This window comes from Nostoc sp. (assembly GCF_036918245.1).
Lineage (GTDB): Bacteria > Cyanobacteriota > Cyanobacteriia > Cyanobacteriales > Nostocaceae > Nostoc.
The window spans coordinates 57672-107681 of the sequence record NZ_JBALEF010000018.1; the positions used below are offsets into that span (position 1 = coordinate 57672).

Sequence of the window (50010 nt, forward strand, 5' to 3'; positions counted from 1 at the left end):
CCACAAGCAGTGTGGGCGCAAATTCAGGTAGCCTGCGAACATTACGAACAAACCTTTGGACAAGCACCCAGAGGCATTTGGTTGCCAGAATGTGCCTACTATGAAGGTTTAGATCGGATGCTAGCTGATGCTGGGTTACGCTACTTCCTCACTGATGGGCATGGCATCCTTTACGCCCGTCCCCGTCCCCGCTTTGGCACTTATGCCCCAATTTATACAGAAACTGGTGTTGCTGTCTTTGGTCGAGATCATGAATCTTCCCAACAGGTATGGTCTTCTGAGGTGGGCTATCCTGGAGCGGCGGAATATCGAGAATTTTACAAAGATTTGGGCTGGGAAGCAGAATATGACTACATCAAACCCTATATTATGCCCAATGGTCAGCGGAAAAATACGGGCATTAAGTATCACAAAATTACGGGGCGTGGCTTAGGTCTATCAGATAAGGCGCTCTACGATCCTTATTGGGCTAGGGAAAAGGCAGCAGAACACGCTGCTAATTTTATGTATAATCGAGAGCAGCAATCTGAACATCTCTATGGTATAATGCAGCGACCGCCAATTATCGTTTCGCCTTATGACGCAGAGTTATTTGGACATTGGTGGTATGAAGGTCCTTGGTTCATCGATTACCTATTCCGCAAATCGTGGTATGACCAAGGAACATATCAAATGACCCATTTAGCAGACTATTTGCGAGATCAGCCAATTCAGCAAGTCTGTCGTCCTTCGCAGTCGAGTTGGGGTTTCAAGGGTTTCCACGAATATTGGTTGAATGAAACGAATGCGTGGATTTATCCACATTTGCACAAAGCTGCTGAACGGATGATTGAAATCTCGCACCTAGAACCAGAGGATGAGTTGGGGTGGAAAGCATTGAACCAAGCAGCGCGGGAATTGTTATTAGCACAATCTTCCGACTGGGCATTTATTATGCGGACGGGAACAATGGTACCCTATGCAGTCAGACGGACGCGATCGCACTTGATGCGGTTTAATAAACTCTATGAAGACGTTAAAGTTGGCAAAATTGACAGTGGTTGGCTAGAAAAAGTCGAATTAATGGATAATATCTTCCCCGAAATCAACTATCACGTTTATCGTCCACTATAAGTCTCACAAAAAGTAATCAATAACAGTAAGGTGGGCATTGCCCACCTTATATTAGTAGTGAATATTAGTACTGGAGTTGATCATTTACTCACTAGTACAGGTGTTCCGATTTTCACAAATTCATAGAGTTTACGCACATCCTTGTTATACATCCGAACGCAACCATGAGAAACTGCTTGCCCAACTGATTTTACATTCGGAGTACCATGAAATCCAATTTCGTCCTTTCCATCCGTCCAAAATCCAATCCAACGTTCTCCTAGAGGATTATTTGAGCTTGCAGGAACAATTTCTCTATTAGCAACGAAAGGGTTTTCCCAAGCTGGGTTTTGCACCATGTGAATAATTTTAAATTTGCCTGTAGGTGTTTCCCATCCAGGTTTACCAATAGCTACTGGGTAGCTGGCTTGTAAACTCTCACCCCGATAAACGTAAAGTTTTCGTTCATTAAGTTTAAGTAGCAAATGGATTTCTTGCTCAGAAGTATTGGGAATTATTGGCTTTATGGGATGCTGGAATTTGAGTAATAATCGGCGCTTTCGCTCAGAGTAGTTAGGAATATTTGACTGTAATGGTAGAGGATTTGATTCAACTTGAGGAGAAACTTGAGAATAGTTTGGTTGACTATTAGTGACCTGAGCAGTGGCGTATGATTGAAGCGAGATCAATACTGCTATTGTTGTCAAACTAAACTTGAAAGTACTACGAAAATACATACTACGTATCATTTTCTGTTGCATTAATTATTAATATTATGATTAATTTTAGTCACCAGTAAGGATTCAGAACTCAGGTATCAACTAGCTTGGAACTAGCTTTAAGTCTAAATTCTGAATTCTCAATCTTCAAATTACTAAATATTGTAAATCAAAAAGTTCTACCCTCGTCCTCGAATTACAGGAGATGAAGGTGCTGGTTGGGAGTCTGGAGTTGAGCCTGAGTCTGGTGTTTGAGTTGGGGCTTGTGGGTTTTGTCTTTGTCTTTGTCTTTGTCTTTGTCTTGTACCTGGATTTGAATTAGGACTTGAAGGTTGGTCTGGTTTGACGGGGGTTTCGTCCGGTTTAGCCGGAGTTTGGTCTGGAGTTACCGGAGTTTGGTCTGGAGTTACCGGAGTTTGGTCTGGAGTTACCGGAGTTTGGTCTGGAGTTACCGGAGTTTGGTTTGGAGTTACGGGAGTTTGGTCTGGAGTTGCCGGAGTTTGGTCTGGAGTTGCCGGAGTTTGGTCTGGAGTTGCCGGAGTTTGGTCTGGAGTTGCCGGAGTTTGGTTTGGAGTTGCCGGAGTTTGGTTTGGAGTTGCCGGAGTTTGGTTTGGAGTTGCCGGAGTTTGGTTTGGAGTTGCCGGAGTTTGGCTTGGTTGTTCCCGCTGTGCTAGAGTTACCTGTGGCAGAACAATTACACCAAAGCTGGCGAAGAAGAGTAACGAAGCAGTAGAAACAACGAATTTCAATTTTTTAGATGACTTTTGTTTCATTTTTTGTTAAGAAAGCTGATTTACATTCAATATTAATATTTATCATTATTAAGCCATGCTCTACATAATACATCATGTTTTTCTATATATTACATGATAAATTGCTTCCTTGCAATTCTCCATTCTGCCAAATTCCACTCTTAAAAGAGCCATTTGCGAATTGAAATATTCCTTGCCCTTCACAGTTCCCAGCTTTAAAATGGCCTCGATACTCACGACCATCTTTCCATCTAATTTTTCCTAGCCCCTCAAATTTATCGTTGACAAATTGACCTACATAATCTTTATAAAAACTGCTGCTTGGGGGATATAAAAATATGCCACAACCATTGCGCTGATTATTGTTGAATTCTCCATCGTATCGACTACCATTCTTAAATATCATTACTCCCTTACCAAATAGGTTGTTATTTTTATCTATAGCCCCATAATATTTAGTACCATCTGGAAACTTTCTATCGGGTTTTCTAGTTGAGGGAAGTGAAGTTAGTTCCGAACTGCAAGGTAGTGAAATAAATTTTTCAGTTTTTTCAGTTATTTGGGGAGATTGCTGTTTGGGAAAATAAGATAATGCAAGCATCGCCACTACTCCTACTCCGATTACAGTTCCAGCTAAAACTGTCCGATTAAATCCAAATATCCGTCTGTTTGTTGATTTTGGTTTTACAGGAGAAACTGAATAAGTTGAAGCTAGGACAGTAGTCGGAGATGTTGAGGATGCCAGTGCTTGTAACGCCTCTGCTGCTGACTGGTAGCGTTGGCTAAAGTTGTAACGCACCATTTTTGCTAAGATATCAGCTAGGCGATCGCTGACATTTGTCCAATGACGCCAGATAATTTCGCCATTTGCATCTTCTGGAAATTCTTGAGGTATTCTACCTGTCAAAGCTTGAATAGCCACAATCCCCACTGCAAAGATATCGCTAGATAATCTTGGCTTAGAACTAGCTTGTTCATTAGGCATATAACCATTGGAGCCAATGATAATAGTCGAAGTCACTTGACCTTGAGTGTTTTGTGCCAAACCTTTAATTTCTTTAACTGCTCCAAAGTCAATCAGCATAATCTTGCCATCATCGCGTCGGCGCATCAAGTTTTGCGGCTTGATATCTCGGTGGATAATATTCTGCTGATGTACCACTACTAAAACTTCAAGAATTTCCTGCAACAGTTGAACTACTTGAGCTTCATCCCACGGCTGGTCAGGAATTATCTCTGTAGACAAGTTCTGTCCATCCACAAATTCTTGTACTAAATAAAATTCACCATTTTCTTCAAAATGAGCGAATAATTTGGGTATTTGCTTGCTCAGGTTCCCTAAGCGGTATAAAACTTCTGCCTCTTTTTCAAATAATCGTGTTGCGATTGGTAAAACTGCTGCATCAGAGGTTTTCGGTTTTAAGTGTTTGACAACACACTTGGGCTTGTTAGGCAAATCTAAATCTTCAGCTAAATAGGTATCGCCGAACCCACCGCTTCCTAAAAGCCCTACGATTTTATAGTGGTTGCGGAGAACTGTATTTATCAGCATCCATCTTACCCTGTAGGATGTTGTTGGCTAGATTGTATCACTTTGGTTGCTCCTCCCCTTGAAAATGATTATTATTACTATTTGCTACTCAACAAGTGGATTTGTAGCAGTGGCAGACACCGCAAGGATTGAGCGAAGGGGTTAAGAGTTGCGCCATCACCTAGAGAAAGATTTCTTTACTTTGTCTGATTGATTGTTGCTGTTCTTCTATTAGTTATTGCAATACACAGTCTGCCTCTGACCAAAATCTGAGGTCTTCAGAGTCTATTTCCCCGATATGAAAGTATAATATCCACGTTCAGGCGCCCACGCAGCGGGTTGGTTGCAACTGCTGGTTAGACCGAGTTCTTGTCGTTCAGCACCCATAAAACGCTACCAGTGCCACCCACGGAGCTTCTACGGGATCAACCGATCTGCGCGTAGTTGCTCGAACAGGTCAAAAAACGACTCGTCCGTTTTCTGGTATATGGAGAAACCGAGTTTGCGGCTCTTCGACATGTCGGTCATGATCTCAATCGGACGCCCAAGATCAAGATCGGTGTGCCACGCAGACGACAGACGGCTCAGATCCGGCTCGACGAGGCCATGCTGCTTTGCGATCTCGCGCCAGAGAGCACCTTTATTCGCCATTTCAGCTTCGAGCGGGTGGGTTGTGCCGTCGAACCCGATGGACTCGATGCCGAACCAGTCAGCCAGCCGCTCCCACAACCATATCCAGCGGAAGATGTCGCCATTGACAACGTTAAACGCCTCGTTGTGCGCCGCTTCGGTCTTCGCCGCCCAGACTAGGTGCTTCGCCAGCACCCGTGCGTCGGTCATGTCGGAGATGCCCTTCCACTGCGCTTCAGAACCTGGCCAGCGGAACGGGCGTCCGGTCTCCTTGCAAATCGCGGCATACACGGCCAGCGTCATGCCGAGGTTCATTGCATTGCCGACCGCCTTTCCAATGACAGTGTGAGGGCGATGAATGCTCCAGGTGAAACCGTCACGGGCGGCTGCTGCATAGACCTCATCTTCCTGAGCATAATAGAAATTTTCGACATCGAGCCGCGGATGCTCCTCACGCAATGGAGTTTCTGGCAGTGATCCGCCCGTGACGTATGCATCGAATGGTCCGAGATAGTGCTTGAGTCCAGTGACAAGGGCGACGTGCTGCACCGTGTCCTTCGGTGACAGAACATCTAGCAGATTGCGAACCATTGTGCCGTTGACCCTGACGTTCTCGGCCTCAGTCGTATTACGCATCCACGTCGTGATGAAGATGTGCGTCGGGGCGATGTCTGACAGTGCAGTTTTCAGGCTAGCTAGATTGAGTAGATCGGCAGTAACAGGGCGTAACCCTTGCACCTCGTTTCTAAGATTTCGGGCTAACCCGTAGGTCGTCCATCCATTCGCGATCAGTTCCCGCGCCAGATAGCTGCCTATGATGCCGCTTGCGCCCACAACCAAGGCTGTTCCATGCATGTCGTGTCTCCACTCCAGTTCCAGTATGGAAATTTTATATGTAATATCCAGATTTGGATATTGTACAGAATTTTTCCATATAACTACTCTTTAGAGGGTGATTATAGATAAAAATTCCATATAATCCTTAATGTGATGCAGAATTTTTATGTATAACATCCTTAAAATATTAAATGGAAAGATTTTGGATAAGATTCCTTTGGAAAGTCGTTAAAAAAAGCCGCTGGCTGGAATATACGCAGAATGCTAATTGACATACATCAGCATGTTTAAAACACTAGTATATTACTGAGAAAAATATTTTTTTAAATACTTATTCTTGCAGAAATTATTTTTGAAAAAGGTTTATTTTGTTTGTAATTTTAAAGCATTTATGCTCAAATACTAAGTAGGTAAACACAATCAAATCAAACTACGTCAACTTATGTAAAGCACCAGAAAGGCTTTGAATATAAGCTTTTAATCAATTTACATTTCTTAATCTAGTTCTATTTTTTAACGCCCACCTACTTAGCAGTAAAGTCTCAAATTTCTCGGCTTTATTATAAATAATATTAAAAAAGACAGGCAATAAGCCTGTCTCGTAAGTAATGATTTAGCAAAGAATTTAGAAATTCATCTCAGCAGCTTGAACTTTTTCAACCTGCTTCTTCTTCAGCACCAGCATAACTTGAGCCAACATTACAAGAGCAATGAACGCAATCATCCATTTGACTCTAGAGGCGTCTTGCAGTACGATTTCTGTATCTATTTGACCGAATCCACCGACGTTCGGGTTGCTGGTCAAAGCATCACCAGTCTTAACTGTTTGCCCTTCGGAAACAAGCAAGTCTGGACCTACAGGAATCGTATCAACGACAACATTACCCGATTCAGGTTGGATGTTGACTAAATATTTAACGTTACCGTCTCCATCTTCCTCTTTAGCAATCTTGGTAATTGTGCCAGTAGCGGAAGCGTTGTAAACAGCGTTATTGCTCTTTTCGCCTGTGGGATAAACTTGTCCGCGTCCTCGATTACCACCTACGTGAACTGAATATTTACCGAAGTGGATGTTTTTGTCGGTTGCGGGGTTGGGAGAAAGAACTGGGAAGACGATTTCCTGATACTGTTCACCGGGTAAAGGACCGACGATGACGACGTTATCTTTGTCTTCGCTGTAGGGTTGGTAGAAAGTGTCGCCAACTTCTTCTTTAAGTTCTTCGGAAAGACGGTCTTCAGGAGCAATCTTAAAGCCTTCGGGTAGCATCAGTACAGCACCGACGTTCAAGCCAACCTTAGAACCATCGGCACCAACTTGCTGGGCGCCGAGATCGTAGGGGATTTTTACCACAGCTTTGAATACAGTGTCAGGTAGCACCGATTGGGGAACTTCCACTTCTGTAACCTTGGCGGCTAGGTGACAGTTGGCACAAACAATTCGCCCTGTTGGTTCGCGGGGGGTTTCGGGATAGGTTTGCTGTGCCCAAAAGGGATAGGCGGCAGCTGATTGGGGAAGGGCTAGATCGCTGGTGAAGTAAAATGTCACAGTAGCGATCGCTATAAGCAACGTTTTTACAATCGCTCTAGCACTGCGAGTTAACCTCGCTGTTATGAAAACATTTCTCATCTCTATAAGGGCGACAATTGAATTAGTCATTAGTCATTGGTCATTAGTCATTAGTCATTAAGCCCTGAACAAAGGACAAATGACTAATGACAAAATTATTAACCCCACCAAGGTGCATCACCTGTGCGGAAGTCGGTTTCAGTCCAAGGGGTTAAAACGATTTTGTCGTCGTTGACGTTGGTATGGGCTAAAGCCAGAGACAGAGGTGCTGGTCCCCGAACAACCTTACCAGTTTCGTCATACTGAGAACCATGACAAGGACATTTGAATTTGTTCTCAGCAACGTTCCAGGGGACGACACAACCTAAGTGGGTACAGATGGCGTTAATGCCATAATCTTTGATCGCCTCTTTGCTGTCTACCACAATATAGGTAGGATCTCCCTTTAGTCCTTGAACTAGGTTGCGATCGCCTGCATTCCGGTTTTCTAGAAATTTAGTGACGCTAACATCGTTACCTAGCTCGTCTTTTGCCGTTACACCGCCACCAGCGCCACCTGCTGCTGGTGGAATAAAGTACTTGACAACGGGATACAATGCACCCAGAGCTACTCCAGTGACAGTCCCAAAAGTGAGCAGATTCATGAACTGACGACGCCCCAGATCGGGCACGTCTGCTGATTCAGAAAATTGAGCCATAATCTACGCGCTCTTTGTGTATTTTGTTAAGCATTTTGACAAAAGTACTAATACTTGAGCAACTTTTGTCTAAGTCGAAATGCTAGCGCTCACAACGATGCCATACTTCTTTGTTCCAAGATATATTTAGCATCTTTTCTGTTAGCATTACATTTCTTTATATCCTTATCATACTGGAGTCACGGAACTTAACATCATAACTAAATGTAAAATCTGATTGAGAAAAGCTATGACAGGACAGGAATTACGTCAGATGTTGCTTGATAAGTGGGGATATTCTTATGATGTCCAGTTCCGGCGGGCACAGGGAAAGATATTTTTGCAAGTAATGTGGAAATACTTGGAGCAAGCTTCTTTTCCCTTGAGCGAGGTGGAGTACCAAGAGCATCTTGATACCATTGCCAATTATCTTCATGCCTTGGGTGGGTCAACACAGGTACAAACTTTTATTGCCCAAACACGCGATCGCCCCCGGCTCGGCAAAGCTGTTAGCATTCCTTTAGATTTGGGCGAACGTTCTTCGGAATGGATATTATGACCAAGTTTTTCTTCCTTAATTTAGAATCATCCTAACTCCTCATTTCAGGATAGTAAAACTATGAATTCTCCATTTCCCGGAATGAATCCTTATTTAGAAAATCCTGTGTTTTGGTCAGAAGTACATCATCGATTGATTACAGCTATAGCAGATACTATTGAGGAAAATATTCCCCCACAGTATCGAGTTGCAATAGAACAACGTACTTATTTAAGTGATGACTCAGATTCTGTATTAGTTGGTATTCCTGATGTTTCTATTTTTTCTCAACAAAAATCACCGCAGCAATACTCATCAACTACTACACAAGCAGAAACGTCAGAAGGCATCACGGTGATGATCCCCTTACCTGAATATGTTACGGAAAATTACTTAGAAATTCGAGAAATCTCTACAGGTTTTGTGGTGACATCTATCGAAGTTTTATCTCCTAAAAATAAACGCCAAGGCGAAGGTAGAAAAGCGTATGAACTAAAACGTAAACAAGTTTTAGCTAGTCTTTCTCACTTAGTCGAAATTGATTTACTCAGAAGTGGACAAGCCATGTCAATTTTAGGGGAAACTCCTGTAGTAAATTATCAAATTATTGTTAGCAAAAGTGAAACACGTCCTCAAGCTAAATTATACGGATTTAGCGTCAGAAAAATGATTCCCGTATTTCCATTACCATTACAGTCAGAAGATACAGAACTGATTGTAGATTTGCAATCTTTATTGCATGGTATATACAATCGTGCCAGATATTACTTAGCAATTGATTATAATAAAGAACCAGTACCACCCCTAAAACCAGAAGATGCTGTATGGTCTGATACCCTCTTACGCGAACAAGGGTTAAGGAATAATTAGTAATTGGTAATTGGTTAAAAATTTTTCTTATTCCCTGTCACCTATTCCAGAGGTTATTTACCTGTAAGCTTCACGAGTCCCACACCGCCGAAATAAAGCGCTAAAACTGCTCCAGCTAAGAGACTTTGAGTCAAGGGGTCAGTAGAAGGCGTCAGGACGGCTCCTAAAACCACTGATCCCATAATTACGTAACGCCAACCAGAAACCATCCGTTCTGACGAGACAATATTCAAATTACCGAGCAACAGTTGAATAATGGGAATTTGAAATGCTAAACCAGTGCTGAATAACAATAGCAGTACAAATTCAAAATATTTATCAATTGACCAAAGTTGTTCGACTACATCTGCTCCGTAGCTAATGAAAAATTTCAACGCTGCGGGGATAAGAAGTAAATAGGCAAATACTAAACCCGCCCCAAATAGCACACTCGAACCCAAAACCACAGGTCCTAGTAAACGGCGTTCGCGGCGAGTCAATCCTGGAAGCACAAACTGGATAATCTGGTAAAGAATGAAAGGACTAGTAAGTACGAAACCAGTGTATGCTGCAACTTTCAGGGAGACAAAGAAATATTCTCCAGGTGCAAGTTGGAGAAATTTTACTCCTTGTGCTGGAACCTCAAGTAACTGGACAATCGGCTTAACGGCAAAGAAACAGCCAATAATGCCCACTGCTACGGCAATCAACGAATAGAAAATCCGTTGCCGCAACTCTTCTAGGTGGTCGAAAAGGGACATTTCGACTTCACCAGGCAACTCATCAAGAGGATCGGTGTCTGAGTTGTCATATCCTTCTGGGTCGAGGTTAGGAACGTTTACAGTATCTACGTCTTGTGAAGGCGTCACGTCGCTTCGCTCCGAATTCAAAATTCACGCATTCAAAATTCAAAATTAACAATCCCATAAATAAATTTAGGGGCTTGTATCATGAGTGTTTGTCGGTCATCGACCATTTCGGTGACTCAGCATTCTTCATTATTTTATCTGGGGAATGCAATTACTAAGATATGTTTTTGGGTGCTGTGGGTTTTTTTTCCTGTTTTTTGGGTTTGCATCTGCATAAGTTAGTAGGAAGCCATCTTGTAGGCAATGCCTAACCTAAAAAAAAGGTGGAACCGATAATTTAGAAATCACGTCTTTGTAGCTAGTAGCGCTGCATAAATTCACACAACATCAACATTTAATACTCAGTTTTAAAAATCCGGTTCATCAAGGTGGCATCTATACAGATGGTAATCGGAAATTGTTAACTGAGGTTGGGTATGAACCGGATAATTTGCATTGCCCTGATGGCATTGCCTGTTTATTTATACAATGTTGAGCTAGGCAATACTTCTAGTAGTGACGTGACAATTGTAAAAAACCAGTATCCCACAATAGCTGCTCTAATTGCTTACAGTACAAATGCTCAGTCAGGTATCTTGCCGTGGCAAATATCGGCTAGAGATGACCAAACCGAAGATTGCCTTCGTGCTGGCACTTGTAAGGATTGATACTAATTCGTAATTTGTAATTCGTAATTACGGCAGCCCCATCATCAAAGAAAATTAATGGTTGTAGAAAATCAAGGTACAGTAGTGGTTACAGGAGCCTCAACAGGAATTGGTCAAGCGTGTGCTTTGCTTTTAGACCAATTGGGCTTCTCTGTTTTTGCTGGAGTGCGTCAAGATGTTGATGCTCAAACACTTAAACAGAAAGGGTCACAAAGGCTGATTCCGATTTTTTTAGATGTTACTGATGCTGAATCGATCGCAGCTGCGGTTGATACGGTAACAAATGCAGTTGGTGGTGGGGGAATTTTAGGTTTAGTGAATAATGCCGGAATTGCTGTTCCTGGGCCGTTAGAATTATTAGCGATCGCTGAATTTCAACACCAGATGCAGGTTAATGTCACTGGACAATTAGCTGTGACACAAGCATTTCTTGGTCTTCTACGCCAAAGTCGGGGTCGAATTGTCAATATGGGTTCCATTGCTGGTAGGAGTCCAACGCCGTTTTTGGGCGCTTACAACGCGTCTAAATTTGCTTTGGAAGCACTGACTGATGTGATGCGAATGGAGTTACGACCTTGGGGAATTTCGGTTTCAATTATTGAACCTGGTTCGATTGCTACCCCAATCTGGGAAAAGTCTCTTAGTCAATCTGAAATAGCACAGCACGACTTACCACAATTGGCACAAAATCTCTACGGTCAAGCAATGAATATTGTCCGCAAGAAAATGCAGATTCTCGCATCTAAGGGAATTTCTGCGGATATTGTCGCTCAAGTTGTTGTCCATGCGCTGACTGCAAAACAACCTAAGACGCGCTATCTGGTTGGACAAGATGCCAAAATTGGAGCTGTGCTGAAGCATATTTTGCCCGATCAGCTATATGACAAGATAATTTTATACTCAATGGGGCTGTAGATTACTGGTTGTCAATACTTCAGAGGTCCTCACTCCGAATGGAAAATCTGTCATTCACAAAATCATGATTTTCGTTCACAAAATCGTGATTTTCGTTCACAAAATCATGGTTTTCGTTCACAAAATCGTGATTTTCATTCACAAAATCGTGATTTTCATTCACAAAATCGTGCTGATTTAAGAACGAAAAGCAAAATCTAGTCAAAAAGTAACTTTGAACTCAAGTTTACTTAACCAACGTTTGGGTTAAAAGCCTTATACTACAAGGATTGTAGATTAGTCTTTTGTAAAATTGCCGAAAGCTCGTTAATAAATCAAACTGATAATAAGTTCAAGAGAGCTACAAAACTGTACTTAACAGTACCTTTTTTTGTGTTGGATATTTTTAATATTCATAAGAGTACCTTATTTTATATTAGATATTTTTGCTATTTGTACTTATAGTAGTATTTCTGCTTACTTTAACTAAAACATCACCATTAATATGTGCTATATCGAACATAGATATAAACAATTATCCTGAATGCTGCTAGTTTAGTTAGTAGTTTGATTAAAATAAGGCATAAATTACCTAAAATCAATATATTTATCTAGTAAATTTTTGCATCCCCATTCCTGAGTGAACTTGATTAGTTATGCTCCTAGATTTAGAAAGATTTTATCAGGCTTGCAATCCCAGCAGACCTCTAATTATAGGAAACCCTAGTGATCGCAGGTACTATATTGATTTTGCTGCGGTGCGGGGTGGCAAAATTATCGAAGCTTTGCAGCGCACGATCGCTAGAATATCGCCAGATATACCAACTTGTCAACTATTTACAGGACATCTCGGTTGTGGAAAATCAACGGAGTTGTTGCGCCTGAAAGCTGAGTTAGAAGTGGAGCAATTTCATGTAGTTTACTTTGAGTCTACCCATGTCTTAGAAATGGCCGATGTGGATGTGACTGATATTTTGTTAGCGATCGCTGGACAGGTGAGTGAAAGCCTAGAAGCGATGAAAATTAGGCTCAAACCTACTTACTTTAGCAAGTTATTTGGTGAACTTGTAGATTTTCTGCAAACGCCAATTGACCTTGGGGTAGAAGCAGAATTGTCTGTAGGGATTGCCAAAATTACAGCTAAAACTAAAGAAAGTCCCCAATTACGGCGGCGGTTAAGAGATTATTTAGAACCGCGAACCGCAAATATTTTACAGTCAATTAATCAAGAATTGCTAGAACGTGCCACCAAGGAACTGAAAGCCAGGGGTAAAAAAGGATTGGTGGTGATTGTTGATAACTTGGATCGAGTCGCAATTCGACCTTTACCATCGGGGCGATCGCTGCCAGAATATTTATTTATTCAGCGGGGCGAACAATTACGCAAACTGAATTGTCATGTAGTCTACACTATTCCCCTAGCCCTGACTTTCTCCAACGATAGTGCCGAACTTCAGCATCGTTTGGGGGGTGGAGTTGCACCAAAAGTTTTACCGATGATACCTGTACGTCTGCGCTCTGGCGAGATTTTTCCCCAAGGGTTAACAATGATGCGGCAAATGGTGCTAGCTAGAGCTTTTCCAGACATTTTACCTAGCGATCGGTTAGGCTTAATTACAGAGGTGTTTGATAGTTTAGAAACCTTAGATCGATTGTGCCTGATGAGTGGCGGTCATGTACGCGACTTACTAGGTTTACTGTTTGACTGTCTGCGAGAACAAGATCCACCCTTTGAACGGGAATGTGTCGAACTGGTAATTCAAAGACAGCGGGATTACCGAGCTAACGCTATCGACCCTCATGAGTGGGAATTAATCTTTCAGGTGGTGCAACAGCAACGAGTTAGAGGTGATATAGAATACCATACCCTCTTGCGAAGTCTATTTGTATTTGAATACCGCGATCATCAGGGAGCTTGGTTTGCCGTCAACCCAGTTTTAGCGGAGACAGAAAAATTTAAATCATGGTTGAAGGACACGCACAAGTAGATATAACAGCAGCTAATGAGCGTGCTTTACGGAGTTTGGGGAGAGCAATTGCCCTTTCTAGCGGTCAATTTTCCCTGGTTTTGGTGTGCTGCAATTATCGAGTTTTGCAAGAGCTTATGCTGCAACGACTCGAAGAACTCTCTTCAGGAGTACACTACATTCAAAAGGTAGTTCTGCCGCATAATGCCAGAAGTCTTTACACAAGTATTCATTTACAACTGCTAACCGAAGCTAATCCGCCATCGGCGTTGATGATTTTGGGTTTAGAGTCAGTAGATGGACTCGACGATTTACTGAGGTCTATCAATCATATTCGGGATGAATTTCGCAAACGCCACCCATTTCCAATGATTTTATGGGTGAACGAGGAAATATTGCAAAAAGTAGTCCGTTTAGCACCAGATTTTGCTAGTTGGGCGGCGACACCGATTCGGTTTGAAATGACAACTCAATCACTGCTGCAATTTCTGCAACAGGAAACTGACTCTTTATTTGCTACTGTCTTACCAAATGCAACACCTGACTTTTCACCTCATGTGGAAAAGTTAACGCGAAACCTAACCCCCCAACCCCCTTCCCTATTAGGGAAGGGGGAGAATTCAAAGCCTCTCTCCTTTCAGGAGAGAGGTTTGGAGAGAGGTTTTCCAGATCCTGTGAAAAGTCAGAATGCTGCACAACACCAACCTCCTCAAGTTGCAAAGCATTATTCCACTGTCGAGCAAGTCTGGGAGCATAGTTATGAACTCCACTTTGCGATTAGAGAGTTGCACAATCGTGGTATTAGCTTAGAGCCAGAATTACACGCTAGTTTAGAGTTTGTTTTTGGTCTAGATAATTATATTAGCGATCGCATCAATACAGGTTTAAGCCATTTTCAGCAAAGCTTGCAAGTTTGGCAAAAATTGGCAGAGACAGGGGAAGCAGGGGAAGCAGGGGGAGATGAGGGGGTATTTTCTTCGTCTACGCCTCCTAATCGCCCATCTCCCCTACTTCTGCGACAGGGAATCTTACTGTTTTATATTGGGCTGTGTTATTGCCGTTTTGCAGAGCAAAATCAAATAGAAAACCGCCGCCATTGGTACACCGCTAAATCTTATTTTCAGCAATGCTTGAATATTTTGCAGGTGGCTGGGCGTTTAGATATAGTTGCTGGATTTATTAATCAACTCGCTGAGGTTTTGCAATATCTGCAAGAGTGGGAAGAATTGCAAACAGTTGCTCAAAAGTCTCTGGAGTTACATCAAACTTATGGTAGTCAAATCCAATTAGCTTGTGACTACGGTTTTCTGGCACAAGTGGCTGTGCAGCAGTCACGGTGGGTACAGGCAAGTATCTTAGCACACGTATCACTGCTGAAATTAGGTGAGGCGCAAAAGCAGAACGACCCTTATAACTGCTTATTTCCATTATTATTGGGGCAAATTTACTATTTAGTTTTAGCGAAAGCACAGCGAAATTTAGGTGAGCTAGTAATCGCTCGTGAATATCTCGACAAGGCAACAAAAGAACTACCAGCAGCCTTAGAAAGCAGTGCCCATCAATACGATGCCCATCGTTATATTCGCTTATTGCGGCGACTGCGATCGCTCTACTTTGAAGAAGGGCGATATTTAGAAGCCTATTACATTCGACAAAAACGGCGTTCTGTTGAGCAGCAGTATGGTTTTCGGGCTTTTATTGGTGCAGGGCGTTTGCAACCCCAAAGACAGGCGACAAACCCAGCATTAATGTCACCTTCTGGAAGTAGTAGCGTTGCTTTAGAAATTGCGGCTTCTGGTCGAGAGCGTGATATTAATAACTTAATTGGCAGAATTAGCCGCGCCGATCAAAAGTTGACGGTGATTCACGGTCAATCAGGGGTGGGTAAGAGTTCTACCGTCACGGCAGGTTTAGTGCCAGCACTGCAAAATCGAGCCATTGGCGATCAAATCGCCGTACCTGTGGTACTACAAGTTTATACCGATTGGGCACGGGAATTAGGAAAATCTTTAAGTGAGGCGATGTCTAGTGACGCATCCCTGGCGATTTACGCTGATATTAAGCCAGAAGCAGCCATTGAATCCGAGGCTTTGCCTTACCCTGGCATACCGTTTACCATCGGTAGCATTTTACAACAACTCCAAGAAAATGCCGATCGCCATTTGATCACAGTTTTAATTTTTGACCAGTTTGAAGAATTTTTCTTTGGTTATAGCGATCGCAATCAAAAACAAGAGTTTGATAAATTTATTAGTGACTGCCTCAAAATACCTTTTGTCAAAGTCATCCTTTCCTTGCGAGAAGATTATTTACATCGGTTATTAGACTTTAAACATCTCTCAGCACTGGAAGCGATTAATAATAATATTCTCGACAAGCATATCCGCTATCAGTTAAATAATTTTTCGCCAGAATATGCCAAAGCAATTATCCGAAAATTGACGGAGCGATCGCAGTTTAATTTAGAACCTGCTTTAATCGATGCCTTAATCGAAGATTTATCAACAGAATTTGGAGAAGTCCGCCCCATTGAATTACAAGTTGTGGGAGCGCAAATTCAAGATGAACGAATTACTACACTAGAAGAATATCAGCCATATAGACCCAACAAACTCATCGAACGATATATTAAGGAACTGATTAAAGACTGCGGCACAGAAAATGAACGAGCCGCTTTACTCGTCTTATATTTATTAACAGATGAAAGCAACAACCGACCTTTTAAAACTCGGGCTGAGTTAGCGGCGCAGCTAGGAGAGTTAGAAGATGCTGACAAATTAGATTTAGTATTAGAAATTTTAGTGCGCTCCGGTTTAGTAGTTCTCTTTCCTGATGTCCCAGAACGCTATCAACTGATTCACGATTATTTAGTAGACTTGATTCGCTACCTGCAACAACAAGAATCGAGCTTACAGGTACAACTAAATCAGTTGCGCTATAAAGTAGAACAAAGTAAAGCTGAGATTGAGCGACTTAAAAGCGAACTTAGTCAAAATAACCAGCGTTCTAAATTGGTAGCTCCTCATCCCCAACAGGGATTAGACTTATTAACAGAATTGCGAGAATTACACAAGCGGGAAGAATTAAGTCAGTTAGAAATTGAGCAATTACGAGCTGAACTTAAAGAAAAAGAGTTAACAGCTAAACTTGCAGAAAGTCAAAAGAAACAAAGACTTAGTGAAGCTCAATTAAATCGTTCGCTGAAAATTGCCCTAACCGCTTCCGTTCTCGCCATATTGGGATTAAGTGTTTCCATAGTGACAGCGGTAGATAGCGAAATTAAAACCCTCAGTGCATCCAGTGAAGCCCTCTTTGCCTCGCAAAAAGGTATTGATGCTTTAAAAGAAGCTTTAAAGGCAGGGGGAAAATTACAACAAACAGTCTGGGTAGATTCCAATACAAGAGAGCAAGTACAGACAGCGCTTTATCAAGCAGTTTCCGGGGTAAGAGAATATAACCGCTTGGACGGGCATCTATCTGGCGTCAATAGTGCTACATTCAGCCTTGATCGCTCTTTAATTGCCTCAGCCAGTGCCGATACTACAATCAAACTCTGGCGTCCTGATGGTAGCTTGGTCAAAACCTTGTCGGGGCATGAAGATGTAGTTAATAGCGTCAGTTTCAGTCTAGATAGTCAAATCATTGCTTCCGCCAGTCAAGACAAGACGATAAAACTTTGGAGTCGAGAAGGTCAACTGCTTGCTACTTTATTAGCGCATCAGGGTGTGGTGAATAGTGTTAGTTTCAGCCCAGATGGCCAGATTATTGCTTCGGCAAGTACAGACAAAACAGTGAAACTGTGGAGTCGGGATGGTAAGCTGCTCAAAACTTTGCAGGGACATAATGGTGCAGTCTTGAGTGTTGCTTGGTCAACCGATGGTCAAACCTTAGCTTCCGGGAGTGCTGACAAGACAGTGAAATTGTGGAATCGGGATGGTAAGCTGCTCAAAACCTTACAGGGACATGATGATGCAGTCAAAAGTGTCGCTTGGTCGCCTGATGGAAAAACAATTGCATCTGCTAGTTTAGACCAGACAATCAAGCTGTGGAATTTGGAGGGAAAGCTACTGCGAACCTTATCAGGTCATAGTGCTGGAGTTACCAGCGTCAGTTTTAGCCGTGATGGTAACACGATCGCTTCCGCAAGTACTGATGAGACAATTAAACTCTGGAGTTCTGAAGGTGTGTTGCTGGGAACCCTGAAGGGACATAATAATTGGGTGAATAGCGTCAGTTTCAGCCCAGACGGTCGTACCCTGGCTTCCGCCAGTCGGGACAAAACTATTAAACTTTGGCATTGGGACGATGTGTTACTGCGAAAGCCGAAAGCCGATAATGATGACTGGGTAACTAGCATCAGTTTTAGCGCAGACGATCGCACCTTAGCAGCAGCAAGCCGAGACAAAACTGTAAAACTTTTCAGTCGTGATGGTAAACTACTTCGTACATTCACGGGGCATCAGGGTCAAGTTTGGGGTGTAGCTTGGTCGCCTGATGGTCAAGTAATTGCCTCCGCTAGTAAAGATAAAACAGTAAAACTTTGGAGTCGTGACGGTAAACTGCTCAATACCTTACAAGGTCATCATGATACAGTTTTGGGTGTGGCTTGGTCGCCTGATGGTCAAGTAATTGCCTCCGCTAGTAAAGATAAAACAGTAAAACTTTGGAGTCGCAACGGTAAACTGCTCAATACTTTACAGGATCATCAAGAAGCGGTGAATTGGGTAAGCTTTAGTCCTGATGGCAAGTTGTTAGCCTCAGTTAGCGATGACAAAACCGTTAAAATCTGGAGTATACATGGTAAATTGCTATACACATTAACTGGTCACAGCCGTCGGGTAAATGGGGTTGCTTGGTCGCCTGATGGTCAAAGCATTGCCTCAGTGAGTATTGATAGCACGGTGAAGATTTGGAATCGAGACGGTAATTTGCTAGATAATCTCACGGGCGATGGCGATAGTTTTATCAGTGTCAGTTTTAGCCCTGATGGTAAGACTCTAGCAGCTAGCAGTGATGACAAAGTGAGGATTTGGAACCGAGCAGGGACGTTGCTGATTGCTTTGAAAGGTGATAAAGATGAGTTAACCAGCGTCAGTTTCAGCCATGACAGCAAAACTCTAGCTGCGGGTAGTGGTAATGGCACAGTAATTTTCCGAGATTTAGCAGATATCGAACTGGAAAAATTACTGGCACGGGGTTGCGATTTGCTACATGATTATTTGCAGACTAATCAGAAGGTAATGAAAAGCGATCGCGCCTTGTGTTCTGGTAGGTGATAGCGTATTTGATTATCGAATTTACTTTTTACTTTTGCCTTGTTCTATTAATGTGTTTGCTCGTTCAATTTAATGGCTATTGAGGTGAAATGAGCCTAACGTTGGGAAAGTAGGTGCGATAGCGATTGACATCGCGGGTAATGAGAGGCAAATTAGCAGTGCTAGCATGGGCACCAATGTATAAATCAGGCAATGGAGAGGTTCTTGCACCACCACGACGACGGTAGTTAAGAAAACTTTGACCTGCTAGGAATGCCGCATCCCAAGGTAAAGGGAGACGTTGAAACATATCTTCTGGCAATGCAGTGATGAGTTCTTGTTCTCTGGCAAAGCCGATGGCAATCTCAGCGTAGATGATGGGATTGATCGCAAGTTGATCTTGACGGGCGTAGGTTGTCAGTTGAAGGGCTGACCAATCAAACCAGTTGGGATCGTTGGTAAGAATGTCGAGGATAACGTTGCTGTCTACCAAGACGGTCATGGATTGTCGTCGCTACGGGTGAAGGTCATAATTTGGTCAGTGGTGAGATTGCCAGCAGCGCAGCCCCGCATGGTGTTAATCCAGGTTGAGATTTTATCGGTAGGTTGTATTTTCTTGAGGTAGAGGCGATCGCCTTCGATTTCAAACGCTAATTCTACGTCAGGAGAAATGTTTAGCACCTCTCGGATTTCAGGAGGGATGGTAATTTGACCGTCAGGTGTAATCCGCATCGTGTGTTTGTTGTTCAAGCGTTCTTATGTCCTCATATTAATGTTGAAGTGTTTGTCTAATAGCTTTTCTGCATTTCTATTTTCCATATTTTGCACTATTTTAATCGTCTCACAAGATGATAAAAATGAATAAGCACGCCTTGTGTCCTGGTAGGTGATGGAGATTTTGTTCCTATTCAGATCGTTAATAGCAGCTATACCTTTACAAGGTTGCTATTGAAAACTTTCAGCTTTGTCTATAAATTTGCTATAGTGATAGTTAAGAGCATTATTGCTGGGTTGAGATGCTAAATCTAGCGGTACAGACAAAATTATACCATTTAAATACCAGTATTGTGTATCTTTAAGACTTGAAGAAACTTCCACCTTTCCCATTTTGGGATTAATAGAAATCATATAAAGATCAAACAAATTATGAATATCTGCTCTGAGTAGTAATCCATTGGTAACATGGTTTGTGTCAGTTCCTTGGTATGGAATTATATGAGCTGCTTCTAGAACAGCTTCCACGTCACAATCTGTTATGCAACATTTTCCGTTATAGGCTTGCAATAGTTTTTTACGAAATCCAGACTGACCTTGCCTTCTAACAATAGAAGCAAGATTTTTTTCTCTTGCATCTTTAATGTTATCTGCTTTAAAACAATCATCATCTTTAATTTTTTCCTGTATATCAACAAGTTTTAGGATATTAGTGTCAGGCAGAAAAATATCAAAATCAGGTATTTTCTCTAAATTCGTAGGAACTTTCCAAACTTTAACTCCATCTCCTCCTTCAAAACAAGTTGCATCACCTGAAGAAAGTAGCTTTCCATCAGGACTAAAAGAAAGTGTTATTGAGTTATGAGAATTTAAAACGTCAAGAAGTTGCTTATTTGTAAAATTCCATATTTCGATATTTGTATGACAACCAGCAGCTAAAATTTGTTTTCTGGGATGAATTGCAAAACAACGTATAAAATTGTCGGAGGTTTCAGATAATATATTTACCAATTCACCATTTTTAAAATTCCAAATTTTTATCCCACCTTTTCCACTACTTACTAAATATTTGTTATCAGGAGTAATTGCTATATCGAAAGCAATTATGTTTAATGTATTTAGTAACTCTCCTGTATGTGGATTCCAAATTTTTACAATGCCTTCGTTACAAACACTAGCAAGAATATGCCCATCTGGACTGAAAACGAGCTTATTAATCCTTAAAGAATGTCCTGCAAGTGTACGCAGTAACTCTCCAGTTAAGGTATTCCATAGATATATGGTTGTTGCTTTACCCTGTTCGGTCTTGTACTTACTTTCTCCTCCACTAGCAAGAATTTTACCATCCGGACTGAAAGCAACAGAATGAACAGGGTCTTTACGCACTGCTAAAGTGTAAATTAAATTTGCTGTTCTCAAATCCCAAATTTTGACCGTTTTATCTAAACTTGCACTGGCAATTATCTTTCCATCTGGACTAATACTGAGAGATGAAATCACTTCCGAGTGCCCTTCAAGGATATTAGTCAGTTTTTTTGTTATCAAATTCCATACGAGAATTTTATTGAAGCTAACACTAGCAAGAGTATTACCATCTGGAGCAATTGGGGCACCATAAACCCAACTAGTGTGACCTGCTAAAGAGGCTATGTTTTCCCAAGAGTAATTATATTGGTTCATATTAGAAGTGTGATTGTCAAAACAAGTATTATAGTCAATAGTATAATTGTACTATTATATGATACTAGGGTAAAATTTTTAGCAGTCTTTAGATATTTATATAAAACAAATCTGATGTTATTTATTAGACCAAAACTACACTTACCAATTGCGATCGCCTTCCATTACCCTACCTCAAGCCGTTGTTTCAGAACTACAGCAGGAAAATCAGCCAGGACTCATAGACAAAGCTATACATCTTGGTAGCATTGAGTGAAGTACCCGTCAGCAAGGGAGCGAGGGCGATGTACGCAACCGTCACACAACCACTGACTTTTGAAGAGTTTCTTGCCTGGGACGATGGTTCAGGCAGAGAGTTTGAGCTATCAGATGGCATTCCCGTGCCATTATCAGAACCAAATGCAAATCATGAGGATTTGATCGAGCGACTGTGTAGCTACTTAGAAAATCACTGCCAAGAAAATGACCTGCCTTACGTATCGCGCCAGTCCAAGCAGGTTCGGCTCAAAACAGCACAAGGAGAAAAAGAAAAAAGCCGGAAAGCAGATATTGTCATATTTGCAAGAGTTGAATGGCAGAGGATGAAAACTAGCTCTAGTTCTGCTGCTGCATATATTCCACCACCCGGAATCATTGAGGTCGTTAGCAACAACTGGAAGGACGACTATCTGACAAAACTTGCTGAATATGAAGATTTGGGCGTTTTCGAGTACATCATTGTAGACTATGCTGCTTTTGGTGGCATTCGGTTCATTGGCTCTCCTAAGCAGCCAACCATTACAATCTACCAACTTGAAGATAGAGAGTATTTACCCCCAAAGGTGTTTCAAGGAGAGGATCGAATTGATTTTAAATTGTTTCCGAACATTGCCTTAACGGCTGAACAGATTTTTGCAATGAGTCGCTGATTAGCAACGATTTTTAGCTCCCACTAACCAACTGCTTTCTGTCTCAACTAATGTCGGAGCCGTCAGTTTAACTTCTGGTGGCTCGACATTTTCTATTATTGGAATTTCTGGAGGATTTTCTAACATCGCTCAAATTTACACAATACTTTGAACAGATGCAGCGTGCGATCGCACCCCAAAAAATCCTTATGTAATTAAATATGCGACATTAAATCTATGTATTAATACATATAATAATCCGGAAAGACCGATTGGCTCAAGGTAACAAAGAGACTGTAAGAGCGATCGCTATTATGACAGCATAAGTATATTTTGTATAAGAAAATACTTATTGTGAACTTTGAAGTAGATTTTTTTATTTGAACTAAAAATCTAAGTAAACATACTAATACACTGTGACAGAAATTTGCTTACCTTTAACAAGGGACTTGAGTAGGGACAATTCATGAATTGCTCCTACTTGTCTGCTTGCTTAATTGAGATGGTAGCTGGATTTGCGCCGCACTCTATTAGGCTGTGATTTGTTTATTATTCTCAGCTTAATTTCGGTCTAATCATGATCAAAAACACTATTCTAGATCCTCTAGTAACTGATATACGGTGTGAAGAAATTTGTCAGATTTTGGGAGAGACTTACAACCAAGAACGCTGGAACGATTGGCGCTGGCAAATGCGGCATCGGTTGACTAAGCTGGAACACTTTCAGAAGTTATTAAGGCTTAGTACTACCGAAGAACAGGGACTTTTAATTGCACCAGAAAAGTTTGCTGTAGCGGTAACTCCATACTTTGCATCACTACTCGATCCAGAAGATCCGCTTTGCCCACTACGGTTACAGGTGATACCACGGCAAGAAGAATTAATAGTTAGTCCAGCAGACATGGTAGATCCATGCGGTGAAGATAACGACACTCCAGTACCAGGACTCGTACACCGCTACCCTGACCGAGTGTTGCTGCTTGCCCTAGACAGTTGCGCTGCTTATTGTCGTTACTGCACCCGCTCTCGTTTGGTGAGCCAAGGTGAGATGTACCCAGTAACGCGGCGGTTGGATGCGATCGCTGCTTATCTGGAGGAACACACCGAGATCCGTGATGTGCTAATTTCTGGTGGCGATCCTCTATTGATGGCTGATGAACCTTTAGACAATTTGCTTGGGCGGCTGCGTGCCATTAAGCATATTGAATTTATCCGAATTGGTTCCCGCGTGCCAAGTTTCTTACCACAGCGAATTACACCGCAATTGGTTGCCTTGCTTCGTAAACATCGTGTGTGGCTATCTTTGCACTTTTGTCATCTGCGAGAACTTACCCCAGAAGTCGCACAAGCTTGCGATCGCCTAGTTGATGGCGGCATTCCTTTAGGCAGTCAAACCGTGCTGTTAAAAGGTGTGAATGATTCTGAAAAAGCCCTGAAGAATCTGTTTCACGGTCTTCTCAAGCTGCGTGTGCGACCCTATTATCTTTATCAATGCGACCCAGTTGTTGGTACTGCACATCTGCGAACGAGTGTGCAAACTGGGCTTGATCTAATTTCTAAATTACGTGGTCATACTACTGGCTACGCTGTACCAACCTATGTAATTGATGCCCCTGGCGGTGGTGGCAAAGTCCCAATTCAAGCCGAGACTCTAGTTGCTTATGAGAAGGGTACAGCTACAGTGCAAAATTGGGCAGGTAAGACGTACACCTATGTAGATCCAGTGGAGCAGGGCTAATATCGTGTCCGGCTAAAGACTTATCATTATAGACCGCAGTTCTTGCTGGGGAAAGAGGCTTTTCCGATTTTTGCACAGATGCGGTAATCATAAGTGATTAACCGGACTTGATATAACACTATATATTTGTACACGAGTTGATCGCCATCATCTAAAAGAGCCGATTGGAATGTTTCTATTGAGTTCTTGGCAAACCAAAAAGCTAAGTAATAGCAGGAGATTAGTTGGAATGTTGATTGTTGGTAATACAAACCTAAAAGGTCGAGGTGTCTTCGCACAGAAGCGCTTTTTGAAAGGAGAGATCATTGAGAGAGTGCCAGTTGTTGTTATATCCGCAGAACAGGTTGAATTCCTAGATAAAACAATTTTGGGCAACTATTACTACGATTGGGAAGATAAAGCTGCGGCGATCGCTCTAGGTTTATCTTCCTTGATCAACCATTCTTACCATCCCAATAGTTATTATGTGAAAAAATTTGCCGAGCGAGAGTTGGATCTGATTGCCTACCGAGATATAGAAGCGGGAGAAGAAATTACTGCCAACTACAACGGTTCTCCTGATGATAAATCTCCTATATGGTTTGATGTTGTTGATGAGATATTTTCACTTAATTAAGGATTTAGTAATCGAAATTCCTTAATTAAGACACCTAATTTGTACATTAAAGCTAACAGAGAAAGCTTTCTCACTGGGAATTATCGGGCTATGGGATTATTCATTGGTCTGTGTTATGACCTGAAGGCGGACTATCTTAAGGCTGGTTTCAGTGCCTCTGAGGTGATGGAGTTCGACGATGAAGAAACTATCATCGGGCTGGAAACTGCACTATTGCAGTTAGGTCATCAGGTTGAACGTGTCGGTAATGGTAGAGAACTTGCTCGGCGTTTGGCAAAAGGCGATCGCTGGGATCTGGTTTTCAATATTGCTGAGGGTTTAAAGGGTCGCTCTCGTGAAGCTCAAGCCCCGGCAATCTGCGAATTATTCGCTCAACCTTACACCTTTTCCGATCCGCTTACCTGCGCCCTGACGTTAGACAAGGCGCTTGCTAAGAGAGTAGTGCGCGATCGCGGTTTGCCGACAGCCCCCTTTGAGGTCGTGAATAATACCGCAGAAGCAGCAGCTGTGTTGCTGCCAATGCCACTTTTCCTCAAACCTATGGCAGAAGGCAGTTCTAAAGGGGTAACTGGACATTCTCTTGTCAAAGAACATGAGGAGCTAGTAAATGCTTATCAAGTGTTACACGAACTTTTTGGGCAACCAATACTCGTGGAAACCTTTCTTCCTGGTAGAGAAGTAACAGTAGGCATTATTGGCAACGGTAGCAACTCACATGTAGTAGGTGTGATGGAAGTAATTTTTACAGGGCAAGCGGAAGCTTTTGCCTACACCACCCTCAACAAAGATGAGTATCTGGAACGAGTATCTTATCGTTTGCTCATAGATCCTGAACCACTGGCAGCACAGGCAAGGCAACTGGCGCTGGATGCTTACCATACTCTTGGTTGCCGTGATGCTGCCCGGGTGGATCTACGCTGCGATGCTAGCAGTATGTTGCAGTTTATGGAGGTTAACCCATTGCCAGGGTTAGATCATATCCGCTCAGACTTGCCAATTATGGGACGTTTGGGTGGTGTAACATACACAGAAATCATTGCTCAAATAGTCGAGTCTGCATGGCAAAGATATAAATGCTGAACAAGAGGCAGGGGGACAGGCTGACAGGTACAACAAAACTACACCTGTCAGCTACTTCTCCCGCCCCTGTGCCCTTATTTTATGCAATATGAAGTTGCTCAAACTAAACTACAGAGGGATGTTAGGTGATACGCTCATCTTATAGTGTGTTAAATACTGTTACCTAACTGTGGAGAATATACTCATGAATTTATTATTTATGCAAACAGCAGCACCAGGTATAGATGCTGCCCCTCATTTTCCTGTTGCTTTTACCTTGGTGTATGTCGTTGGTTTTATTGCCGCTGTCACCATTGGGTCAATAGCTTGGTACAACTCGAAACGCCCCGCAGGTTGGGAAAGCAAAGAACGTCCTGATTTTGTGCCTAAAGTTGATAAAGAAGAAACTCCGGGTCTGGGTGAACCTAAGTAATAAGCAGTGATCAGTGCTGAGTTTAATAATCAAACTTACAGCAGTTTTCATTTATTTTGAACCACATTTTACATTATCCAGAACCCTTGTAGAGACGTAGCAGCGCTACATCTCTACATTTGTCTATTAACTCCGCAAAGAGGTTACATTCATATCGTCGTTCAATCTGCGAATCAGACGGGATAACTCACGAATGATATTCACCGCAATTTCGGGAGTTTCTTCGATCGCATCATATAGTTGCTCTTGCGTCAGTTCTAAAAATTCACAAGGCTCCAAAGTAGTTGCAGTGGCGGATCGAGGTTGAGTATCGAATACTGCCATCTCCCCAAAGTATTTTCCCTGTTCCACCTCTGCCAACTGTTTATTCCCAATGTGAACTTTAACTCGACCGGAGACGACAATATAGAGCGATCGCCCTTCTTCTCCCTGTCGAAAGATGGTGTAATTAGCTGGGAATGACAATTCGTTCATCACTGAAGTGAGCCGCACAATAAAATCATCCCGCAATTCCTTAAAAATTGGGACTCGCCGGACAAATAATAAACGGTCAACACTGGTTAGCATAATTACAAGTTAAAATTCCAACATTACTGAACATCTCACAACTGAAGTCAGAGGGCGATTAGTCATATTAACCGATGTTAAATACTAGCCGTCAAGGATATCCGAGGCTTTACTATCTGACAAGGGTTCTCTTCAATCAGAGCGATACCTACGGCGGTAAACTACGCATAGAAGTTTCTCAAACAATAGCTCAGTATTCAATACTACTCGTTTTGTGCATTTTGAACTCAGAATTTTGTTTAGGGAAAAGGTTATAGCGCTTCTCGTTTGCGTGAGGTACATCCGTAGGGGCACGGCAGTGCCGTGCCCCTACACCCCGCGATATAATGTTGTACCGTATCTGAATGGGAACCGCTATAAAGGTTTTTTCTTTCCCTTTTCCCCTCATGAGTATTAATGGGTAGAAAGCCCAAAACATATAGTAAAATTGTCAATCACTTTTATTTATCATTTTAAAAAACAAGAGTATTTGCTCTTATTTGGCAGAAAGCCATAATATTGACTCCATGAGCTCCCAAGGTACCTTGCTGAGAAAAAATTACCAATTTGATTGGAGGTGATGCCTCTAAAAATTGGGTAATTGGCTGATAAATAACGAATATCGATCAGTTGTCGTTAGGAAAACAGTCACAAAATCTCCTAACCTGCCCTCACATCGAGAAGCAGAGAATGACTAAGACAAACAGCATTGAATTATCGTGAGCAACAAATATGACTTGGCTAATTAGTACATTATTTATTGGAATCTCTGCCGCTTTTGCAACCACCTTTGACGACAATTTATACTTGACGGCCTTCTTCGGAAAAGTCAATCGCAGCTTTCGTCCTAAGCATATTGTGATCGGTGAATTTCTGGGATTCACAGCCTTGGTGTTTGCTAGTCTCCCTGGTTTCTTCGGCGGTCTGATTATTCCAACTACCTGGATTGGTTTGCTGGGTTTGCTTCCTGTCGCCATTGGTATCAGTAATCTCATCAGTCGAGAAGAAGAGGGAGAGACAGTACAAGCTGTATCAGTTGACTTAACCTCTCCTGCAAAATCTGTACGCCAGAAGAAATCACTATTAGCAACCATCCGCGATCCGCAAACCTACCGTGTTTCTGCTGTCACCATTGCCAATGGAGGAAACAATATTGGAATTTATATACCGTTGTTTGCCAGTAGCAATCTTCCAAGTTTGGGTGTAATTCTGTGTGTTTGCTATTTTACTGTTGGGGTGTGGTGCTTACTCTCTTACAACCTAACTCGTAATCCTCTGATGACACCCGTTTTAACTCGCTACGGTCGAAAAATTTTCCCCTTTGTCTTAATTTACTTGGGACTCTCTATCTTAATTAAAAGTGAAACATATCGACTTTTACCTAGTCTGGCAATGCTTGGGAATTAGGTATGAGGCGATCGCAATTCCTGATGAGTGCTATGTCCCTGATGTCAGCAAAAAAATCAGCGATCGTTTCCCATCCAAAAAGATTTTTAATCACTTGAATTTATCAATATGAATAACAATAATATTTGCTCTTATCAATCAAGTTATCTAAAGTAAGAATAAAGCACATTATCGATGGCTCTTATAAAAGCAAGCCCACCAATAGGAATCAGATTATGAAGGAACTAATGAATCAATCAAATTCTAAAAAATTAACTCAGTGGCTCGTAACAGCAGTATTTCTGGTAGTTGTCGCGGGATTTACTCTGCTTATCCAGCCCAGCGCTAGAGCGCGAACACTAACACGATCCATACCTACAGAATCTGAACTAGCTCCAGTTGAATTACCAATGGAGTCTGTAACAGTACCAGTAATATCTCCGGTTGTATCGCCAATGCAGCCTGTGACAGCACCAGTGATATCTCCGGTTGTATCGCCAATAGTGTCTGTAGCAGAAAACGTTAGACATTTATTACAGACCAATGAATGTGTTGGTTGTAACCTGGCTGGGGCAATGTTAAAAGATGTAAACCTGCAAGCAGCAAACTTGGAAGGTGCTAACTTACAAAATGCAGACTTAGAAAGGGCTAACTTGCAGCAAACAAACTTACAAGGGGCTAACTTTCAAGGAGCAGATTTAGGCAAGGTAAACCTTTGGGGAGCAAACCTGGTGGGAGCAAACCTTTTTGATGCAGACCTAGAGAAAGCCAACCTCCTGGGAGCAAATCTGCAAACTGCTAACCTACAAAACGCAGACTTGGAAAAGACAAATTTGACAAATGCAAACATCCAGGGAGCTAACCTGATGGGCCTTGATTTGGAAGATGCAATCAGACCAGAAGGATTTGGTATTCAGTAATTAAACTGAAGTTGTCCGTGCAAATTTCATAAAAAATATCAAAAGCCTGATTCAGGAATGAATACAGGCTTTATTTTAATATTTAAAGGCTCGCCGCGATCGCTTCCTTTGCCACGGTTTTAATGATATAGTCTCTTGTGAGGTAGAAGAACCCCACCCCTAGCCCCTCCCCTTGGTAAGGGGAGGAGAGACGAAGCGCAGCTTTGGCGAGGTGGGGTTCTTCGGGTTTAATAAGTAATCAAGCGGACATAATATTACTTCTGAATTCGACAATTCTGGCTCCTGAATTCTGCTGTATTATCAGTCATTTAATTCCATCAATTCTTTTGTTTTCAAATTAGCTGCTACAGGTTGAGAACATGCAATCTGAGGAGAGATAGAGCAAATTGCCTCTGTGGTTGTTTCAAAACAATTTGATAACCCAATTGTATTTAACAATCCTGTACGTTCTAGTAGTTGTTGGACTTCAGGTTGTAAACCTGTGAGAATTAAGCGGCAATTGTGCCGTTCTAAGTCATGATAAATATCTTCTAAAGCTACTAATCCAGTTGTGTCCATATTTGGCACAAACCGCAACCGGAGAATTAAATACTTTACTTCCGGTTCATCGCGGAGGAAGGTAGCAAATCGTTCAGCAGCACCAAAAAATACGGGGCCATCTACCCGATAAACGGCAATTTCCTTACCTAATTCTAGAGGAGTACCAGGGGGAAATACTTCGGTTTCAGGTATTTTAACTAAGCTTAAATCGCTCATCCGTTTAATGAACAAGGCTCCGGCTGCAATCAATCCCACTTCGACAGCGAGAACTAAGTCAAACAAGATTGTCACTAGCCAGGTGAGAATCATCACAGCAAAGTCTGAGTAGGTAGCACGCATCAATAAACCAATGGCTTCCCACTCAATCATTCGCAAGCTAACCACCATCAGAATCCCAGCAAGTGCTGCTAAAGGAATCTGTGCTGCTAGGGGTGCTAAAATTAAAACGATGATGGCTAAGGCAACACCGTGAATTACTCCAGATAGTCGGGTTTTACCGCCAGAACGGACATTCACAGCAGTCCGAGCGATCGCACCTGTAGCGGGGATGCCACCAAAAAATGGCACAATCATATTAGCCAAACCTTGACCAATTAATTCGCGATCGCTATTATGTTTCTCGCTGACTGTCATCCCATCAGCCACCACCGCCGATAGCAACGATTCAATACTCCCCAGTGCAGCTAAAGCCAAAGCTGGGTTAATTAGTTCTCGAATCAAGCCAAAATTATTCCAGTGGGGAATACCTTGAGGCATCGGTAAAGATTGAGGAATCGTGCCAATTGTTGGTACATTTAGATGGAAGGAAGAAGCGATCGCAGTTGCTAAAACCAGTCCCATTAAAGAACCTGGTATTGTCGTATTGATTCTGGGCCATAAAATATTAGTTGCAATCACCACCACTGCTAAGGCAACTGCTGCCCAATTAAGAGCTTCTACATGAGTTAGACTTTGCCACAGCCCCGGCAAAAAATGTTCGCTACGTGGTAATTTTAAACCAAAGAAATTATTTAACTGACCACAAAAAATAATCACCGCAATACCATTAGTAAAACCTGCCGTCACCGGATAGGGAATAAACTTTACTAACTGTCCAAGTTTGGCAACCCCCAAGGCAATTTGGATAATTCCAGCCATCACCCCAGCAATCCAAACTTTCTCAAGGCCGTACTTGGCGACAATTCCCACCAAAACTACAGCCATTGCACCTGTTGGCCCTGTAATCTGTACTGACGAACCACCAAAAATTGCGGCGACAATTCCTGCCACAATCGCCGTGTAAAGTCCCGCCTTTGGTTCCACACCACTGGCCACTGCAAAGGCTAAAGCCAAAGGCAATGCTACCACTGCTGCTGTTAGTCCTCCCGTCAAATCGCCACGCAGTCCACCAAACAAGCTACCCAGACGCCAAAACTGTGGTTCTTTGAGAATATTAGATGTTGCCATATCGTCATTTTCAACTCTTATACACAATTTGTTGAAGCACACACAAATGTTATTCCATCTTTTTGGTAGATTTCATCAGGGTTATTGATAATTTCCCGATTGCGTATGGGTTTTGCCTCAAGTTCGCCTATTTGCTGATTAATAAAAACGCAGAATTGCTTGACATAAGAAATATATTGTGTATATAGAGGTTAGCGATCGCTACAAAGTTCTTTAGCAGGGCGACGGCTGGTAGGTTTGAGGGCAGACACGAGAAGAAGCAGTTGCTAGAGTTCAAGCATTAGCACTGCGTGTTTTGGCAGATCAGCTTGTAATCTTTTTAAACGCAGAGGAACGCAAAGGAAACGCAAAGTAACGCAGAGTTTTACCTAATAATTAGCTACGAATTAATGAAATATTGTACTGAGACTCTTCTGACGTAGCATTAAAAGCAAAAGTCAAGGCTTAAGTAATTTTTACGAAGACGCAACAGTATTAATCAGTCTACGCTCTGGGTAACAAGGCTACTCAGATAAACTTATGGGACTCGACGACCAAACTAACTCAGCGCAGCACGCTCTAAAAAAGTTACGTGCAGCAACAGCTAGCGCTAGCGTAGCTCAAAAAATTGCTCAACGAGATTACGAGCAAGCTCAAACTGAAGCTGATAAATGGGTACGACGACATAAACTTGCATTGAATGAAGGTCGTGAGGATTTAGCTCGTCATGCACAATTTCAGAAGGAACGCTACCAAGCAATAGCTAGCAGACTGAAAAACCTTGTAGACGAGCAAACACCACAAGTAGATAACATTAAACGTAACCTGGCTTCTTGGGAGAACAAGATTTCTGAAACACAGAATGAAGTATTACTCAGCAATCCTAATACCAATATTTATATGGGTGTTTTCGAGCGTATGGAAGAGAAAGTTTTACAGATTGAAGCGAGTTCAAAAGTGGTTTCACAGCCCGATGATTTTCATGAGGAAATTTTGCTCAACTTTGAAGACACTGACGAGGAATTAAAGCGGCTTAAACAAGAAATATCACTAAAACTTAAACTACAATGTCAATCTACGGATAAAAAGGATACTCAAGCAACATTAGCAGAGGCTATTTGCGAGACAAAAGAAGCTGTAAACACCGCTGTTAACAATAAAGAGTGTATCCATAAAGATTATGAAAAAGCTCAAGAAGAAGTTAAATTTTGGAATAGAAAGGCTCATATAGCTTTGAAAAATAATGATGATAATTTAGCTATTAAAGCTGTACTCAAGAAAAAAGTTCAAAACAAAATTGCGCTTACTCTTCAAACTCAGCTTCAGCAGCAGGAAGCAATAGTAGCTCTACTCAGACAAAACCTGATGACTCTAGAAAATATCAATAAAACATTAGGCAATGACACAAAACTCTAAAACAGGTGCAGCATTTATTGCAGGCGGAACCCTAGCAGGCGTTGGTGTTTCCGTAACTGTAGGCGGGATGGGACTAGCAGGCGGATTTGGTGCTGTTGGTATTGGTGCAACTCCTGTAGTCGGTGCTGGCGCTGTAGCTGGTGCAGCTGCTTATGGCGCTTTTAAAGCCATAGCAGAGGGAGATGCTGCTGCGATCGCTACAATGGGAATTGGTGCAGTCGGCGGTGCTGGTGTTTATAGCGTCGTCGGTGGTATGGGTTTAGTTGCACCGAAAGTAGGGCTGGCATTTGGGATTGGTGCAGTACCGATGGCGGGAATTGGTGCAGTGGTGGGACTCGCCGCTTATGGTATTGCCAAACTGTTAGACGAATCGGGAATTAGCGAAACGCCAGCACAGCTTTTTGAGCGGATGGAAGAGAAAGTTTTGCTGATGGATTACTGTTCTGAAGCAGTGATGGAATTAGAAGCATTTTTATCTGGTGAGGATCTCAACCAAAAATTTGCTGTTTTGGAAGTTGAAGATGAGTTACAAGCGCTTAAGGCTGAATTCAAGAAAAAATCAGAATTTGTTACCCCTAAACCTTCTACTCCTAATATTGAACCAGAAAAAATATCTCCGACAAGCCAGCTACCTGAAACTTGGAGATGTGTACGCACACTCAAGGGACACTTAGCGGCAGTTAATGCGATCGCAATCAGTCCTGATGGTACTACCTTAATCAGTGGCAGTGATGACAGACAAGTTAATTTGTGGAACTTGAAAACCGGAAAATGGCTTTACACATTCTCTGGACAAGCAGAAGCAGTTTTATCTGTTGCTATCAGTCCTGATGGACAGCAGATTGCAAGTGGTAGTGTCGATCGCAAAATTAGCAGTTGGCAGATGGACACAAAAAAATTTCTTCACACATTTTTTTATTTAAACTCTAGTTATAGTCATAATGGTTTTGTTAACTCAGTAGCCTACAGTCCTGATGGGGCAATTCTTGCTAGTGGTGCTGCCGATAAGACGATTAGAATTTGGGGACGCTACACGGGAACAGTAAAACGCACCTTAAATGGACACTCAGATGCAGTTTTGTCTGTCACCATCAGTCCCGATGGTAAAATTCTTGCAAGTGGTAGCGCCGATCGAACTATTAGCCTGTGGGATCTCAAAACTTGGCAACAGCGCTACATTCTTACTGAACATTTGGGTGCAGTGAATACAGTTGCTATCAGTCTTAACAGTCAAACTCTTATTAGTGGTAGCACAGATGCCACAATTAGGGTGTGGAATCTCAAAACAGGAGAATTACTTTCCACTTTAACTGGACATACAACTGCGGTTTTGTCTGTTGCCATCAGCCCTGATGGGAAAACCCTCGCCAGTGCAAGCCGAGAGGGTACAATCAAACTTTGGAACCTCCACACTGGGGAACTACTACAAAATCTTTCTGGGTGTAATCCCGTTGCTTTCAGTCCTGATGGCAAGACGCTAATAAGTGGCAGTAATGGCGGAAGCATCAAGATTTGGAGTCAATTTACTTTCGATGGATTATCTGGGGAATGGTGGGAAGTCTTGGGCGTAAATCAGAGCGATCGCCCCAATGTTGTTAAACTTGCTTTCCTTCGATTAGCAAGATTGTATCATCCTGATATTAATAGTTCTGCGAACGCAAAAGCCTCAATGCAAGCAATTAATCAAGCTTATAAAGAATTCCAGCAGCAGGTAATATGAAGTTAATATGTTAGTCACAATATGAATAATATTTGAGGAAATAGTATTATGTTTAAACATTTAGTAGAAACGATAAACTTTGAAGAATTTGTCGAATGGAAACCAGAGAACGGCAGATATGAATTACATAAAGGAGTAATAGTTGAAATGCAGCCGACAGGGGAACATGAGTTAGTCAGAGCATTTCTAATTAGAGAACTCAATTTTGAGATTCGGAGGTTTAACCTAGCTTATTCGATTCCTGCTCAAGCATTAATCAAATCTGTTAATAAAAAATCTGGTTATATTCCAGATGTGTTGGTATTGAATATTCCTAACTTAATTAATGAACCACTTTGGAAAAAATCATCAACAGTTACTCAAGCTGCATCAATTCCATTAGTAGTAGAAGTGGTGAGTACAAATTGGCGAGATGATTACTTTCTCAAATTTGGTGAGTATGAGGAAATTGGTATTTCAGAATATTGGATTGTTGATTATGCTGCTCTTGGTGGAAAACGATTTCTTGGCAATCCAAAACAACCAACAATATCAATTTACAGATTAGTAGAAGGCGAATACCAAGTAACTCAGTTTTGTGGTGATGACCGAATTCAATCGCCAACTTTAAGAGAACTAAATCTAACTGCTGAACAAGTGTTTAAGGCTGCTTCGGGAGAACAGTAATGAACATTGCTTGTTTGTTAATACTCAGTATTTATGTACTTGGTAGATAACCTGTTCCTTATGGACGGTATTTCGACTCAACACTCTTTATTATTTTTGAACAGGGTACGATAAACGCCCCATGTCATCTGTCAGCAGGTTAAGATATTTGACCCTTGAGAAGTATTGACATCTTAAAAATTTTGAGAGTTCGTATTGCATATTCTGAAAAAACGTTATAAATTATTAGATAATAGGGGAATAATCTGACTTATTAGTGTCAAAAACTAATCCGGCTCAAGTAAATATACTGCAACCAGTTTTAACTTCACACAATCTTCAAACAGCACTGGAGATATGTTTTTGTTTAGTAAAGCAAAGATTCTGGACAGACAACAGAACAATAAATAATCTAAAGATATATCTTATGTGACTGTGTTGAGAGATCATGTTACTACTTGCGGTGGAGAAGAACAACTATAATTCACCAAAATAGTAATAGATTACAAGCAATTAACTAACAACAAAGTTGCATAGATATCAGCAAGTTTATTTCTTGTTAGTCGATGAATTTTTCTCCAAGTTATATTTGCTATTCAAAGAATCGTTTTTGTTATGCTGAGAATGGCAAAAATAATAAACGAAGACGCATCTACCACAAATTCACAATCCTTATGGAGTTATTCTGGCGATGCACCTAAACGAATTGGAAACTACTGAGAATTTAAAAGAAGTGGAAGAAGCATGGCTAGCACTAGAAAAATCAATTCTCTATTATCAAGGTCGCCCTGTTGGGACAGTAGCCGCTTATGATGCCTCTGTAGAGGCGCTCAATTACGATCAGTGCTTTGTCCGGGATTTTGTTTCTTCTGCTCTAATTTTTCTGATTAAAGGTAGAACAGATATTGTTCGTAATTTCTTAGAAGAAACTTTAAAGTTACAGCCTAAAGAAAAGGCATTAGATGCCTATAAGCCAGGACGAGGATTAATACCAGCTAGCTTTAAAGTGGTATCAGACAATGGGCAAGAATATTTAGAAGCAGACTTTGGCGAACATGCGATCGCTAGAGTTACGCCTGTAGATTCTTGTTTATGGTGGATTATTTTGTTGCGCGCTTATATAATTGCCACAAAGGATTTTTCTCTCGCCTATCAACCTGAATTCCAAAATGGTATCAGGTTAATCATGGATATCTGCTTGGCGAATCGTTTTGATATGTATCCAACGCTGTTGGTTCCAGATGGTGCTTGTATGATTGACCGTCGTATGGGCATTTATGGGCATCCTCTAGAACTACAAGTCCTCTTTTACACGGCATTGCGTGCATCTCGTGAACTGCTAATTTGTCAAGGTAATTCCGATATTGTTGAAGCCATTGATAACCGATTGCCTCTTTTATGTGCTCATATTCGCCAGCATTATTGGATAGATATTAATCGCCTGAATGCAATTTATCGCTTCAAAAGTGAAGAATATGGCAAGGCTGCTGTTAATCTGTTCAACATATATGTAGATTCTGTTCCTTATTATGAATTGGACAAGTGGCTGCCAAAAAAAGGTGGTTATCTAGCAGGTAATGTCGGCCCGTCGCAGCTAGATACTCGTTTCTTTTCACTCGGAAATTTAATGGCAATCATTTCCGACTTAGCCACTGAAGAACAGTCACAAGCAATTATGACTCTCATTGAGGAACGATGGGATGATTTGGTGGGAGATATGCCAATGAAAATTTGTTTCCCAGCTTTGGAACATGAAGAATACAGAATTGTGACTGGATGTGACCCCAAAAATATACCTTGGTCGTATCATAATGCTGGTAGTTGGCCTGTTTTAATGTGGATGTTGGCGGCGGCGGCTGTAAAAACTAATAGAACGAATCTTGCACAAAAGGCGATTGAAACTGCCCAAGGACGGCTCAGTACCGATGAATGGCCAGAGTATTACGATGGGAAAAAAGGGCGACTGATTGGGAAACAAGCTAGGAAATATCAAACTTGGACAATCACTGGGTTCTTATTAGCAAAAGAACTGATAGCAAACCACACTTATTTATTATTAATCAGCTTTGGAAAACTACCAGCAGAACAGGTTTCTAGAGCATGTGAGTTAGAAATTGCCACTGTAGACCCGTATATGTCTTGATAGAAAAGTTAGGAGTTAGGAGTAGAGACGCGATTAATCGCGTCTCTACAGGAGTGGGGAGTTAGAATACAAAAGCCTCCTGACTCCTGAATAGTGTTCATGACAAACCCCCGTCAATTAGCTTTTATCGCCCTACGAGATGTTCATAAGGGGGCTTATGCTGATGTTGCCCTAGATAGAGTGTTGCAAAAAGTCAGTTTGCCTGATTGCGATCGCCGCTTAGTGACAGAATTGGTTTATGGGAGCGTCAGAAGGCAACGCACTCTTGATACTCTCATCGATCAACTCGCTAAAAAGAAATCTCATCAACAACCACAAGACCTCCGCACCATCTTACATCTGGGCTTCTACCAACTGCGTTATCAAGAGCGTATTCCCGCTTCAGCTGCTGTTAATACCACAGTCCAACTCGCTAAAGAAAACGGTTTTTCTGGACTCACGGGTTTTGTTAACGGTTTATTACGACAATACATCCGCCTTGCAGAGAAGATAAAGGGTGATCCGTTACAACTTCCAGAATCACCTGATCTGGAAAACCTCTCTCCAAACCTCTCCCCTAAAAGGGGAGAGGCTTTGAATTCTCCCCCTTCCCTAGTAGGGAAGGGGGCTGGGGGGTTAGGTTTCGCGTTAACTTTTCCAAATGATGTGAAAAGTCAGGTGGAACGCTTGGGTATTTTACACAGTTTTCCTGACTGGATTATTCAAGTTTGGTTAGAACAACTGGGTTTGACTGATACAGAACAACTATGTGAATGGATGAACCAATCACCAACAATTGACTTACGCATCAACCCACTTCGCACTTCAATTGAGGAAGTTGAGGCGGCTTTGCAATCTGCTGGTGTTTTGGTGAGACGGATTCCTGATTTACCCCAAGCTTTACGATTTATTGGTAATACTGGGTCAATTCAAAAACTACCAGGTTTTAAAGAAGGTTGGTGGACTGTACAAGATAGTAGCGCTCAATTGGTAGGTCATTTGCTCGACCCCCAACCAGGTGAAGTGGTAATTGATGCCTGTGCAGCACCAGGGGGGAAAACAACCCACATTGCTGAGTTAATGGCAGATCAAGGTAAAATTTGGGCTTGCGATCGCACTCCTTCTCGTCTTCGCAAACTCCAAGAAAATTCTCAACGGCTGAATTTACAATCTATTCAAATTTACACTGGCGACAGTCGCCACTTCAACCAATTCCAAAACACCGCAGACCGTGTATTACTCGATGCTCCATGTTCTGGTTTGGGAACTATGCACCGTCATGCTGATGCGCGTTGGCGACAGACACCAGAATCTGTCCGAGAACTTTCGGTGCTGCAACGAGAATTATTAACACATACATCAACTTTTGTCAAACCTGGTGGTGTACTAGTTTATGCTACCTGTACATTGCATCCGGCAGAAAATGAAGAAGTAATTTCGGCATTTTTAGCTGAGTCACCTGATTGGCAAATCGAGTCTCCCAGTGGCCTTGAGTTACCTGATTCTACCGATAGTACACCTCAAGGTTGGTTTAAACTTTGGCCCCATCGACAGGACATGGATGGTTTTTTTATGGTGCGCTTAAGAAAAACCAATAATTCCGAGTGAATACTGTTTAGGATTGTACGATTTGGTGGAGGCCTGAATCTACCAGAGGAGGCAGCAATGGTTTCCCCTTCCAATGTGAAAAATTTAGTTAAAATCCTGATTGGAGCAGCCTGGATCGATGGCAAAATCCAGCCAGAAGAACGGCAATATCTCCGCGAAATAGCTCAAGCAAAAGGTTTGGCTAACGACCCAGAAATTAAGCCTTGGCTATACGAATTAGTTCCTGTACAGCCAAAAGAATGCTATGACTGGGTGCAGGAATATTTAGGCGATCGCCCCAGTCTTGAAGATTGTGAAAATCTGATTGAAGCCATCAGTGGTTTAATTTATAGCGATGGTGAAGTTGCGGTCGAAGAAGCCAGACTCCTGACGCAATTGCAGGATATAGCAAAGCCGAATGAGTCAACTCAACCAGCTCACACTGCGCTTCTCAAACAAATTCAAAAGCTTTACCGCCGTTGGGTTGAAGTCCAAAACTAACATGGAGTTATAAGTTGATTGAAGAGGAAGCGGTGAAAGAATTCACCGCGTCTCTTCATCCTCATGTCCCCAGAAACGTCCGCACGTCTTTAGGTGATTTTTATAGCTATTTACCGAAAAGGGAAACGCATTAACATTAGACTTCTTGCATAAATCAAAAATAAAGAACCCCACCCCGCATTTGAGTAAAGCAAACGCTCCCCTCCCGAAGAGCGGGGAGGGGTGTTAGGGACTTTTGCAAGAGGTCTATTGTGATTCGTATTAGATGTCTGGTTCTTGGAGAGATCGGGCGATTATACCCGCCAAAACTCCACCGAAAATTGGGAATACGATGAAAATCCAAAGGTCAGCCAATGCCCAACCGCGAGTAAAGACAGCTGTGGCTAGCGATCGCACGGGATTGACGCTGGCATTTGTGACAGGAATGAGGATAAGATGCGCCAAGATCAGCCCTAAACCGATGGGGATGGGTGCAGACCGTTTGAAAACGGGAGAAGATGTAACGCTCAAGATCAGTAGCACAAAGCCACAGGTAACAATGAATTCGGCTAATGCACAAGCCCACCAGCTATAGTTACCAGGGGAGTGAATTCCCACCCCATTAGAACCAAAGTTAGCTGTTGTAAACTCCGGCTTGCCTATGCAAATCAAAAACAAGATAGTACTCCCCCAAATTCCGCCGAGAATCTGACTCCCGATATATGGCAAAACGTCTTTAGAAGAAAACTGCTTGGCTACCCAAAAACCAATTGTAACTGCGGGGTTGATGTGACAGCCGCTAATCGAACCAAAAGTATAAGCAGCAGTCAACAAACTTAAGCCAAAAGCGATCGCCACTCCAGTAACTCCAACCCAAGGTATTGCACCAGAAATAACCGCAGTACCTACACCCATTAGAACTAACCAAGCTGTACCTAGAGCTTCCGCCAAACATCGTTTTGCTAAAGAGTAACGATTCATTCATCAGAAATGCCATAACTGGCTAGTAGTTCGCCAAGTTCCCTTGGCGGGGTAAAGAGGAACGGGAAAAAGGATATATGTGTCTTGTCTGTTTGCCTTTCCCTTTAACCTTTACCCTTTACTCAATCTACACCCGTCAATGGAGAGCGTGGTGAACTACTAAGGGTGATTGATACTTGTACGCATTAGCCGAATCACACTAAGATAAATACTCGTTCTGGATTATTCAGTATAAAACGTCGCAACATCCTGTTGGTTGGCTCCCAATACAGTTTGGATAAGCTCTTGAGGCTCTTAAGGCAAGGGAGGAAAGAGTTGATAGACAATTTGTTTTCCCCCTGCTTCTCTTCTACCCCAGTTTAAGAACAGCTTGCCTCAACGAATAAATTCCTTAACCGAACGGTATTGCATCGGGAGGCATTAAGGGAGCATCCCTCTTTGGCGAAAACATCAAATAGCGAGTGTTCCGTTGAGGTAAGCACAACGAACAGAAAGTATTGAATTAACGTTGTCAACTTTCCACTGCGCTCCAGAAATTTTAATCCTTGTACCAAGAAGCTTAATAGCAGATTCCACTTGACACTATGTTCGGGTCTTGGTAAAAACTGTACTATTTACTAATGTCGTAAAGAACGCATTCCATAACGAAAAGGCTTATGGTTAATAGCAAATACCCAGATGAGAGTAAGTGGATGTTCGTAAGACAGGATAATAACGCACCTGACGGTGAAAAGCAAGACTACTACTATGGCACCTTAGAAGATTGTTTATGGCGTATGCGTGTATGTATAGTTGATCAGCTTAATGACGAAGCCATACGAGAACTAGGTTATACATTTGATGAAGTCAGTAGATCAGAAATATGGTTTGAGGAGCAAAAAGATTTTTGGGCGAATACAGAGGATACTTCAAAAACGAGGCAATATGTAGCTGCAATGACAGAAAAGGCTGAACAAATTTTAGACTCTCTTCAAGCTAGAGTAAACGAGAAACTACAAAGGATCAAAACCCAGTGTCTAACAGCAGGAATTGTTAGTAGTACAAATTGGTTTATTAAATATAACGGCAATGACAATGAGGGGTAAAAGTAGCGAGCGTGACATGAGCCGCCACGTAACGTCTGAAAGTCTTTTTATAAAAGGGTTACAAAAATAAAATAGTTCTTTAACCCGAAATTCTCAGAAAAAGCTTGTTTTTGCAGTACCAATACAAGCCAACGCATTGGCATTGCAGGGTATTGCCAAATTTAATTCGCTACAAATTAATGAAATGCTGTACTAACAGAATCTCTAGACAGCGGTTACGATTAATAGAGTCTAAAACTTTTTTATTCATCTTACTGGGTTTGGCGCTGGCTTAAATCTATGTTTCTAAAGATGCTACTTTCAGACATTCTTTAAGAAACTGCTGGGGAATTTCTCTACTTTCTCCCCAATGCAGATGAACATAAGAGGCATGAACATTTGCAGGAAAACCCCATCCTTCGCATCCCATATTTTCCTCACAATCATAGCGAGAAGTTTTAAATAGGGGCTGAGTGGGAGTTAAAGTTAAATGGGAACGATGAAACTCATGTCCGTAAACAGTTGTATTTGCCTTAACTAACAGATTATCTTGCAAAGCTACAGCACGACGATAGCCCAAAGTTAAACGCCCACCCATCACAGCAGATGTTGGTAGTATTCCCGCCATCGACCAAGATTTACCCGCAAAATCGATAATTTGCTCGCACAAATACATCAATCCTCCGCATTCGGCAACTGTAGGCATTCCTTTGAGTATTGCCATTTTCACTGCATCACGAACGCTGATATTTTCTGAGAGTTGCTGGGCAAAAACTTCCGGGAAACCACCGCCAAAATACATTCCCTGGATATCTTGTGGTATACCAGCATCTTCTAAGGGACTCCAGAAAACCAATTCTGCACCAAGTTGTTGCAACAAATCGAGATTGTCTTGGTAATAAAAATTAAACGCGCGATCGCGGGCTACTGCAATCCTAACTGGGGATGAGGGAGATAAGGAGGATGAAGTAGAAAAAGAAAAGGGTTTTGATTTTAACAAAGGTAATAAGCGTTGCCAGTCAAAGCAAGTATCTCCTAAATCAGCGAGGCGATCAATTAAAGCATTGAGTTCGGGAAGTTCGGCTGTGGGTACTAAACCCAAATGGCGATCGGGAATTGTGATATTATCTTGACGCCGCAGTACGCCGAGAATGGGTAATTGTAAAGGTTCTAAGGAATCTTTGAGAAGAGAGAGATGGCGATCGCTGCCGACGCGATTTAATACTACCCCAGCTATTTTAATTCGGGGATCAAAAGATCGATAGCCGTGAGCGATCGCTGCTACAGAACCAGATAAACGACTGCAATCGATCACCAACACCACAGGCAAATCTAACAGCCGCGCAATGTGTGCCGTACTCGCAAAATCAGTTGATTTTTGCTTTTCTTGCCCATGCCCAATTCCATCAAACAATCCCATTACCCCTTCTACTAGGGCATATTCACTCAGTTGACTATGATGGGCAAAACATTGCTGAACGTAGGCTTCAGAAGTCAATACGGGGTCTAAATTGCGACAAGCACGACCAGTTACGTGTTGATGAAACATCGGATCAATGTAGTCTGGCCCCACCTTAAAAGATTGCACCAGGCGATCGCGACGGCGTAAAGATGCTAAAAGGGTGAGTGTGACTGTTGTCTTACCCACGCCACTACGTTCCCCAGCAATGACTAAAGCCATAAATGAAACAAATTAGGTTTTTATGCAGCAACTATTTCGATTCTTGGCTGTGTGTCTATCGTCACTTTTTGCAAAAGCAGATGCACCAGTTTTTCCAACCGACTAACTCAAACTTATACCAATTAGAAACAAGAAAACCAGCCAATTAGGGGAGTTAGGCTGAAAAAGTCTAATAGTATAGTTGGAAATTAGTGAGAGTCAGATCGCAATAAGCTACCAGAAGAGGAACGTTTTATGATAGTTGTGCATCATCTTAACAACTCGCGATCGCAGCGGGTGCTGTGGCTGCTTGAGGAATTAGGTATCGAATACGAGATCAAATTGTATGAACGCGATCCAAAGACGATGATGGCACCGGAGTCGCTGCGCCAAGTTCATCCCCTCGGTAAGTCACCAGTAATCACAGATGCAGACTTGACGATCGCTGAGTCGGGTGCAATTATCGAATACCTAGTCGAGCGCTACGGTAATGGTCGGCTAGTTCCAGCCTCCGGTACACCAGAGTATCTGCGCTACAAGTATTGGCTGCATTACGCCGAAGGCTCTGCAATGCCACCGCTGGTGATGCGGCTGATATTGAACAATTTCGGGGCAGGGGACAGCAGCGTGGTTAGCGGATTCGTCGCGCCCCAGATCAAACTTCACTTTGACTACATAGAAGGCGAACTCCGTAAAAATACATGGTTTACGGGCAATGAATTTACCGCCGCTGATATCCAAATGAGCTTTCCCCTAGAAGTAGTGGCTACACTTCCCCAAGAGGTCGAGAACCGACCAAAGCTCAAAGAATTTGTCGAGCGCATTCATGCGCGACCTGCTTACAACCTCGCCCTGGAGCGTGGAGGCAAATACGACCTATCCTTTCAATAGACTTCTTGCATGAATCAATGAGCTTTCACCCTAAATCCCTCTCCCAAGCTTAAGAGAGGTACTTTGAAATTGCCTCCCCTTCTCCCAAAATTGGGAGAAGGGGTTGGGGGATGAGGGCAAATTTTGCATTTTGTCAAGAAGCGATCGCTCTCAACAGGGCAACTGTACCAATACTATAGGCGTTACCGCTTCTCCTGTCGGAGACGCTACGCGTACCTTACTTCTTTGTTCGCGGAGCGTTCCGTAGGAAAGGGGTACGGGTTGCCGTAGCCACCTATCCAAACTACTGACTTACTTACAGCAGTTTTCATATATTTGAACCACATCTGTTGTAGGGGCGCAAGGCCTTGCGCCCCTACCGCGTGGTCTATTTACCTGAAAATAGCTGTAAAACTAAGGAAAATAGAAAAACCCTCCAGATAATTGAAATATCCAAAAATCTGAAGGGCTTGTGTTTGATTTTCGCAATTTTGGTAACTTTTATGCTTTCCAGGCGAAACTAACTATTTGTTTCCAATTTGAAAATATTCGCTGTCACTCCCAGACTTTCTTCAAAAAGTGACTCGTGACCCCAGCGTTGTACTTGCTGACTCAGCAATGCTTCCGCTTTTTGTTCAGAAAGTGAAGTCACCTGTTGAAACAGACCAGCGGATTGGGCACCGCCGTGGGTTTCCATCCGCATACAACCACCAGTTTCCGAGCAAATTACTGTACCACAGTCTGCCTTTGGATTGGTCGAACTGAGGCGCAAAGCAATCAAGTCGCCAGCAATCTCACCCACATCAGCAAGGGGAACACCTGCTAATTCGGCTTCTATTTGCCGTTGGTCTTGGGCAATAAAGTTAATGCGAGTGATATCATAATCTCCAGTTTCCTTTTTATAGGAAACTGGCTGCCACTCTAGACGACTTGCCAACCAACCCAAAAACAATAATGCTTGTGCAGGGTTGCCTTTTTCGTAATCAATAGTTACTCGGTCAACTTCCCGAAGGGCAGCCCGACGATGAGGTGAGTCGTAAGCTTCAGCTGTCAATTCCTCCCATGATGCAAGGCGACGCCAGTTGAGGTCAGCTAGGGGAACACCACTTTCCACCAATTCTTGGAGGCGGAGTAAATCACTTTCTGGCTCGTTAAAGCGGCAAGAATCCACAATCACATTATTGCAGACGTCTGCCAACCGCTTGAATAGAGTGTTATTGGGGTCTGGTGTTGCTTTCCACCAGATAAACTTTGGTAAGCCGCCAATTAACAATGCTGGAATCATGCCGCCTACCCGTTCCAAGGCAGCAGCAGTTCCACTGAGAGTGATGTATTCGCAGCAAATTAGTGTACTTGACGATTGCTTTTGGATCGGGCAATAAGCAGAAACTTGAGCCTTGACCCCTTTATCTTCGCCAGTAATCGGAAATAGGGCGATGATCCGGCAAGGGTTGCGGAGGGCAATTTCATCAGCAATTCTGGGGCTTGGGGCATTTAAGCTTAAGCTGGGAAGTTCAATAGAACCATTGTCTCCTGTAGCACCGTTTCCTTGACGTTTGATGAATTCTTCTCTCAAGATAGCCAAGGTTTCAGGTGTTGCTATTCCAGTATTTGGCAGTGCATATTTTGTCTGCACTTGCCGCAAGGCAGCTACCATCTGAGGCCCTAAAATCCCGTCAAGCGGGCCGTTGTAAAATCCCAAAGTAGCCAATAGATACTGAGTTTCTTCCGGTTCGTAAACCACTAAGGTAAATGTAGTGGCGCGAGTAGCAGCAGGAAGTCCACCGTCCTCGCCAGTAATACCATAACTTTGCCAAATTTGATTCAGTTCCGTATCTATTTCGTTAAGCGAAATATCTTTTGGCGCCTGAAGTGAATAAATTGTAGAAGCTTGGGGAGCCATAGGAAATTTTGGATTTTGGATTTTGGATTTTGGATTTTGTCATTCGTCATTTGTTTTTACTAGTGACTAATGACTAATGACTAATATTTACAGTCTGCGCCAGCGACGACCATCCTGGTTAATTAAGAATTCTGCTTCTGTTGGTTCCCAGGTACCAGCTTCATACTGGGGAATAGTATTTGCGTCGGTGGGTGCATCCCAAACGGAAAGGGCTGGCGTTACTACCTGCCAAGCGGCTTCTACTTCGTCCGCGCGTGTGAACAATGTTTGATCGCCCATCATACAATCAAGGAATAAGCGATCGTAGGCATCAGATGTTGCTTGGATGCCAAAGGAACCATAACTAAAATCCATGTCAACGGAACGAGTACGGAATTCTGCACCCGGCATTTTCACATCAAAACGCAGGGAAATACCTTCATTCGGCTGAATCCGCATCGTCAAAATATTGGCGTTTGTCTGTTGGGCGGCAGATTGGAACATCCGAGACGGAACTTCGCGGAAGTGGATGGAAATCTCACTGACTTTTTTCGGCATCCGCTTACCAGTACGCAGATAGAAGGGAACACCTTGCCAGCGCCAATTGTCTACCAAAAACTTCATGGCGACGTAGGTCGGTGTGGTGGAGTTGGGAGCAACGCCTGGTTCTGTGCGATACCCTGGCGCTGCTTCACCCTTCATCCAGCCAGCACTGTACTGACCGCGTACTGCTGACCGTGACAGATTGTGAACATCAGCTAGACGAGTAGCTTGGAGTACCTTCACTTTTTCTGTGCGGATGCTGTCGGCATCCATTGCGTTAGGTGCTTCCATCGCCGTTAGGCAGTAAAGTTGCATGAGGTGATTTTGCAACATATCCCGTAGTGCGCCGGCGCTTTCATAGTAACCAGCCCGGTCTTCCACTCCCACGGTTTCTGCTACGGTAATTTGTACATGGTCAACAAATTGACGATTCCACAACGGTTCAAAAATCGCATTGGCAAAACGAAACACCAGCAAATTCTGGACTGTTTCTTTACCTAAGTAGTGATCGATGCGGTATACTTGGTTTTCTTTGCAAAATTTCTGTACCACTTGGTTAAGGCTCTGGGCTGAAGCCAAGTCCCGACCAAAGGGTTTTTCAATTACTAGACGATGTTTGTAGGCATCTTCTAGCATCCCGGCGCTTCCTAACTGCTTAATCGCTTCGGGAAAGAAGGAGGGTGCAACCGAAAGGTAGAACATGCGATTCCCTCGCGTGCCCCGTTTTTCGTCTAATTCACTCAATAAGTTTTTCAGTTTTTGGTAGCCTTCGGGGTTGTCTATATCCCCAGGACTGTAGAACAGACCTTGAGAGAAATCTTGCCAGAGTTCCCCCAAATCGACATCAGGATGTGCCTCTTCCATGCCCTTTTGCATTTGTTGGCGGAAGTACTCATGGCTCCATTCTCGACGTGCCACACCGACAATGGTAGTTTCTGGGGGAATACGCCGTTCTCGCCGCAATTTATAAAGTGCTGGCACTAGTTTGCGCCAAGTGAGATCGCCAGAAGCGCCAAAAATGACAATAATCTGGGGTTCAGGCATCCTTTGTTGTTGCAGACCAACGCGCAAGGGATTTTCTAGCAGACTAACCATAACAATTTTGGATTTTGGATTTTGGATTTTGGATTTTGAGATTGGGCATCGGGGATGGGGGATGGGGCATGGGTTATTTTCCTTGTCCCCCTTGTCCCCTTATCCCCAATACCCAGTCCCTACACTGGTGACAATACCTTGATCTTCTCTTCTAAAGAGTTCATCAAGGACTGGAAGGGCTGGATAAACTTGTCAATACCATCGACTAACAGTTCATCCATTACGGTATCGAGATCGATGTTGATGTCGGGATCTTTGAGGTTTTCGATCAGCGTGTAAGCATTTTCTACATTTGTTTCTAAGCGATCGCTCACGTTACAATGATCGGCACAAGCTTTAATTGTCGCTGGTGGTACGGTGTTGACGGTATCACGGCCAACCAACTCTTCGATATACATCACGTCTCTGTAGTTGGGGTCTTTGGTGCTGGTGCTGGCCCAAAGTAGCCGCTGTACTGTGGCCCCTTTTTCTACCAAGGCTTTCCAACGCTCGCTCTCGATAATTTTCTTGTATTCCTGGTACGCAATCTTAGCGTTAGCGATCGCTACTTTCCCTTTAACAGCTCTTAGCTTTGCTTCCACGGAAATATCATCGACGCCTTTTTTCAACTTAGCATCAATCTTGCCGTCAATGTTGCTATCGATCCGGCTGAGGAAGAAGCTAGCGACTGAAGCAATTTTACTGATGTCCTTACCTTCAGCCACCCGTTTTTCTAAGCCCCGAATATAAGCCCAAGCTGTGTTGATGTAGCTTTCTACAGAAAACAGCAGCGTAACATTAACATTTATCCCTTCGGCTATTACCTGCTCCACTGCTGGCAAACCAGGTTCTGTACCAGGAATTTTAATCATCAAATTTTCCCGACCAACTTCTTCGAAATAGCGTCGGGCTTCGGTTATTGTTGCTTCAGTATCATGGGCGATGGTTGGCGGGACTTCGATACTCACATAACCATCTAGTCTATTCGAGGCTTCATAAACAGGGCGTAAAATATCACAGGCGTTACGGATATCTGCAAAAACTAGGGATTCGTAGATTTTGTATGTCGGTAAGCCAGCCCGAACTGCGGCTTCGATATCGGCATCATAAATGACGTTCCCTGCGATCGCTTTTTCAAAAATCGCTGGGTTAGAGGTAATCCCAGAGATTCCTTGATTTTCAACCAGTTCTTTGAGTTCACCTGATTGAATAATGTCACGGGTCAAATTATCCATCCAGATACTTTGACCGTATTGGTTAATTTCTAGTAGATGATTGGTAGACATAGCTCTAATTTGTTTCACTCCGGTATAGTGATGTTTCTAAGTAAGTTGGTAAAATCCATCAAAATTTGATGCTTACTTTTGAATTGTGGCGTTGCCAATCACTTATTGCATCAGCCAGCTGAGATAATCCTTAATTGATCTTCAAAAAGCGCTATTTTGCATTCCCAATCCTAAATCACCATGATTAACGTTTAATTAATGGCAGATCAGAGTACAGCACAGAGGAAATAAGTCACTCTTATAAAACGTCTAAAACCCTTACGTAACAATAATTACGAATGACGAATTGTCTTCTAGTGTCCGTTTTGAATAAAAGACTCCACCTTTGCGACATCCTCTTTGCTACCAATAATTAAAGGCGTGCGCTGATGCAGTTTTTTTGGCACCACATCCAAGATATTTACTAGTCCTGTAGTAGCACGGCCGCCTGCTTGCTCAATCAAAAAGGCGAGAGGAGCTGTTTCATAAAGCAAGCGTAATTTTCCTTCTGGGTTTTGAATTGTGCCTGGGTAGAGAAACACGCCGCCTTGAACCAAAATTCTATGGATGTCGCTCACCATTGCGCCGCTATAACGAGCGCTGTAGCCTTCTGTGCGATGAACGTAGCGGATGTATTCTCGAATTGATTCTTCCCACTGCCAAAAGTTACCCTCGTTCACGCTGTAAACAGAACCGTGGTTAGGAATGCGAATATTTTCTTCTGTGAGAATAAACTCTCCTAAGCTGGGGTCAAGGACAAAGGAATGAACGCCTTTACCTATAGTATAAACCAGCATCGTGCAGGGCCCATACAGGATGTATCCGGCAGCGAGTTGCTTACGTCCGTTGGTGAGCAGGTCAGTTGCCTTACCATCGCTATCAGTTCCTTCTTGTTGGCGAATGGCGAAAATGGAACCTAAGCTGAGATTATTATCAGTGTTGGATGAGCCATCAATTGGGTCATACAACAGGGTATAGCGCCCAATGGGGCAATTTTCGGGAATGTAGTAGGGATTTTCCATTTCTTCAGAAGCAAGGCGACAGACTAAGCCGCTTTGCTTAAACACTGAGATAAATACATCATTGGCATAGACATCCATCTTTTTGACGGATTCGCCTTGGACATTCACTTCCCCAGTAAATCCCAGAACGCCTTCCATTAAACCAGCGCGACTCATGCGACGAGCAACCAGTTTCCCGGCCAGGGCGATGCGATTCATTAGCGCACTTAAATCCTGTGCATCTGGCGAAAAACTCTGAAGTTGTTGGAGGACGTGACGGGATAAAGTTGTACAGTCACGATCTAAAGCTCTGTCTGTAACATCGTAGGTAGATAAGTCTAAAGATTCTGGCGCTTTAGCCATTTTTATGTTCTCCGCAGCCACTAGCTGTTAATTGGGTTTTAGTCATCTATAGCAACTTATAGTTGCTGCTTCTATCTTAGAAAGGTAATTTGATAACTTAGATGCGACTTTAGATAAACTAAAGAAATGAATCTTCTGTTACCCCTGCACCCAGAGCCTAGCTACTTCGATTTAACACGACTTTCTGAAGCGGGCGGGTATGCCTACACATCCCAAAAATCCCCACATTTGCGGCAGGGACTATAAGTTTACTCTGAAACATTAATACGAAACTACTATCAGATTTGCCTAAGGCAAGCAATCTCCCTGGCTAACTAAGTACAATTTTGCGTAAAAGCGTAGCGTTTTTAATGCAGGGTGATGCATTAACATTGTATCGGGATGCAATGGCATTGTATCGGGACGCATTGGCATTGCAGAGGGACGCATTAACATTGTATTGGGATGCAATGGCATTGCAGGGGCACGCATCAACATTGTATCGGGACGCATTGGCATTGCAGAGGGACGCATTAACATTGTATTGGGATGCAATGGCATTGCAGGGGCACGCATCAACATTGTATCGG

The 50010-nt window shown here is 42.6% G+C and carries 42 protein-coding genes and 1 pseudogene (1 of these 43 cut by a window edge); 22 read left to right on the plus strand and 21 right to left on the minus strand.

The window, feature by feature from the left end; all coding sequences use genetic code 11:
- Positions 1–1113, plus strand: the 3' portion of a protein-coding gene (locus tag V7L12_RS04150; protein ID WP_334821235.1) for a glycoside hydrolase family 57 protein. The gene continues 477 nt to the left of window position 1, outside the view; 1113 of the gene's 1590 nt are visible here — the last part of the coding sequence; its start codon lies off the left edge, out of view; the stop codon is at positions 1111–1113.
- An 80-nt stretch (positions 1114–1193) separates the two neighbouring features.
- Here the strand turns inward: V7L12_RS04150 and V7L12_RS04155 are convergent, their stop codons facing one another.
- From V7L12_RS04155 to petC, 6 genes are all read right to left on the minus strand, one after another.
- Positions 1194–1799: a L,D-transpeptidase gene (locus V7L12_RS04155; RefSeq protein WP_334821238.1), complete on the minus strand. Its 606-nt coding sequence runs from the start codon at positions 1797–1799 to the stop codon at positions 1194–1196.
- A gap of 191 nt (positions 1800–1990) precedes the next feature.
- Complete coding sequence (locus tag V7L12_RS04160; RefSeq protein WP_335082391.1) at positions 1991–2584, minus strand: hypothetical protein; 594 nt, start codon at positions 2582–2584, stop codon at positions 1991–1993.
- A gap of 82 nt (positions 2585–2666) precedes the next feature.
- Positions 2667–4115: a protein kinase domain-containing protein gene (locus V7L12_RS04165; RefSeq protein WP_334821242.1), complete on the minus strand. Its 1449-nt coding sequence runs from the start codon at positions 4113–4115 to the stop codon at positions 2667–2669.
- A 396-nt stretch (positions 4116–4511) separates the two neighbouring features.
- Positions 4512–5579: an SDR family oxidoreductase gene (locus V7L12_RS04170; protein ID WP_335082393.1), complete on the minus strand. Its 1068-nt coding sequence runs from the start codon at positions 5577–5579 to the stop codon at positions 4512–4514.
- Between the two features lie 607 nt (positions 5580–6186).
- A complete protein-coding gene (gene petA, locus V7L12_RS04175) occupies positions 6187–7188 on the minus strand; it encodes a cytochrome f (RefSeq protein ID WP_334821346.1) in 1002 nt (333 codons plus the stop codon).
- Positions 7189–7286: 98 nt separating this feature from the next.
- Positions 7287–7826 (minus strand): cytochrome b6-f complex iron-sulfur subunit, encoded by a 540-nt coding sequence (gene petC, locus V7L12_RS04180; RefSeq protein WP_334821246.1) that lies wholly within the window; start codon positions 7824–7826, stop codon positions 7287–7289.
- A 229-nt stretch (positions 7827–8055) separates the two neighbouring features.
- On the opposite strand from petC, the gene V7L12_RS04185 reads away from it, so the two are divergent.
- Together V7L12_RS04185 and V7L12_RS04190 are read left to right on the plus strand one after the other, a co-directional pair.
- On the plus strand, positions 8056–8364 hold the full coding sequence (locus V7L12_RS04185) for a DUF3067 family protein (protein WP_334821248.1): 309 nt from the start codon (positions 8056–8058) through the stop codon (positions 8362–8364).
- Positions 8365–8424: 60 nt separating this feature from the next.
- The gene (locus V7L12_RS04190) at positions 8425–9213 is read left to right on the plus strand and encodes a DUF4058 family protein (RefSeq protein ID WP_335082395.1); all 789 of its coding nucleotides are present in this window, start codon (positions 8425–8427) and stop codon (positions 9211–9213) included.
- 53 nt (positions 9214–9266) lie between these two features.
- Here V7L12_RS04190 and tatC read toward each other — a convergent pair whose 3' ends face one another.
- Complete coding sequence (tatC, locus tag V7L12_RS04195) at positions 9267–10061, minus strand: twin-arginine translocase subunit TatC (protein ID WP_292774206.1); 795 nt, start codon at positions 10059–10061, stop codon at positions 9267–9269.
- 416 nt (positions 10062–10477) lie between these two features.
- Between tatC and V7L12_RS04200 the strand changes: the two genes are divergently transcribed.
- The 4 genes from V7L12_RS04200 to V7L12_RS04215 all read left to right on the plus strand — a co-directional run bounded on the left by V7L12_RS04200 (position 10478) and on the right by V7L12_RS04215 (position 18845).
- Positions 10478–10708 (plus strand): hypothetical protein, encoded by a 231-nt coding sequence (locus V7L12_RS04200; protein WP_335082397.1) that lies wholly within the window; start codon positions 10478–10480, stop codon positions 10706–10708.
- 57 nt (positions 10709–10765) lie between these two features.
- Entirely contained in the window at positions 10766–11623 is an 858-nt protein-coding gene (locus tag V7L12_RS04205; RefSeq protein WP_335082399.1) for an SDR family oxidoreductase, read from the plus strand.
- A gap of 635 nt (positions 11624–12258) precedes the next feature.
- Complete coding sequence (locus V7L12_RS04210; RefSeq protein WP_335082401.1) at positions 12259–13590, plus strand: P-loop NTPase fold protein; 1332 nt, start codon at positions 12259–12261, stop codon at positions 13588–13590.
- Positions 13566–18845, plus strand: coding sequence for an nSTAND1 domain-containing NTPase (locus tag V7L12_RS04215; protein ID WP_335082403.1), 5280 nt, complete (start codon positions 13566–13568; stop codon positions 18843–18845). Before V7L12_RS04210 ends, V7L12_RS04215 begins: the two co-directional genes overlap by 25 nt.
- Positions 18846–18921: 76 nt before the next feature.
- On the opposite strand, the gene V7L12_RS04220 is transcribed toward V7L12_RS04215, so the two are convergent.
- The 3 genes from V7L12_RS04220 to V7L12_RS04230 form a co-directional block, all read right to left on the minus strand.
- Positions 18922–19326, minus strand: a complete 405-nt coding sequence (locus tag V7L12_RS04220) for a type II toxin-antitoxin system VapC family toxin (RefSeq protein WP_335082405.1) — start codon at positions 19324–19326, stop codon at positions 18922–18924.
- On the minus strand, positions 19323–19574 hold the full coding sequence (locus tag V7L12_RS04225) for an AbrB/MazE/SpoVT family DNA-binding domain-containing protein (protein ID WP_334821272.1): 252 nt from the start codon (positions 19572–19574) through the stop codon (positions 19323–19325). Before V7L12_RS04225 ends, V7L12_RS04220 begins: the two co-directional genes overlap by 4 nt.
- Before the next feature lie 195 nt (positions 19575–19769).
- Positions 19770–21218: an HNH endonuclease gene (locus V7L12_RS04230; protein ID WP_335082407.1), complete on the minus strand. Its 1449-nt coding sequence runs from the start codon at positions 21216–21218 to the stop codon at positions 19770–19772.
- Positions 21219–21502: 284 nt separating this feature from the next.
- Between V7L12_RS04230 and V7L12_RS04235 the strand changes: the two genes are divergently transcribed.
- Positions 21503–22126 (plus strand): Uma2 family endonuclease, encoded by a 624-nt coding sequence (locus V7L12_RS04235; RefSeq protein ID WP_335082409.1) that lies wholly within the window; start codon positions 21503–21505, stop codon positions 22124–22126.
- Here the strand turns inward: V7L12_RS04235 and V7L12_RS04240 are convergent, their stop codons facing one another.
- Positions 22127–22252 (minus strand): hypothetical protein, encoded by a 126-nt coding sequence (locus V7L12_RS04240; protein WP_335082411.1) that lies wholly within the window; start codon positions 22250–22252, stop codon positions 22127–22129. It lies immediately after the preceding gene.
- 430 nt (positions 22253–22682) lie between these two features.
- Here V7L12_RS04240 and V7L12_RS04245 point away from each other — a divergent pair, with 430 nt between their 5' ends.
- The 4 genes from V7L12_RS04245 (at position 22683) to psb35 (ending at position 25951) form a co-directional block, all read left to right on the plus strand.
- Positions 22683–23843, plus strand: coding sequence for a KamA family radical SAM protein (locus V7L12_RS04245; RefSeq protein ID WP_335082413.1), 1161 nt, complete (start codon positions 22683–22685; stop codon positions 23841–23843).
- A 229-nt stretch (positions 23844–24072) separates the two neighbouring features.
- The gene (locus V7L12_RS04250) at positions 24073–24459 is read left to right on the plus strand and encodes an SET domain-containing protein (RefSeq protein ID WP_335082414.1); all 387 of its coding nucleotides are present in this window, start codon (positions 24073–24075) and stop codon (positions 24457–24459) included.
- 90 nt (positions 24460–24549) lie between these two features.
- A complete protein-coding gene (locus tag V7L12_RS04255) occupies positions 24550–25539 on the plus strand; it encodes a D-alanine--D-alanine ligase family protein (protein WP_335082416.1) in 990 nt (329 codons plus the stop codon).
- Between the two features lie 184 nt (positions 25540–25723).
- Positions 25724–25951: a photosystem II assembly protein Psb35 gene (psb35, locus tag V7L12_RS04260; protein WP_335082418.1), complete on the plus strand. Its 228-nt coding sequence runs from the start codon at positions 25724–25726 to the stop codon at positions 25949–25951.
- A gap of 126 nt (positions 25952–26077) precedes the next feature.
- Here the strand turns inward: psb35 and V7L12_RS04265 are convergent, their stop codons facing one another.
- Positions 26078–26518, minus strand: coding sequence for a Crp/Fnr family transcriptional regulator (locus V7L12_RS04265; protein ID WP_069074674.1), 441 nt, complete (start codon positions 26516–26518; stop codon positions 26078–26080).
- Between the two features lie 711 nt (positions 26519–27229).
- Here V7L12_RS04265 and V7L12_RS04270 point away from each other — a divergent pair.
- Entirely contained in the window at positions 27230–27904 is a 675-nt protein-coding gene (locus V7L12_RS04270; protein WP_334821288.1) for a cadmium resistance transporter, read from the plus strand.
- A 227-nt stretch (positions 27905–28131) separates the two neighbouring features.
- Positions 28132–28803, plus strand: a complete 672-nt coding sequence (locus V7L12_RS04275; RefSeq protein WP_335082420.1) for a pentapeptide repeat-containing protein — start codon at positions 28132–28134, stop codon at positions 28801–28803.
- A 300-nt stretch (positions 28804–29103) separates the two neighbouring features.
- On the opposite strand, the gene V7L12_RS04280 is transcribed toward V7L12_RS04275, so the two are convergent.
- Positions 29104–30789 (minus strand): SulP family inorganic anion transporter, encoded by a 1686-nt coding sequence (locus V7L12_RS04280; protein WP_335082422.1) that lies wholly within the window; start codon positions 30787–30789, stop codon positions 29104–29106.
- Positions 30790–31308: 519 nt separating this feature from the next.
- Here V7L12_RS04280 and V7L12_RS04285 point away from each other — a divergent pair.
- The 6 genes from V7L12_RS04285 to V7L12_RS04310 all read left to right on the plus strand — a co-directional run bounded on the left by V7L12_RS04285 (position 31309) and on the right by V7L12_RS04310 (position 38759).
- A complete protein-coding gene (locus V7L12_RS04285; protein WP_335082424.1) occupies positions 31309–32184 on the plus strand; it encodes a PspA/IM30 family protein in 876 nt (291 codons plus the stop codon).
- On the plus strand, positions 32168–33904 hold the full coding sequence (locus V7L12_RS04290) for a DnaJ domain-containing protein (protein WP_335082426.1): 1737 nt from the start codon (positions 32168–32170) through the stop codon (positions 33902–33904). The genes V7L12_RS04285 and V7L12_RS04290 overlap by 17 nt, the downstream gene beginning before the upstream one ends.
- 48 nt (positions 33905–33952) lie before the next feature.
- Positions 33953–34570, plus strand: a complete 618-nt coding sequence (locus V7L12_RS04295) for a Uma2 family endonuclease (RefSeq protein WP_335082428.1) — start codon at positions 33953–33955, stop codon at positions 34568–34570.
- 670 nt (positions 34571–35240) lie between these two features.
- Positions 35241–36692 (plus strand): glycoside hydrolase 100 family protein, encoded by a 1452-nt coding sequence (locus V7L12_RS04300; protein ID WP_335082430.1) that lies wholly within the window; start codon positions 35241–35243, stop codon positions 36690–36692.
- 99 nt (positions 36693–36791) lie between these two features.
- Positions 36792–38279, plus strand: a complete 1488-nt coding sequence (locus V7L12_RS04305) for a 16S rRNA (cytosine(967)-C(5))-methyltransferase (RefSeq protein ID WP_335082432.1) — start codon at positions 36792–36794, stop codon at positions 38277–38279.
- A 57-nt stretch (positions 38280–38336) separates the two neighbouring features.
- Complete coding sequence (locus V7L12_RS04310; RefSeq protein WP_335082434.1) at positions 38337–38759, plus strand: tellurite resistance TerB family protein; 423 nt, start codon at positions 38337–38339, stop codon at positions 38757–38759.
- A 261-nt stretch (positions 38760–39020) separates the two neighbouring features.
- On the opposite strand, the gene V7L12_RS04315 is transcribed toward V7L12_RS04310, so the two are convergent.
- Together V7L12_RS04315 and V7L12_RS04320 are read right to left on the minus strand one after the other, a co-directional pair.
- Positions 39021–39719, minus strand: coding sequence for an aquaporin (locus V7L12_RS04315; protein ID WP_292782922.1), 699 nt, complete (start codon positions 39717–39719; stop codon positions 39021–39023).
- Positions 39720–40169: 450 nt separating this feature from the next.
- Positions 40170–40295, minus strand: a pseudogene (locus V7L12_RS04320) (ISKra4 family transposase); the annotation flags it as partial.
- 80 nt (positions 40296–40375) lie between these two features.
- Between V7L12_RS04320 and V7L12_RS04325 the strand changes: the two are divergent.
- A complete protein-coding gene (locus V7L12_RS04325) occupies positions 40376–40804 on the plus strand; it encodes a hypothetical protein (RefSeq protein ID WP_334984541.1) in 429 nt (142 codons plus the stop codon).
- A 277-nt stretch (positions 40805–41081) separates the two neighbouring features.
- On the opposite strand, the gene V7L12_RS04330 is transcribed toward V7L12_RS04325, so the two are convergent.
- On the minus strand, positions 41082–42464 hold the full coding sequence (locus V7L12_RS04330; RefSeq protein ID WP_335082436.1) for a cobyrinate a,c-diamide synthase: 1383 nt from the start codon (positions 42462–42464) through the stop codon (positions 41082–41084).
- Between the two features lie 234 nt (positions 42465–42698).
- Here V7L12_RS04330 and V7L12_RS04335 point away from each other — a divergent pair, with 234 nt between their 5' ends.
- Entirely contained in the window at positions 42699–43334 is a 636-nt protein-coding gene (locus V7L12_RS04335) for a glutathione S-transferase family protein (RefSeq protein ID WP_335082438.1), read from the plus strand.
- A gap of 499 nt (positions 43335–43833) precedes the next feature.
- Here V7L12_RS04335 and opcA read toward each other — a convergent pair whose 3' ends face one another.
- The 5 genes from opcA to V7L12_RS04360 form a co-directional block, all read right to left on the minus strand.
- Positions 43834–45216, minus strand: coding sequence for a glucose-6-phosphate dehydrogenase assembly protein OpcA (opcA, locus tag V7L12_RS04340; protein ID WP_335082440.1), 1383 nt, complete (start codon positions 45214–45216; stop codon positions 43834–43836).
- An 87-nt stretch (positions 45217–45303) separates the two neighbouring features.
- The gene (gene zwf, locus V7L12_RS04345; protein WP_334821316.1) at positions 45304–46833 is read right to left on the minus strand and encodes a glucose-6-phosphate dehydrogenase; all 1530 of its coding nucleotides are present in this window, start codon (positions 46831–46833) and stop codon (positions 45304–45306) included.
- A 119-nt stretch (positions 46834–46952) separates the two neighbouring features.
- A complete protein-coding gene (tal, locus tag V7L12_RS04350; RefSeq protein ID WP_335082442.1) occupies positions 46953–48098 on the minus strand; it encodes a transaldolase in 1146 nt (381 codons plus the stop codon).
- 293 nt (positions 48099–48391) lie between these two features.
- Positions 48392–49441 (minus strand): class 1 fructose-bisphosphatase, encoded by a 1050-nt coding sequence (gene fbp / locus V7L12_RS04355; protein WP_334821318.1) that lies wholly within the window; start codon positions 49439–49441, stop codon positions 48392–48394.
- Positions 49442–49729: 288 nt separating this feature from the next.
- A partial coding sequence (locus V7L12_RS04360) for a hypothetical protein (RefSeq protein WP_335082444.1) occupies positions 49730–50010 on the minus strand: 281 nt, incomplete at its 5' end.

Coding starts and splice junctions, on each gene's coding strand:
- V7L12_RS04160 (WP_335082391.1), bottom strand. CDS start 2,584: ATGAAACAAAAGTCATCTAAAAAATTGAAATTCGTTGTTTCTACTGCT.
- V7L12_RS04165 (WP_334821242.1), bottom strand. CDS start 4,115: ATGCTGATAAATACAGTTCTCCGCAACCACTATAAAATCGTAGGGCTT.
- V7L12_RS04170 (WP_335082393.1), bottom strand. CDS start 5,579: ATGCATGGAACAGCCTTGGTTGTGGGCGCAAGCGGCATCATAGGCAGC.
- petA (WP_334821346.1), bottom strand. CDS start 7,188: ATGAGAAATGTTTTCATAACAGCGAGGTTAACTCGCAGTGCTAGAGCG.
- petC (WP_334821246.1), bottom strand. CDS start 7,826: ATGGCTCAATTTTCTGAATCAGCAGACGTGCCCGATCTGGGGCGTCGT.
- V7L12_RS04185 (WP_334821248.1), top strand. CDS start 8,056: ATGACAGGACAGGAATTACGTCAGATGTTGCTTGATAAGTGGGGATAT.
- V7L12_RS04190 (WP_335082395.1), top strand. CDS start 8,425: ATGAATTCTCCATTTCCCGGAATGAATCCTTATTTAGAAAATCCTGTG.
- V7L12_RS04200 (WP_335082397.1), top strand. CDS start 10,478: ATGAACCGGATAATTTGCATTGCCCTGATGGCATTGCCTGTTTATTTA.
- V7L12_RS04205 (WP_335082399.1), top strand. CDS start 10,766: ATGGTTGTAGAAAATCAAGGTACAGTAGTGGTTACAGGAGCCTCAACA.
- V7L12_RS04210 (WP_335082401.1), top strand. CDS start 12,259: ATGCTCCTAGATTTAGAAAGATTTTATCAGGCTTGCAATCCCAGCAGA.
- V7L12_RS04215 (WP_335082403.1), top strand. CDS start 13,566: ATGGTTGAAGGACACGCACAAGTAGATATAACAGCAGCTAATGAGCGT.
- V7L12_RS04220 (WP_335082405.1), bottom strand. CDS start 19,326: ATGACCGTCTTGGTAGACAGCAACGTTATCCTCGACATTCTTACCAAC.
- V7L12_RS04230 (WP_335082407.1), bottom strand. CDS start 21,218: ATGAACCAATATAATTACTCTTGGGAAAACATAGCCTCTTTAGCAGGT.
- V7L12_RS04235 (WP_335082409.1), top strand. CDS start 21,503: ATGTACGCAACCGTCACACAACCACTGACTTTTGAAGAGTTTCTTGCC.
- V7L12_RS04240 (WP_335082411.1), bottom strand. CDS start 22,252: ATGTTAGAAAATCCTCCAGAAATTCCAATAATAGAAAATGTCGAGCCA.
- V7L12_RS04245 (WP_335082413.1), top strand. CDS start 22,683: ATGATCAAAAACACTATTCTAGATCCTCTAGTAACTGATATACGGTGT.
- V7L12_RS04250 (WP_335082414.1), top strand. CDS start 24,073: ATGTTGATTGTTGGTAATACAAACCTAAAAGGTCGAGGTGTCTTCGCA.
- V7L12_RS04255 (WP_335082416.1), top strand. CDS start 24,550: ATGGGATTATTCATTGGTCTGTGTTATGACCTGAAGGCGGACTATCTT.
- psb35 (WP_335082418.1), top strand. CDS start 25,724: ATGAATTTATTATTTATGCAAACAGCAGCACCAGGTATAGATGCTGCC.
- V7L12_RS04265 (WP_069074674.1), bottom strand. CDS start 26,518: ATGCTAACCAGTGTTGACCGTTTATTATTTGTCCGGCGAGTCCCAATT.
- V7L12_RS04270 (WP_334821288.1), top strand. CDS start 27,230: ATGACTTGGCTAATTAGTACATTATTTATTGGAATCTCTGCCGCTTTT.
- V7L12_RS04275 (WP_335082420.1), top strand. CDS start 28,132: ATGAATCAATCAAATTCTAAAAAATTAACTCAGTGGCTCGTAACAGCA.
- V7L12_RS04280 (WP_335082422.1), bottom strand. CDS start 30,789: ATGGCAACATCTAATATTCTCAAAGAACCACAGTTTTGGCGTCTGGGT.
- V7L12_RS04285 (WP_335082424.1), top strand. CDS start 31,309: ATGGGACTCGACGACCAAACTAACTCAGCGCAGCACGCTCTAAAAAAG.
- V7L12_RS04290 (WP_335082426.1), top strand. CDS start 32,168: ATGACACAAAACTCTAAAACAGGTGCAGCATTTATTGCAGGCGGAACC.
- V7L12_RS04295 (WP_335082428.1), top strand. CDS start 33,953: ATGTTTAAACATTTAGTAGAAACGATAAACTTTGAAGAATTTGTCGAA.
- V7L12_RS04300 (WP_335082430.1), top strand. CDS start 35,241: ATGCACCTAAACGAATTGGAAACTACTGAGAATTTAAAAGAAGTGGAA.
- V7L12_RS04305 (WP_335082432.1), top strand. CDS start 36,792: ATGACAAACCCCCGTCAATTAGCTTTTATCGCCCTACGAGATGTTCAT.
- V7L12_RS04310 (WP_335082434.1), top strand. CDS start 38,337: ATGGTTTCCCCTTCCAATGTGAAAAATTTAGTTAAAATCCTGATTGGA.
- V7L12_RS04315 (WP_292782922.1), bottom strand. CDS start 39,719: ATGAATCGTTACTCTTTAGCAAAACGATGTTTGGCGGAAGCTCTAGGT.
- V7L12_RS04325 (WP_334984541.1), top strand. CDS start 40,376: ATGGTTAATAGCAAATACCCAGATGAGAGTAAGTGGATGTTCGTAAGA.
- V7L12_RS04330 (WP_335082436.1), bottom strand. CDS start 42,464: ATGGCTTTAGTCATTGCTGGGGAACGTAGTGGCGTGGGTAAGACAACA.
- V7L12_RS04335 (WP_335082438.1), top strand. CDS start 42,699: ATGATAGTTGTGCATCATCTTAACAACTCGCGATCGCAGCGGGTGCTG.
- opcA (WP_335082440.1), bottom strand. CDS start 45,216: ATGGCTCCCCAAGCTTCTACAATTTATTCACTTCAGGCGCCAAAAGAT.
- zwf (WP_334821316.1), bottom strand. CDS start 46,833: ATGGTTAGTCTGCTAGAAAATCCCTTGCGCGTTGGTCTGCAACAACAA.
- tal (WP_335082442.1), bottom strand. CDS start 48,098: ATGTCTACCAATCATCTACTAGAAATTAACCAATACGGTCAAAGTATC.
- fbp (WP_334821318.1), bottom strand. CDS start 49,441: ATGGCTAAAGCGCCAGAATCTTTAGACTTATCTACCTACGATGTTACA.